This is a genomic window from Pseudomonas sp. Eth.TT006, assembly GCF_054456575.1.
Map to the genome: position 1 here is coordinate 1 of NZ_JBTJEN010000027.1, position 45133 is coordinate 45133.

At 60.9% G+C, this 45133-nt stretch carries 31 protein-coding genes and 1 pseudogene; 10 read left to right on the forward strand and 22 right to left on the reverse strand.

Going from position 1 to position 45133, the window contains the following annotated elements:
• Nucleotides 1-151: 151 nt before the first annotated feature.
• Nucleotides 152-1126 carry a porphobilinogen synthase gene (gene hemB / locus ACXR0M_RS26230; protein WP_458834522.1) on the forward strand — a complete coding sequence of 325 codons (975 nt, stop codon included), beginning with the start codon at nt 152-154 and terminating at the stop codon, nt 1124-1126.
• Nucleotides 1127-1256: 130 nt separating this feature from the next.
• Here hemB and ACXR0M_RS26235 read toward each other — a convergent pair whose 3' ends face one another.
• Together ACXR0M_RS26235 and ACXR0M_RS26240 are read right to left on the reverse strand one after the other, a co-directional pair.
• The gene (locus ACXR0M_RS26235; protein WP_458834523.1) at nt 1257-2792 is read right to left on the reverse strand and encodes an FAD-dependent oxidoreductase; all 1536 of its coding nucleotides are present in this window, start codon (nt 2790-2792) and stop codon (nt 1257-1259) included.
• Nucleotides 2793-3014: 222 nt separating this feature from the next.
• A complete protein-coding gene (locus ACXR0M_RS26240; RefSeq protein ID WP_458834524.1) occupies nt 3015-5219 on the reverse strand; it encodes a TonB-dependent receptor in 2205 nt (734 codons plus the stop codon).
• Nucleotides 5220-5496: 277 nt separating this feature from the next.
• Here ACXR0M_RS26240 and ACXR0M_RS26245 point away from each other — a divergent pair, with 277 nt between their 5' ends.
• On the forward strand, nt 5497-6579 hold the full coding sequence (locus ACXR0M_RS26245; RefSeq protein WP_458834525.1) for a DUF1615 domain-containing protein: 1083 nt from the start codon (nt 5497-5499) through the stop codon (nt 6577-6579).
• Between the two features lie 108 nt (nt 6580-6687).
• Here the strand turns inward: ACXR0M_RS26245 and ACXR0M_RS26250 are convergent, their stop codons facing one another.
• The 11 genes from ACXR0M_RS26250 to ACXR0M_RS26300 form a co-directional block, all read right to left on the reverse strand.
• The gene (locus ACXR0M_RS26250) at nt 6688-7389 is read right to left on the reverse strand and encodes an anti-sigma factor (protein ID WP_458834526.1); all 702 of its coding nucleotides are present in this window, start codon (nt 7387-7389) and stop codon (nt 6688-6690) included.
• A complete protein-coding gene (locus tag ACXR0M_RS26255) occupies nt 7386-7925 on the reverse strand; it encodes a sigma-70 family RNA polymerase sigma factor (protein WP_458834527.1) in 540 nt (179 codons plus the stop codon). The genes ACXR0M_RS26250 and ACXR0M_RS26255 overlap by 4 nt, the downstream gene beginning before the upstream one ends.
• Nucleotides 7926-8080: 155 nt before the next feature.
• The gene (locus ACXR0M_RS26260; RefSeq protein WP_458834528.1) at nt 8081-8602 is read right to left on the reverse strand and encodes a DUF3455 domain-containing protein; all 522 of its coding nucleotides are present in this window, start codon (nt 8600-8602) and stop codon (nt 8081-8083) included.
• Nucleotides 8603-8849: 247 nt separating this feature from the next.
• Nucleotides 8850-10454, reverse strand: a complete 1605-nt coding sequence (locus ACXR0M_RS26265; RefSeq protein WP_458834529.1) for an ABC transporter ATP-binding protein — start codon at nt 10452-10454, stop codon at nt 8850-8852.
• 1 nt (nt 10455) lies between these two features.
• Nucleotides 10456-11478, reverse strand: coding sequence for an ABC transporter permease (locus ACXR0M_RS26270; protein ID WP_458834530.1), 1023 nt, complete (start codon nt 11476-11478; stop codon nt 10456-10458).
• Nucleotides 11478-12542 carry a microcin C ABC transporter permease YejB gene (locus tag ACXR0M_RS26275; RefSeq protein ID WP_458834531.1) on the reverse strand — a complete coding sequence of 355 codons (1065 nt, stop codon included), beginning with the start codon at nt 12540-12542 and terminating at the stop codon, nt 11478-11480. The genes ACXR0M_RS26270 and ACXR0M_RS26275 overlap by 1 nt, the downstream gene beginning before the upstream one ends.
• Nucleotide 12543: 1 nt before the next feature.
• On the reverse strand, nt 12544-14409 hold the full coding sequence (locus ACXR0M_RS26280) for an extracellular solute-binding protein (protein ID WP_458834532.1): 1866 nt from the start codon (nt 14407-14409) through the stop codon (nt 12544-12546).
• 150 nt (nt 14410-14559) lie between these two features.
• Nucleotides 14560-17271 (reverse strand): TonB-dependent receptor, encoded by a 2712-nt coding sequence (locus tag ACXR0M_RS26285; protein ID WP_458834533.1) that lies wholly within the window; start codon nt 17269-17271, stop codon nt 14560-14562.
• A gap of 208 nt (nt 17272-17479) precedes the next feature.
• Complete coding sequence (locus ACXR0M_RS26290; protein ID WP_458834534.1) at nt 17480-17881, reverse strand: ExbD/TolR family protein; 402 nt, start codon at nt 17879-17881, stop codon at nt 17480-17482.
• Nucleotides 17881-18588, reverse strand: a complete 708-nt coding sequence (locus tag ACXR0M_RS26295; RefSeq protein ID WP_458834535.1) for a MotA/TolQ/ExbB proton channel family protein — start codon at nt 18586-18588, stop codon at nt 17881-17883. The genes ACXR0M_RS26290 and ACXR0M_RS26295 overlap by 1 nt, the downstream gene beginning before the upstream one ends.
• A 51-nt stretch (nt 18589-18639) precedes the next feature.
• Nucleotides 18640-19464 carry an energy transducer TonB gene (locus ACXR0M_RS26300; protein ID WP_458834536.1) on the reverse strand — a complete coding sequence of 275 codons (825 nt, stop codon included), beginning with the start codon at nt 19462-19464 and terminating at the stop codon, nt 18640-18642.
• A 1289-nt stretch (nt 19465-20753) separates the two neighbouring features.
• Between ACXR0M_RS26300 and ACXR0M_RS26305 the strand changes: the two genes are divergently transcribed.
• Nucleotides 20754-21377, forward strand: coding sequence for a glutathione S-transferase N-terminal domain-containing protein (locus ACXR0M_RS26305; RefSeq protein WP_458834537.1), 624 nt, complete (start codon nt 20754-20756; stop codon nt 21375-21377).
• 166 nt (nt 21378-21543) lie between these two features.
• On the opposite strand, the gene ACXR0M_RS26310 is transcribed toward ACXR0M_RS26305, so the two are convergent.
• Nucleotides 21544-21984, reverse strand: a complete 441-nt coding sequence (locus tag ACXR0M_RS26310) for a CBS domain-containing protein (RefSeq protein ID WP_458834538.1) — start codon at nt 21982-21984, stop codon at nt 21544-21546.
• Between the two features lie 214 nt (nt 21985-22198).
• Between ACXR0M_RS26310 and ACXR0M_RS26315 the strand changes: the two genes are divergently transcribed.
• Nucleotides 22199-27094 (forward strand): NEL-type E3 ubiquitin ligase domain-containing protein, encoded by a 4896-nt coding sequence (locus ACXR0M_RS26315; protein WP_458834539.1) that lies wholly within the window; start codon nt 22199-22201, stop codon nt 27092-27094.
• Between the two features lie 54 nt (nt 27095-27148).
• Here ACXR0M_RS26315 and ACXR0M_RS26320 read toward each other — a convergent pair whose 3' ends face one another.
• A complete protein-coding gene (locus tag ACXR0M_RS26320) occupies nt 27149-29929 on the reverse strand; it encodes an RHS repeat-associated core domain-containing protein (protein WP_458834540.1) in 2781 nt (926 codons plus the stop codon).
• A gap of 179 nt (nt 29930-30108) precedes the next feature.
• Between ACXR0M_RS26320 and ACXR0M_RS26325 the strand changes: the two genes are divergently transcribed.
• Entirely contained in the window at nt 30109-32469 is a 2361-nt protein-coding gene (locus ACXR0M_RS26325; RefSeq protein WP_458834541.1) for a DNA polymerase II, read from the forward strand.
• Here ACXR0M_RS26325 and ACXR0M_RS26330 read toward each other — a convergent pair.
• From ACXR0M_RS26330 to ACXR0M_RS26340, 3 genes and pseudogenes are all read right to left on the reverse strand, one after another.
• On the reverse strand, nt 32434-32904 hold the full coding sequence (locus ACXR0M_RS26330; protein WP_458834542.1) for a DUF1810 domain-containing protein: 471 nt from the start codon (nt 32902-32904) through the stop codon (nt 32434-32436). The two genes, ACXR0M_RS26325 and ACXR0M_RS26330, sit on opposite strands and share 36 nt — an antisense overlap.
• 28 nt (nt 32905-32932) lie before the next feature.
• Nucleotides 32933-33754 (reverse strand): annotated as a pseudogene (locus ACXR0M_RS26335) (aldo/keto reductase).
• A 166-nt stretch (nt 33755-33920) separates the two neighbouring features.
• Nucleotides 33921-35069 (reverse strand): aldose epimerase family protein, encoded by a 1149-nt coding sequence (locus ACXR0M_RS26340; RefSeq protein WP_458834543.1) that lies wholly within the window; start codon nt 35067-35069, stop codon nt 33921-33923.
• 357 nt (nt 35070-35426) lie between these two features.
• Between ACXR0M_RS26340 and ACXR0M_RS26345 the strand changes: the two genes are divergently transcribed.
• Nucleotides 35427-36176 (forward strand): hypothetical protein, encoded by a 750-nt coding sequence (locus ACXR0M_RS26345; protein WP_458834544.1) that lies wholly within the window; start codon nt 35427-35429, stop codon nt 36174-36176.
• A 190-nt stretch (nt 36177-36366) separates the two neighbouring features.
• Entirely contained in the window at nt 36367-37152 is a 786-nt protein-coding gene (locus ACXR0M_RS26350; RefSeq protein ID WP_458834545.1) for a sulfite exporter TauE/SafE family protein, read from the forward strand.
• 111 nt (nt 37153-37263) lie between these two features.
• On the opposite strand, the gene ACXR0M_RS26355 is transcribed toward ACXR0M_RS26350, so the two are convergent.
• Nucleotides 37264-37728 (reverse strand): GNAT family N-acetyltransferase, encoded by a 465-nt coding sequence (locus tag ACXR0M_RS26355; RefSeq protein ID WP_458834546.1) that lies wholly within the window; start codon nt 37726-37728, stop codon nt 37264-37266.
• A gap of 207 nt (nt 37729-37935) precedes the next feature.
• Here ACXR0M_RS26355 and ACXR0M_RS26360 point away from each other — a divergent pair, with 207 nt between their 5' ends.
• Nucleotides 37936-38499: a DUF4174 domain-containing protein gene (locus ACXR0M_RS26360; RefSeq protein WP_458834547.1), complete on the forward strand. Its 564-nt coding sequence runs from the start codon at nt 37936-37938 to the stop codon at nt 38497-38499.
• A 110-nt stretch (nt 38500-38609) separates the two neighbouring features.
• Here ACXR0M_RS26360 and ampC read toward each other — a convergent pair whose 3' ends face one another.
• Nucleotides 38610-39776 (reverse strand): class C beta-lactamase, encoded by a 1167-nt coding sequence (gene ampC / locus ACXR0M_RS26365; RefSeq protein ID WP_458834548.1) that lies wholly within the window; start codon nt 39774-39776, stop codon nt 38610-38612.
• A gap of 160 nt (nt 39777-39936) precedes the next feature.
• Here ampC and ACXR0M_RS26370 point away from each other — a divergent pair, with 160 nt between their 5' ends.
• The gene (locus ACXR0M_RS26370) at nt 39937-40809 is read left to right on the forward strand and encodes a LysR family transcriptional regulator (protein ID WP_458834549.1); all 873 of its coding nucleotides are present in this window, start codon (nt 39937-39939) and stop codon (nt 40807-40809) included.
• Nucleotides 40810-40962: 153 nt separating this feature from the next.
• Here the strand turns inward: ACXR0M_RS26370 and gudD are convergent, their stop codons facing one another.
• Nucleotides 40963-42306: a glucarate dehydratase gene (gene gudD / locus ACXR0M_RS26375; RefSeq protein WP_458834550.1), complete on the reverse strand. Its 1344-nt coding sequence runs from the start codon at nt 42304-42306 to the stop codon at nt 40963-40965.
• Between the two features lie 25 nt (nt 42307-42331).
• Nucleotides 42332-43678 (reverse strand): MFS transporter, encoded by a 1347-nt coding sequence (locus ACXR0M_RS26380; protein WP_458834551.1) that lies wholly within the window; start codon nt 43676-43678, stop codon nt 42332-42334.
• A gap of 368 nt (nt 43679-44046) precedes the next feature.
• On the opposite strand from ACXR0M_RS26380, the gene ACXR0M_RS26385 reads away from it, so the two are divergent.
• Nucleotides 44047-44760 carry a FadR/GntR family transcriptional regulator gene (locus ACXR0M_RS26385; RefSeq protein WP_458834552.1) on the forward strand — a complete coding sequence of 238 codons (714 nt, stop codon included), beginning with the start codon at nt 44047-44049 and terminating at the stop codon, nt 44758-44760.
• Nucleotides 44761-45133 lie beyond the last annotated feature (373 nt).

Consider the following 45133-nt stretch of genomic DNA (forward strand, 5'->3'; position numbering starts at 1 on the left):
GCAGCTCCTACAGGGGAACGGGTGTGGCTTGGCGGATTATTGCGCCCGCGGTAATGCACTCTTGATTGATCCAGGTTTGTACCTGCCCCCGGCGAAGGCATAAGCTTCGCCCCCTACGACTTTCGTCTCATCGCCGTTTTCAGGAAGTACCATGTCCAGCCAGTTCCCCGAAGCACGTCCCCGCCGTCTGCGCCGCAATGCGAGCCTGCGCAGTCTGTTCCAGGAAACCGAGTTCAGCCTGAATGATCTGGTGCTGCCGATTTTCGTCGAGGAAGAAATCGACGACTTCGTGCCGATCAAGAGCATGCCCGGGGTGATGCGCATTCCCGAGCGCAAGCTGGCCGGCGAAATCGAGCGCTATGCCCGCGCCGGCATCAAGTCGGTGATGACCTTCGGCGTGTCCCATCACCTGGACGCCAACGGCAGCGACACCTGGCGCGAAAACGGCCTGGTTTCGCGCATGTCGCGCATCGCCAAGGACGCAGTGCCGGAAATGATCGTGATGTCCGACACCTGCTTCTGCGAATACACCGATCACGGCCATTGCGGCGTGATGCACAACCACGAAGTCGACAACGACCAGACGTTGATCAACCTCGGTAAACAGGCGGTGGCGGCGGCCCGTGCCGGCGCCGACGTGATCGCGCCGTCGGCGGCGATGGACGGCCAGGTGCGGGCGATCCGCCGGGCGCTGGATGACGCTGGCTTTACGCAGATTCCGATCATGGCCTACTCGACCAAATTCGCCTCGGCGCTTTATGGCCCGTTCCGCGAAGCCGGTGGCAGTGCGCTGAAGGGCGATCGCAAAAGCTATCAGATGAACCCGATGAACCGCCGCGAAGCCCTGCGCGAATCGCTGCTCGACGAGCAGGAAGGGGCTGATGCGTTGATGGTCAAACCGGCCGGTGCCTACCTCGACATCATCCGCGACATCCGCCAGGCCTCGAACCTGCCGCTGGCGGCGTATCAGGTCAGCGGCGAGTACGCGATGATCAAGTTCGGCGCCCAGGCCGGTGCGATTGACGAAGACCGCGTGGTGCGCGAAAGCCTGGGTGCGATCAAGCGTGCGGGTGCGGACTTGATCTTCACTTACTTTGCGATGGATCTGGCCCGGGCCGGGATCTGATTCAATCACTGAGACCCTGTGGGAGCTGGCTTGCCAGCGATAGCGTTGGCACAGTCAACATGGATTTCGACTGTGCCGCCGTCATCGCTGGCAAGCCAGCTCCCACAGGTTTTTTGGTGTACCTGAAAAATCAGGGGCAGTTGAAGTAGGGTCTGATCCCACGCTCACGAAAATACCGCTCGATCACCTTCGGATCAGCGCTGTTGTCAGCAATCGCCACATAGGTGTCCGGGCGCAACAGATAAAAGCCGTTACGCCCCAGCCCCGCCGTTTCAAACGCCGGGCGCCAGTCGAACACGTGCAGCGGCAAGTGATGTTCATTGCACCAGGCGATCATCTCGTCGCTGGTGTCGCCGTACACATGCACCTGCCAGCACGGCTGGCGCAACGGCTGGTAATTATCGCCTTCGCCATCATGCGCCCACGGCAAGCGGTCGCCACCGTGCACGTGGCCGGCGGTGCCCTGGCTCAGCGGCATGCCGCGATAGTTGAGGGTGACTTGCGAGACAGTGCGAAACAGGAACTCGCGGCTGGCCTCGAACGTAGCCATTTTCGGGATCAGAAACGGTGCCAGACGCGTGCGCAGCAAGTCGGCGATGCGTCCCTCGGCGGTGACGAAGCTGAACACCTTGTCGGTGGTTGAAACCAGCCGCCGGGCGAAGGCGATGCGCTCGGTTTCGTAGCTGTCGAGCAGGCCCGGTTCGGCGCCGCCGCTGAGCACCGCCGCCAGTTTCCACGCCAGATTGATCGCATCGCCAATCCCGGTGTTCATGCCCTGACCGCCGGCGGGGCTGTGCACGTGCGCCGCGTCGCCGAGCAGAAACGCCCGGCCGCTGCGAAAGTGTTCGGCCACGCGGTGATGCACTCGATAAGTCGAGAACCAATGGACATCTTCGATGTGCACCTTCAGGTGCTCGATGGCCCGGCTGCTGACATCGGAAAACTCCAGGGTCTCGGCGCGATCCGCACGTTCGTCGCGCACCGTGCCGATCAGCCGTGCACGGCCTTCGCCGGCCAGCGGGAACACCGCGAGGAAATCCGCTTCGTCCAGATCCAGATGCAACTCGCCGTTCATCGCCGGGCCGCTGGCCTTGACGTCGGCCACGTAGAAAATCTGCTGATAAGTGCCGCCGGGGAAGCCGGTATCGAGGGTTTTGCGCACCACTGAACGGGCGCCGTCACAGCCGGCCAGATAACAGGCCTGGCAGATTTCCTGCGATCCGTCGGGCAGGCGCAGATGCGCGGTGAGGCCGTCGGCGGTTTCGGCGAAATGCTCCAGTTCAGTGTTGCGCTCGACGGTCACGCCATAGTCTTCGAGACGTTCGAGCAGCAGCCGTTCGTGTTGGTCCTGGGGGAAGATTTCGATGAACGAGTAGGGCGTCAGGCCTTCGCCGATGCGCTGCAGCGGCAACTGCGCGACCGCTTTGCCCTTGACCCAGAAATTTGCCGCCGCCACCTTGTGGCCGTTGCGCACCACGCTGTCGGCGAGGTCCAGCTGGCGGTACAACTCCAGCGTCCGCGCCTGCATCGCCAGCGCCCGCGAGGTGGTGCCGGGGGCCGAAGTCTTGTCGAGAATGCGCACGCGCACGCCGAGCTTGCTCAGCCACAGGGCCAGCACCAGACCGGTCGGGCCGGCGCCGATGATCAGTACGTCGCTGCGCTGCATGGGCCTGTCCTCCGTTGGCTGTGCAACAAGTATGGATCAGAAGGAGCGGGTAGCCAGTTCTGGCCGCTTCGCGAGCAAGCTCGCTCCCACAGGGGATTTGTATTTCACACAGATCCAATGTGGGAGCGAGTTTGCTCGCGAAGCGGCCTTATCAAACGCCGCAAAACCGGAAAAGGCCCCGTAGCCATCAAAAACTGCGGAGCCTTTCTCTTACCGGTGAGCTTAGAAGTCGATCGTCCCCGACAACTTCGCTACCCGTGGCTCACCCTGAGTCAGGTAGCCGCCTTGTGCCGATTCCCAGTATTTCTTGTTGGCCAGGTTCTCGACGCCAAGGCGCAACGTCACGTCTTTCTGCGAGACCTTGAAGGCATAGCGCGCGCCCGCGTCGAAGCGGTTCCAGGTCGGCAGGCTGAGGTTGTTGGCCGCATCGGCGTACTGGCCGCCGGTGCGCAGCATCCGCGCATTCAGCGCCACGCCTTGCAGACCCGGTACGTCCCAGTCGGCGCCGGCGTTGAACTGGAAGCTCGGCACGCCGATGGCACGGTTGCCGTCATTGGCGCCGTTCTGGGTGTTGCGCAGTTCGGTGTCCATCAGGGTCAGGCCGCTGATCAGGCGCAAACCGTTGAGCGGCTCGCCGAACACGTTCATTTCCACGCCTTTGTTGATCTGCTCGCCTTCACGCACGTAGGTGCAGGTGGTGGCGCTGTTGATTTGGCAGTAACCGTCGCTCGGCTGCTCGATGCGATAGACCCCCAGGCTCGCGCCGTAAGTGCCCATGTCGACTTTGACTCCGGCTTCGGTCTGTTTGGAGCGGGCCGGTGCGTAGACTTCGTTGCCGTTGGTCACTTTGAAGCCGCCGGTGCTGGTCGGCGAGGTCGGGCCTTGCGCCAGGCCTTCGATGTGATTGGCGTAGAACGACACATGCTCCCACGGTTTGAACACGATGCCGTAAACCGGCGTGGTGATCGATTCGTCGTAGCTCGACTTGCGGCTGCCGCTGCCGTAACTGGCGTAGTTGTAGCCTTGCACCACCAGTTGCTGACGACGCAGGCCGGCGGTGATCAGCAGGCGGTCATCGAAGAAACCGAGGGTGTCGGAGAGCGCGAGGCTGCGGTTGAAGGTCTTGCCGACAATGCCCGGATCGCTGACGTCGCCGCCGGAAAAGTTGCCGACCGGCGACGGGGTTTGCACCGGGTGATAGAGGTTGTTGGTGTATTTCGTCAGGTCGAAATCGTAGGCGCTGCGCTGTTCGGCCCATAGCCCGGTCAGACCGAAGTTGAGTTTGTGGCTGACGGTGCCGGTGTTGAATTTGCCGTTCAGGCCGGCCATCAGGCTGGTGTTGTCTTCATCGTGCGGGATGAACGAGCCAGTGGTGAACGAAGCACCACTGTTGCCCGCCAGAGTGGTGGAGTTGTAACGCCCGACTTCGCGGGTGTGCTTGGCGCCGCCGGCGACGTAGGCGGTCCAGTTGTCGTTCAGGTCATATTCGGCGCGGAGCATGCCGAAGGTGTCTTCGATGTCGGTGTAGCCCCACTTCGGCGCGTAGTTGGTGTCGGCTGACGGCGCATCCGGAATGTGCGTGGCGGTGCCGAGGTTGACCGAGTTGCGGCCACCGTTGACGCGTTCTTTCTGGTAGGCGAAGTCAGCGGACAGGCGCAGTGCATCGCCACGGTAGTCGAGGCCGGTGGCGAACAGTTTCGAGCGCTGGTTCTCGTGATCGATGCCGGTGTCGCCTTCGCGCTGGGACAGGTTGATCCGCGCGCCGAAGCGGTTGTCTTCGCCGAAGCGCTGGCCAATGTCGAAGTGCTGACCAACGCGGCCTTCGCTGTTGATGTCGGTGGTGTAGCGGCGCAGCGGCTCGTCGCCGGCGCGCTTGGGCTGCAGATTGACGCCACCGCCAATCCCGGAACCCGTCGGGGTCACTCCGTTGATGAAGGCGTTCGGGCCTTTGAACACTTCCACGCGCTCCAGGGCATCGCTGGAAATGATCTGCCGTGGCAGCACGCCGTACAGGCCGTTATAGGAAATGTCATCGCCGTTGAGCGGCAGGCCGCGGATCATGAACACCTGCGCCTGGTTGCCGTAGCCCGAAGCCTGACGCACCGAGGCGTCATTGAGCAGGACGTCGGCAACGTTTTCCGCTTGCTGATCCTGAATCAGCTGTTCGGTGTACGACGCCGCGCTGAACGGCACATCCATCATATCTTGGTTGCCCAACACGCCGAGCTGGCCGCCACGGGCCACCTGACCGCCGGAATAGACCGGGGGCAGGGCGCCTGGTGTCGGTGCCTGGGCGTTGATGTTGACGTCGTCCAGCACCAGCGCCTGGTTATCGCCTTCGGCGGCGTGAGCGGTGACAGTCAGGGAACACAGCAGGGCGAGAAACGTCGGGCGAAACGGGACGGCGAGTCGAGCTGAAGCGGGCATGTCGATACCTGAAGGCGCACGGCCGGTGAGAAAATTAGAACGGCGCGGGGAACTCCTTGCGCAAATACGACTCCAGGCGCAAATGATAGGAGTTCGCAGTAACGCTTTGCAATCAGTTTGTCATCAACCCGGAAAACCCGTTCACCTGTAGGAGCTGCCGCAGGCTGCGATCTTTTGACTTTGTTTTTAAAAGACAAGCTCTAAAGATCGCAGCCTGCGGCAGCTCCTACAGGGATTGTGTATGGTGGTTCTGGCTTATTGGATTGGATGAAGCAACATGCGATTAATCATGACCCTCGCCACACTGCTGGTGCTCGCCGGTTGCGCGGGGCAGCGCAGTCAGGAACCGGCACCGCGTGCGCCGGCCGAAGTGAAGGCGCAAATCGTGCGGTTGATGCCGGCCAAAGTGCCCGACCGCCAGGGCTGGGCCACCGACATCTACGCCGCGTTCGCCGCGCAGGGCATCAGCCCGAGCACGCAAAACCTGTGCTCGGTGCTGGCCGTGGCCGAACAGGAGTCGACGTTTCAGGTTGACCCGACAGTGCCGGGCCTGGGCAAAATCGCCCGCGACGAAATCGACCGCCGCGCCGGCAAGGCGCACATCCCCGGGATGCTGGTCAGCGCCGCGCTGGCCGTGCGTTCGCCCACCGGCAAGAGCTACAGCGAACGCCTGAACGCTGCGCGCAGCGAAAAGGAGTTGAGCGCGATCTTCGACGACTTCATCGGCATGGTACCGATGGGCCGCACCCTGTTCGGCGGCTTCAACCCGGTGCACACCGCCGGACCGATGCAGGTCAGCATCGAATTCGCCGAGCAGCACGCCAAGGCGTATCCGTACCCGGTCAGCGGCACCCTCCGCCACGAAGTGTTCACCCGTCGTGGCGGCATGTACTTCGGCATCGCCCATTTGCTCGGTTACCCGGTGACTTACCGCGAGCCGCTGTACCGCTTTGCCGACTTCAACGCCGGTTGGTACGCCAGCCGCAACGCGGCGTTTCAGAACGCGGTCAGCCGGGCCTCAGGGATTCCGCTGGCGCTGGATGGCGACCTGATTCGCTACGACTCGATCCTGCCCGGCAGCACCGAACTGGCGGTGCGCACCCTCGGCAAATCGCTGGGCATGCGCAACCCGACCATTCGCGATCAACTGGAGAAGGGCAAGACCCTGGAGTTCGAGGACACCAAGCTCTACCAGCGCGTGTTTGAACTGGCCGAGCAGGCCGAAGGCAAGACCTTGCCCCGCGCGGTGTTGCCGGGCATCGTCCTGCAGAGCCCGAAAATCACCCGCAAACTGACCACCGCGTGGTTCGCCAAACGCGTGGACGAACGCTACAAACGCTGCATGGCCAAGGCCGGCTGACCCCACCAATCGCTGTAGGAGCTGCCGCAGGCTGCGATCTTTTGACTTTGATTTTTAAAAAAAAAGATCAAAAGATCGCAGCCTTCGGCAGCTCCTACACGGGAAATGTCACAGCACTTTGACCGCACGGCCGATCGCCTGAATCGGTCCGGTCGGTTTGCCGATTGGTGAGCCGCTGGCGCCCTCGAGGGTGAGTTCGAACAGCTGATTGGCTTGCAGCGGCGGCAGTTTGTCCAGCGGCACTTTCAGCGCCTGCCCCGGTTTGACCAGCCCCAGCGACACCGGCCCTTGCCAGCCATCCGCCTTGGTCCAGAATTCCAGCGCCTTGTCCGCCGGCACTTCGACCACGCCCAGCGGGATCAACTGAATCTCGCGGGAATTACTCGCCTGAATCACCCAGCCTGGCGACTTGTCCTGCGGGGCGACCAGTACCACCAGATAGCTCGGTTTCGGCGCGGTCTGGGTCAACAGCACCGCGCCAAGAATCAGCGTCGCGGCCAGCCCGGCGGCGCTCAGGCCGCGCCACAATGGCAGCAGGTTCCACCACGAGGTGCGCACCGGAGCAGCAGCTTTACGCGAGAGTCGTTCGACACTGCGTTCGATGCGCGGCCACAAGTGTGGCGACGGCTGTTGTGTTCCGGCCAAATCCGTCAGGTCCAGCAGACGCCGCTCCCAGGCATCCACCGCCGCTTGCAGTTCGGGCTCGTTGCGCAAGCGCTGTTGCACCGCTGCACGTTCCGCCGCCGACAGGGTGCCGAGCACGTATTCACTGGCCAGTTCATCCCGTTGCTGCGCCGATTCAGTGGTCATCCCATGCACTCCCGCAACGCGTTGAGACTGCGTTTGATCCAGGCTTTGACGGTGCCCAATGGCGTGTCGAGGCGCGCGGCAATTTGCGCGTGGCTGTAGCCGTCGACGTAGGCGTGAAGGATGCAGTGGCGGCGCTCGGGTTCGAGTTGTTCCAGGCAACGGTGGATGCGCGCGGAATGCGCTGCCGCATCGAAGCCGTCATCGTCGGCCACTGACTCATGATCATCGTGGAGCGGCGTTTCTCGGCCATGGTTGCGCAGCAGATTCAACGCCAGGTGCCGGGTCACGCTGAACATCCAGCCGCGTGCCGAGCCGCGCGCCGGGTCGAATTGCGCCGCACCGGCCCAGATCTTGATGAACGCCTCATGGACGATATCCTCCGCCAGCGCCGTGTCGCGCACCAGCCGCTTGGCCACGCCGAGCAGACGCGGGCTTTCCTGCACGTACAAATCGCGCAGGGCCTGACGCTCGCCGCGGGCACAGGCGGCGAGGCGGGCTGCGTAATCGAATTCGGGTTCGGCTTCGGGCAAGGACATGTCGTGCAATCTAGCTCACATTCTCCAAAACAACACATAACCCTGTGGGAGCGGGCTTGCTCGCGAAGGCGGAGTGTCAGTCAACACAGTCTTCTCTGACCGGCCGCCTTCGCGAGCAAGCCCGCTCCCACAGGGTTTATCAGGGGTGCCAGAAGTCAGTTCACCGCCCAGAAAATGTAATCGGCCTGATACTTCACCACTTCCTGCTTGCCCTTGTTCGCCATGGTGCATTCACTGCCCGGTGCCACGCCGCCCTTGAGCGCGACGCGCTGGATATAACTCACCCCGCTCATGGCGCCCTTGCCCTCGGCGGGATTGGCTTTGACCAGTTGATAGGGCAGGTTGCCCGGGCTCGACGGGGCGACGGCCAACTGCGTGCCGGTGACTTTCGAGCCGTCCTTGGCCTGCCAGGTGGCGGGCGGGCCGAAGTAGGTGCCGACCTGCTTGCCGCTGCGATCATTGAGCACCGCTTTCGGGCCGACGAACGTCCACTCGGTCTGCCCGGCCGCGTTGGGCTTGTCGCGGCACTCGTAGGTGATCTCACCGACCCCGGTGGTTTCCAGCGCGATCTTGTGGCCGTCCGGCACTTTGATCGCGTCGGGATAGCTGCTTTGGGCGAAGGTCGTCGAGGACAGCGCGAGCAAACCGGTGAGGCCAATCAGTTGAGTGATGTTCATCAGTGTTATCTCCGAAAAGGGTAGACCGCTGACAGCCGAAGAGGGCTGTTACAGGGACTACCCGCGGCGGAGGCGTTTGGATGCAGTGCCCGAAAAATAAACTTCAAACCCCACAAATCTCCTGTAGGAGCTGCCGCAGGCTGCGATCTTTTGATTGATCGTTCCCACGCTCTGCGTGGGAACGCCTCAAGGGACGCTCCGCGTCCCATTTGGAAGAAGATCAAAAGATCGCAGCCTTCGGCAGCTCCTACACCAGTTCGGCGGTTTTGTGGGGGAGGGCCAGGCCGGAGGCTTTGAGCAATTCCTGAGTATAGGGGTGCTGCGGTGCGGCAAAAATTTCCCGCGCCGAACCCTGCTCAACCACTTGGCCGTCCTTGATCACCAGCAAGTCATGCGCCAGTGCATGCACCACCGCGAGGTCATGGCTGATGAACAAGTAGGTCAGGCCATGCCTGATCTGCAACTGCCGCAACAACTCCACCACTTGTTTCTGCACCGTGCGATCCAGTGCCGAGGTCGGTTCGTCGAGCAGGATCAGTGCCGGTTCCAGCACCAGTGCGCGGGCGATGGAGATGCGCTGGCGCTGGCCACCGGAGAATTCGTGGGGATAGCGATGGCGGCTGGCAGGGTCGAGGCCGACCTCCTCGAGCACGCGAATCACCGCCGCCTCACGTTCCTCGGTAGTGCCGATGCCGTGGGTCAGCAGGCCTTCGGCAATGATCTGCTGCACCGACATCCGTGGGCTGAGGCTGCCGAACGGATCCTGGAACACCACCTGAATCTGCCGCCGCAACGGCCGCATCAAGCGCTGATTGAGCAGGCTTAGTTGCTTGTTGCTGAAGCGAATTTCGCCCTCGGACTCCACTAGACGCAGGATCGCCTGACCCAGTGTCGACTTGCCCGAACCGGACTCGCCGACAATCCCCAGGGTCTTGCCGCGTTGCAGGCGGAAGCTGACCCCATCCACGGCCTTGATGTACTCCTGTGCACGACTGAACAGCGCCTTGGGCAGGGGAAACCAGACCTTCAGGTCATCCACTTCCAGCAGGTTGTGCGAGTACCGGCTCGGCACCGGCGCACCGCTCGGTTCCGCCTCGATCAGCAGGCGGCTGTAAGGATGCTGCGGGTCGCGGAACAGCGTCTCGCAATCCGCCTGCTCGACGATTTCACCGTGGCGCATCACGCACACCCGTTGCGCGATGCGCCGCACCAGATTGAGGTCGTGGCTGATCAGCAGCATCGACATGCCGAGGCGCTGTTGCAGCTCGATCAGCAGTTCGAGGATTTTCTGCTGCACGGTCACATCCAGCGCCGTGGTCGGTTCATCGGCGATTAACAGTTCCGGCTCATTGGCCAGCGCCATGGCAATCATCACCCGTTGCCGCTGCCCGCCGGACAACTGGTGCGGATAGGCCTTTAAACGCTGCTGCGGTTGGCGAATGCCCACCAGTTCGAGCAGTTCCAGGGTGCGTGCACGGGCGGCGCGGCCCTTGAGGCCCTTGTGGATTTCCAGCACTTCGCCGAGCTGTTTTTCCACCGTGTGCAGTGGGTTCAGCGAGGTCATCGGCTCCTGAAAAATCATCGCAATCCGGTTGCCGCGCAAACCGCGCAAATGCTGTTCGCTGGCCTGCAGCAGGTTCATCCCGCCGTACGTTATCGAACCGCTGCTGCTGACGGATTTCCCCGGCAGCAGACGCAAAATCGAATGTGCGGTGACCGACTTGCCCGAACCGGACTCACCAACCAGCGCCAGGCATTCGCCGCGACGGATATCCAGATTGATCCCGTGGACCACTTCCTGTCCGGCAAAGGCCACGCGCAGGTCGCGGATCTCGATCAGATTGTTGTGCATGTCAGCTCCTCGGGTCGAACGCATCACGGCAGGCTTCGCCGATAAACACCAACAACGACAGAATCAGCGCCAGGGCAAAAAACGCCGTCAGCCCCAGCCACGGCGCTTGCAGATTGCGCTTTGCCTGGCCGATCAACTCGCCCAGCGAAGCGGTGCCGGCCGGCATGCCGAAGCCGAGAAAGTCCAGCGCGGTGAGGGTGGCGATGGCGCCGGTCAGGATGAACGGCAGGTAGGTCAGGGTTGAGGTCATGGCGTTGGGCAGGATGTGCCGCAGCATCAGCGCGCTGTCGGTCAGGCCCAGGGCCCGCGCGGCTTTGACGTATTCCAGATTGCGCCCGCGCAGGAACTCGGCGCGCACCACGTCCACCAGCGCCAGCCAGGAAAACAGCGCCATGATCCCCAGTAACCACCAGAAACTCGGCGAGACAAACCCGGACAGAATGATCAGCAGATACAGCACCGGCAGCCCCGACCAGATTTCCAGCACGCGTTGCCCGAGCAGGTCGACCCAACCGCCGTAATAACCCTGCAACGCCCCGGCAACGATACCGATCAAGGCACTGATGGCGGTGAGGATCAGCGCAAACAGAATCGAAATCCGTGTGCCGAAAATCACCCGCGCCAACACGTCCCGCGCCTGATCGTCGGTGCCCAGCCAGTTGCTCGCCGAGGGCGGGCTGGGGGCTGGTTCGGCGAGGTCGTAATTGACCGTGTCGTAACTGAACGGGATCGGCGGAAACAGCATCCAGCCGCCCTGATCCTCGATCAACTTGTGCACGTAAGCGCTGGCGTAATCCGGCTGGAACGGCAGTTCGCCGCCGAAATCGGTTTCCAGGTATTCGCTGAGGATCGGGAAATAAAACGCCTGGTGGTAGCGGATCACCAACGGTTTGTCGTTGGCGATCAGTTCGCCGCCCAGGCAGATCAGGCACAGGCCGATAAACAGCCACAGCGACCGGCGCCCACGGCGGTTGGCCTTGAACTGGGCGATTCGGCGCTGACCCAGAGGAGACAGTGTAAACATCAGGCAGTCCTCGCCGAGAAGTCGATGCGCGGGTCGAGCAGGGTGTAGCAGAGGTCGCCGATCAGCTTGATCAACAGGCCGAACAGGGTGAACAGAAACAGCGCGCCGAACACCACCGGATAGTCCCGCGACACCGCCGCTTCGTAACTCATGCGTCCGAGGCCGTCGAGGTTGAAGATGGTTTCGATCAGCAGCGAGCCGGCAAAAAATACTTCGATCAGTGCCGACGGCACCCCGGCCACTACCAGCAGCATCGCGTTGCGAAACACGTGGCCGTAGAGTACGCGGCGTTCGGTCAGACCCTTGGCGCGGGCGGTGATCACGTACTGGCGGCTGATCTCGTTGAGGAAGCTGTTTTTGGTGAGGATGGTCAGCGTGGCAAACCCGCCGATCACCAGCGCCGTCACCGGCAGCACCAGGTGCCAGAGGTAGTCGCCGATCTTGCCGAGGGTGCCGAGGCTGTCGAAGTTGTCGGAGACCAGGCCTTGCACCGGAAACCAGCTGACGTAGCTGCCGCCGGCGAACACCACGATCAGCAGCATCGCAAACAGAAACGCCGGCATCGCATAGCCGATGACAATCGCCGTGCTGCTCCAGACGTCGAACGCGCTGCCGTTGCTGATCGCCTTGCGAATCCCCAGCGGGATCGAAATCAGGTAGGTGATCAGCGTTGCCCACAGCCCGAGCGACAGCGACACCGGCAGCTTCTGCACGATCAGGTCGGTGACCTTGGCGCCGCGAAAGAAACTGCTGCCCAGATCCAGTTGCGCGTAGTTTTTCAGCATCAGCCACAGGCGTTCGTGCATCGGCTTGTCGAAGCCGTAGTGGCGTTTGATTTCTTCGATCAGCGCCGGGTCCAGCCCGCGACTGCTGCGCCCGGCACCGCCGGTGGCGGCGACTTCACCGCCACCGCCCATGCTGTGCCCGCCAAAGCCTTGCAGACGGGCGATGGCTTGCTCCACCGGACCGCCCGGTGCGGCCTGCACGATGACGAAATTGACCACCAGAATGCACAGCAGCGTGGGGATGATCAGCAGCAGGCGTCTGCTCAGATAACGCAGCATGTCACTGACCCCCCGCGAGCCGGGCCTGCATCTGTTGCGTGGTCAGCGGCTTGGCCGAGACCTCCCACCAGGTGTTGAGGCCTTCGTCGTACGCCGGTTGCACCGGCGGCATGCCGAAGCGGTTCTGATACACCGTCGGCGTGCCCTTGGAGTAGTAGTTGGGAATCATGTAGTAACCCCATTGCAGCACCCGGTCGAGGGCGCGCGCGTAATGCACCATGGCGTCGCGGGTGTCGGCCTTGACCAGTCCGTCGATCAGTTGATCGACCGCCGGGTTGGCCAGCACCATCGAGTTGGAACTGCCGATTTGTGTGGCACTTTGCGAGGCGTACAGGCTGTACAACTCGCGGCCGGGGGAGACGATCGGGTCACCACTGCGCGGGAAACTGGTGACGATCATGTCGTAGTCGCGGGCGTTGAGGCGGTTGATGTATTGCGCCGAGTCGATCCGGCGCAGATTGAGGGTGATGCCGATCTGCGCGAGGGTGCGTTTGAACGGCAGCAGCATGCGATCGAAACCGCCCTGACCGTCGAGAAAGGTGAACTCCAGCGGCTCGCCGGCGGCGTTGACCAGGCGACTGTGTTGCGGCGTCCAGCCGGCCTCGGCGAGCAGCTTCAGGGCCTGCAATTGCTTGTCGCGGATGTAGCCGCTGCCATCGGTTTTCGGCGCCTGATAGACCTCGGTGAACACCTCGTCGGGGATCTGCCCGCGCAGCGGTTCGAGGATCTTCAGTTCCTCGGCGTCGGGCAGGGCGCTGGCGGCCATTTCACTCTTCGGCCAGAAGCTGTTCTGGCGCACGTAGAAGCCGCGCATCATCTGCTTGTTGGTCCACTCGAAATCCCACAGCAGGCTGATCGCCTGCCGCACCCGGCGATCCTGAAAGATCGGGTTTTGCAGGTTGAACACGAAGCCTTGCGCCGCCGTCGGTTTGTCCGGGGCGAGGATCGCCTGCTGCAGGCGCCCGTCGCGCAACGCCGGGCTGTCGTAGCCGACTACATAACCGGACGAGGAAAACTCGCGGTTGTAGTCGAACGCGCCGGCCTGCAGCAGTTGCCGGGCGACGTCGGTGTCGCCGTAGAAATTCACCGTGAGCGTGTCGAAGTTGTACATGCCGCGACTGACCGGCAGGTCCTTGCCCCACCAGTCCGGATCACGCTGGAAACTGATGCTGCGCCCGGCGTCGACCTTGCTCACCCGGTACGGGCCGCTGCCCAGCGGCGGTTCGAAGCCGCCGCCGTTGGCGAAATCGCGAGTCTGCCACCAGTGTTCGGGTAGCACGCGCATCGTCGCCAGATCCAGCGCGAGGGTGCGGTTGAGGTTGTTCTTGAAGGTGAAGCGCACCTGCCGTGGACCTTCGATCAGCACGTCCTGCACATCGGCGTACTGCTGGCGATAACTGAGGCTGCCCTTGGTCATCAGCAGGTTGAACGTGTAGCGCACGTCTTCGGCGGTGATCGGCGTGCCGTCGGCGAAGCGGGCCTTGGGATTGAGGGTGAAGCGCACCCAGAGGCCCTCGGGGTCGCGCTCGATCTGCTGCGCGACCAGTCCGTAAACGGTGTACGGCTCGTCCAGCGAACGGAACGCCAGCGGCGCATACACCCAGTCATTGACCTGCACCACGGAAATGCCCTGATCGGCATACGGGGTGATGTAGTTGTACTGGCCGATTTCCATCGACGCCCGGCTGAGCGAACCGCCCTTGGGCGCCATGGGATCGACAAAATCGAAATGCTCAAACCCCGGCGGATACTTCGGCGCCTCGCCGTACACCGTCAGCGCGTAGCTGCCGCTGGCCAGCGCCGGCACTGCGGCGCAAAGCAATGCACCACCGAGCAGCAGCGCGGCCATGTTGCGCGAAAAGCTCATGAGGATCACTCCTGAAATCCCTGAAAGAACCCGGATCCCATGTGGGAGCTGGCTTGCCAGCGATAGCGGTATGTCAGTCGATATCTGCTTCACTGACACACCGCCATCGCTGGCAAGCCAGCTCCCACAGGGTTTTGCGATGCTCGTTCCTTAGAAGTGATACGTCATGCGCGCAAACAAGGTCCGTCCCAACGGGTCGGTGTAGCGCGGGTCATAGCCGCTCTGGAAGTTGTAGGCCTGGTTGGTGAATGGCGGGTTGCGGTCGAACATGTTTTTCATGCCTGCATCGACATCCAGCACTTTGTCGAAGGTGTAGCCGGCCGACAGGTCCCACACCGAATACGACGCCACGCGCTCGTGGGTATCGCGGTCGTAGTCGTTGTAACCGGTGGTGAAACGGTTGGTCAGCGACGCCCGCGCCGCACCGAAGGTCCAGCTGCCGGTGAGGTTGTGTTTCCAGCGGGCGATCACGCCGTCGCCTTCGAAGTCGCCGACCTTGTCGGTGAACGGGCCTTTGATGGTGCTCTGGAAGTCATAACTGTCGACGTAGGTGCCTTGCAGGCCCAGGCCGAACTGGCCGTACGGGGTGTTCGGGAAGCGGTAGTCCAGCGACACATCGACACCGTTGGTTTCGACGATGCCGAGGTTGGCGTTGCCGGTGACGATGTAGTTGAGCGTGCCGTCGGCGTTGCGCACGAAGCGGTCCGGGTAGGTGCCGGACTGATCGAACACGGTGGACTCAGGGAACGGCTGGATCTGGTTGGAAATGTGAATCCACCAGAAATCCAGACCCACCGACAGGTTGCTCACCGGTTGATAGACAAAACCGAGGGTGACGTTGCGCGCTTTCTCCGGGGCCAGATCCTCGTTGCCGCCGATCTGGTTGAGGAACTGCTGACCACAATCGCGCCCGCCGTTGCCGCCCGGTTGCACCACGCCGCCGGTACACAGCACCGGGTCGTTGTAGTAGCCCTGGGTGTACGTGATGCTGCGCGGCGAATACAGCTCATACAGCGATGGCGCACGGAAGCCTTCGCTGTACGCGCCGCGCACCACCAGCTCCTTGAGCGGCTGATAACGGAACGAGTATTTCGGGTTGGTGGTGCTGCCGAAGTCGCTGTATTTGTCGTGGCGCACGGCGGCGGACAGTTCGAGGCTGTCGAGCACCGGTACGTTGATTTCGGCGTAGGCAGCTTTCACGCTGCGGTCGCCGTCGACGCTGCCGGCCGGGTCGATGCCGAGGCTCTGGATGTCACCGGCAAACTGCTCGAAGTCCTGATGGAATTTCTCTTTGCGGTATTCACCGCCCAACGCCAGACCGGCAGGGCCGGCACCGAACCAGTCGCCAATCTCGCGGCTGACTCGCCCGTCGAACCCGGCGACGCGGCCGACCGCCGTGGTGTAGGCGCCGTGGTACATGGCCTGGTCGATGTACTGCTGACCGGCAGCGGATTGCGGGCCGAACGGGTTGAGCAGACCACTGGCCAGACCATCGATCATCGCCTGATCGCTGACATAACCGCTGGTGACGCTGGAGACGATTTTGTTCTGGTTGTACGAGGCGCCGACGTTGTAATCCCAGCCGCCGACCAGCCCGTCGAAGCTCAGCAAAAAGCGCTGGCTGGTGTTCTGGTCTTTTGATTCACGCGGGCCGGCAGCGGTTTCGCGCCAGTTCACATCCACCGGTTGCGTCGGGTCGAGGGCGAAGCCGGTCGGACCTGGGGTGATGCCGTTGCCGGGGTAGTAGGGCGACGACGAATCCAGGCTCAATCCGGTGAGCGGGGCCGGGCCGACTGCGGTGGCGTTGTTGTTGCGCGACCAGAAATATTCGAGGTTGACGTTGTGGTCGTCGGACAGCTTGCCGGTGGTCTTACCGAAGAACGAGGTCTTCTCGGTTTGCGGAATCAGGTCGATGTATTCGCGGGTGCTGAAGCGGCACAAACCGTCGCGCGCGACCAGGTTGGGGCCGTTGCAATTGCTGTTGGCCAACGGGTTGGTGGCGTTGCCGTTCTGGCTATAGTTGCCGGGGAAGGCGGTGCCGGAGGTCTGGTCCAGACCACGGCCGGGCACATAGTCGCGGGCAAAGGAGCGGTCGTTGGCGTCGAGGTTCTGCTGCTTGTTGTAGTTGAACACGCCGAGCACGTTGAAGCGGTCCTGCTCCAGATCGCCGTAGCCCCAACTGGCGCTCATGTCCTTGGTGGCGCCGCCGCCACTGTGGGTCGGGGTCTCGCCGCCGAGGGTGAGCTGGCCGTCGGTCAGGGATTTCTTGGTGATGAAGTTGATCACGCCGCCGATGGCGTCGGTGCCGTACAGCGCCGAGGCGCCGTCACGCAGGACTTCCACGCGCTCGATGGCGGCAAACGGGATCATGTTCAGATCCACCGCGCCGCCGGCCGAGTTGGTGCCGGACAAGGCGTTGTTGGCCAGCCGTCGACCGTTGAGCAATACCAGCGTCTTGTTCGCGCCGATGCCACGCATGTCGGCGAACGAGGCGCCGCCGGTGGCGCTGCCGACCGAACCGGCGCTGTTATTGATCGACTGGCTGCCGGTGATGCGCTGCACCAGTTCGGCGGTGGTGGTCACGCCCTGTTTGCGCAGCTCGTCGGCCTTGAGAATGGTGATCGGCACCGCCGTCTCGGCATCGACCCGGCGAATCGCCGAACCGGTCACTTCCACCCGTTGCAGTTGCGTGGTCGGCGCGACCACTGCGGCGGCTGCCGGGACGCTGGCGTTGTCGTCCTCGGCGGCTTGCACGGTCCCGGCGCCCATCCCCATGGCCACCAGATACAACGGAACAAAACGGTGACGAGAAATCGTTGCCACCAATGGTTTGAGCGTGAAGCGTGGAGTGTTCATCAGCATGGTTGTTTCCGACTTTATCAGACGTTATCGAATTGGCCTTGTGAGCCCCTCATTGCTCCGCTTTCGGTGATACCGCGTGCGGAAAACCACTTTCTTCAAGCAAGCCGATCCCCTCCGAAGACGCGTGGCGTTTTTTCGGTCGGCTGATTGCGACGGGAGCCGGTCGGCGGTGTCGGGCGCGTTTCTCAGCACGCGCCCGACACCGCACTCAGTGGGTGGTCATCACCGAAATCTTGCTGATGCCCGAGCGTTCGATCGACGCCATGGCCTTGGCCACCTGGCCGTAATTGACGTTGGCATCGGCCTGCAATTGCACGCGCACTTCCGCATCCTTGGCCTTGACCTCCTTGAGGCTGGCCTCCAGGGACTCCGGCGCCAGTTCGGTCTTGGCCAGATAGAACTTGCCGTTCTGATCGACGCTGACCACTACCGGGTCTTTCTTCTCGGCGGGGGCGACGGCGTCGGTTTTCGGCAGGTTGACCTTGATCGCGTTGGTCATCAGCGGCGCGGTGACGATAAACACCACCAGTAGCACGAGCATCACGTCCACCAGCGGCGTGACGTTCATTTCGCTGAGCACTTCATCGCTGTCTTGGGTGGAGAACGACATCAGCTGGCCTCCCGCACGGCGGCTGTGGTTTTGCTGGCGATGGCCTGGCGGCTGATGGAAAACGCGCTGCGCGAGGCGAGGGCGTCGAAGTCGTGGGCGAAGTCGTCCATGTCCGCCGAAGCCAGTTTCAGGCGGCGCAGGAAGAAGTTGTAAATCAGCACCGCCGGGACCGCGACGGCGATGCCCACGCCGGTGGCGATCAGCGCATGACCGATCGGCCCGGCGACCGCTTCAAGGCTGGCCGAACCGCTTTCGCCGATGCTTTGCAGGGCTTCCATGATGCCCCACACGGTGCCGAACAGACCGATGAACGGCGCGGTGCTGCCGATACTGGCGAGAATCGCCTGGCCGTTTTCCAGCGAACGACGCTCCTTCTGGATCTGCTGGCGCAGGTTGCGTTCCAGCCGATCCGAGCGGTTGATGGTGTGCGCCAGTTGTTGCGTGGTGCGCGGCGATTCTTCCACCAGCAGCGCTTCAAACCCGCTGCTGGCGATGCGCGCCAGAGAGCCCGGGTACTGACTGGCGTGTTCGGCGGCGGTGAGCAGGTCCGGCGCGCCCCAGAAAGCTTTGCTGAACTGTTTGTTCTGGGCTTTCTGGCGCAGGTATTGCGCCGACTTGACCAGCAGAATCGCCCAGCTGATCACGGAAAACAGCACCAGGCCCCAGAGCACACCGGGGACAATCATCGAAGACAGTGAAGAGTTCATCGCTACACCTCGCTTGCAGTAAGTCGGTTGTGAGTTCGTCGGGTTGCGCCGTTATTGCGGCAATTTGAAATCGATGGTCTGGGTGGCGAAGCCGTCAATCGGCATGTCACCGCGCTTGGCCGGAATAAACTTCCAGTTCTTCACCGCTGCCACCGCCGCGTCGTCCAGTTGCGGCTTGCCGCTGGACTTGGTCACCGTGACCGAGCCGGCGCGACCGTTGGCCAGCACCTGAATCCGCAGCACCACGCTGCCTTCCCAATTGCGCCGCAGTGCCAGCGACGGGTATTCCGGCGGCGGGTTGCCGAGGCTGGCGAGACCGGAGATCGCCGCCGATTCCTTGACCGGCGCGGGCGCGGCGGCAGGAGCCGGAGGTGCGCTCGGAGTGGTCGGAGCGGCGGGCGCGGCCGGTTGTGCCGGGGCCGCTGGGGCTTTTGGTGGCTCAACCTTTTTCACCGGTTTCGGCTTCTCCACCGGTTTCGGTTTTTCGATCGGCTTGGGTTTCTCCACCGGTTTGGGCGGTGGCTTGACCGCGTCCTCGTCTTCCACCGGTTGCTCCGGTTCGGGCGGCGGTGGAGGTGGCGGCGGTGGTAGCGGTTCCGGGGTGGGCGGTGCCGGTGGCGTCGGGCTGGTCAGCTCGACGGTCATTTCCGGAATCTGCGGCGGGGTCGGCAGGGGCTCGGGCCGGGTCTGCTGGAGAAACCACCAGGCGCCGCCATGGATCAGCGCCGACACGGCCACCAGCAACAGCATCTGCTGCCGGTTCAACCCGCCGGGTTGCGAGGTATTGGCTGTGAAGGCCGGTCTGCCCGGTGGCGGCGGGATGGGCGCTTCCCGTAACGACCCCGGCAGGGTGGTGTGCTTTACCGCATCGTTCATTAAAGCTCCCTCGGGTTGATGAAGGGCAATAAGGTGCCGTCCGAACATTTGGCTAGGCTCTGTGTGAAAAGCCTTGATACTCGGTGATGCTGCGTTGAAAACAGCCTCGGAATGCTCATTTACAACCCGTAAACTCCGCTTCCTCGGCTGTTTTCGCCTTGCCTGACCTTCGTCTCAAGACTTTTCACACAGACCCTGATGTTCGAGTGGGTGGGTGCAACTTTCTTCAAGGTGTGCGCAGGCCGATAGTTGAACTATCTATCTAACAGGCTTGGGCAAACTTAGTGGCTTAGCGCCATCGACTTCGGATGTTCATTAGCCATTCCCTGGTGTTGTTTTATGTAGGAGCTGCCGAAGGCTGCGATCTTTTGATTTTTAAAAGCCAGATCAAAAGATCGCAGCCTCCGGCAGCTCCTACAGGTCATGTGTTCGATGTTCGTTTTGCAACCGCTGTGCCAGATATTGCTGAAATGTAGAGCGGTTATTTCATGACTGTTACCCATGTCGCATTTATATAAGTTTTATCGACCGGCCCGGTTTCCTTTAGTGCAAGGCTGCCCACGGCCCCGAATTCCGGAGCTTTTTTACAGGCGAGTCAGGCCGGGCGCTGTATCGGCCGCAATGGCCGGATAGAGCCGCTGAACTCAAGTCCTCCGGGGCGCCGGATGGTGCGCGGCGGACTGATTTGGTGCGGGTCAATGTTTTAGCGGGTCACGGGGTATGTTCCTTGTTTTTGTTTAAATGAAACCGGTGTTGTGCAAGTGCCTCGGTGTTGTTTGTTGGCGCAATTTTGGTGCAATTAAAAAATGGAAGTTATTGTTCGACAATTCGGCAATTGCTGATGAAGACAATGCCAGTGCAATAACTTCTCGAGTCTTATTTAAAAACTAAATAACACCCTGCGGCCGGCGCATTGTTCAGCGCCGGACACACTGTGCAGTTGCCAGGTTCAGGTAATAAAGTAAATGCGTGGGTGGCCGAAAGTGTTCAGCTGAACTCGGCGTTGCGCGGATGGGTATAAAAAGACGGTGAAGCGGCAGAGCGATTGAAGATTCACGCGCGGAACTCCTTGTTGCCAGCTCGGATACGCGAACTTTTGGTTCGGTATCGCACCTTACAAGAACGCGGATAGCGTTCGATGAATGCTCTTGGTGCGGGATGGGCACCGCCAGCGCTGTTTTGCGAGGTTTGATTCGCAAGTCGCGAACGCATGGGAAAAACGTGCCAAAACCGATACACCCGCTATAAATAGGGCTACACCAGACCTGACGAGATCGAGGAGGGGGGGCATGTATCACCTATACGGACATCGCAATTCCGGGGCGGCCGCCATCGAGGCGGCACTGGAGTTGTGCCAGATCGCCTATCGCTTCATCGATATCGAAGCGTCCAATGAAGCCGCCGAAGCGCTGGCGCATCTCAATCCACTGAAACAGGTGCCGACCCTGCAGTTGCCCGACGGCAGTGCGATTACCGAGAGCGTGGCGATCCTGATTCATCTGGGCCTGAGCTTTCCCACGTCCGGCCTGTTGCCGGCCAAAGCGGCTGATCGTGATCAGGCGATTCGCGGCATGGTCTACATCGCCAGCAATTGCTACGCGGCCGTCGGCATCATCGATTACCCCGAGCGCTGGCTGTTGACGCCGGACGAAGCCGCACGGCAGAACCTGATTGCCGGTGCCCGTGAGCGCTTGCACTGGAGCTGGGAAGTGTTTGCCGACCAGTTTTCCGCCGAGTTGTATCTGGACGACGAAACGCCGGGCGCGCTGGATGTGCTGGCGGCGGTGGTGACGCGCTGGGCGGGCAGCCGCGAGCATCTGCGCCAGACGCGGCCGGGGTTTTATGCATGGTTGCAGCGGATTGACCGGCACCTGGTGCTGGCGCCGGTGTTTGCGCGGCATTGGCCTGCCTGAATACACCGCAGATAAAAATGTAGGAGTGAGCCCTGTGGTGAGGGGATTTATCCCCGATGGCCTGCGCAGCAGGCCCTCAGTCTTTGGGGGTGCTTCGCGCCCCATCGGGGATAAATCCCCTCACCACAGGGCTCGCTCCCACAGGGTTAGGGGATGATCCGGAAAGTCATTCCCCGCGAATGTACTGCTCCAGCTGTTTGATCAGCTCCGCCTGTTCGGCAATCGCTTCCTTGACCAGGTCGCCGATCGACAGCAAACCGATCAGTTCATCGTTCTCCACCACTGGCAAGTGGCGCAAACGCTTGTCGGACATGATGCTCAGGCAGGTGTCGACGGTCTGGCGGCTGTCCACGGTGATGACATCCGCGACCATGATGTCTTTAACTGGTGTCCCTACAGACGAACGACCCTTGAGGATCAGTTTGCGGGCATAGTCGCGCTCGCTGATGATGCCTTTGACTTTGCCAGCCTCCACGACCAGCAATGCACCGACGTTCTTTTCGGCCATTTTGGTCAAGGCTTCGAACACCGATTGGTGCGGCAGGATCTGGTGCACTTCCCGATTTTTCTCATCTTTGAGCTTGAGCAGTTCGGCGACGGTCTTCATGGCGGTTTCTCAGGTGTTGTCGTTGTTCTCCAAGCATCGTAGACCCTGGCGCGCAGGGCAAGGTGGCAAAGCGGCAGATAGCACGCAAAAAACGTCATTTATCGATTTTCCATTCACGCTGACCGACAAATGTCCTGAAATAGATCCCTGATCGTCTTGCACGATGAATTGACTAGACTCGAACACCTTTTTTTCATGGATGAAAATGTTGTTTATGTCTGAACCAGCACCGTCAATAGCCCCCCGCTTGAGACCCAATACTGCGCTCAACTTTATTGCCAGCACTGTTCCCGATTGGTTGTTGAGTTCTTCCGCTGTTCATCGTGAGGCCATAAGGCAGTCAGCCGGGCAGGAACTTGCCTGGTTTCATCGCGCCTCGACCAAGCTGCGCTCGGAAACGAAACGGGCCATCAGCGCGAGCTGGGAGTCTCGTCAGGCCGTCGAGAAGATCTTCGGTCAACTCACGCAAGTCGATATATTTGCCGAAGGGCTGCTGCGCGCTGCACTACTGGAGCGGTATGGCGTTACCGTTGATGTGCGCCGAACCTGTCTGCAACTGCACCGTGAGAGCGGACTCATCAGCGGTTCCAGAACACGAACCTTGTCGTTGCTGGATGCGTGCCTGCAGAATTTCGAATTGAAAGAAACCCAAGCGGCTTACTTTGATGCGGCAAGCGACTTTATTACCCTCCCGGACAAGATCGGCCACTTCGAGATTGTGCCGATCAAGGCAAAGGTTTCAGTCAGCGATTTCACCGCGTTGTGTCGTGAACTGGACGTCGGCGCGCAGTACCAGAAATATCTCGATGATTTTTTCGATCTGACCAATCCCGTAGCCCGGACATGGCTGGAATACAAGATCGAGTCCGGTGCAAAAAACGATCTGACGGTTGGCTGCCACCTCGCGTTGATGAAGCGGGATATCGATCCGGACGCTCATCGCATGCTGCTGAGCCTGGTGAAGAGTAAGAACCGGCTGACCTGGCGCGGGCAGACAGTTCACTGTCACACCTTGACGATGATGGATGTCGAGTTGAGCGGCATTGTGATGGTGTCTGCCGATCTTGAGAGCAGCGAGTCGGTTGTTCCGGTGATCGCCTTGGTGCCTCACGATCCCGATCACCCGGTGAAACAATATGCGTCTTCTGCGCACTTCGTTGCTGTACTGACAGAGCAATTGCGGTCGCCTGAGTATCAACGGTTTTTCAGTCGGTTTGTCCCTCACCAACAGCGTGGTTCGTTCTTTTTCCAACTCAATGATCGCCTGTCCAGGCTGCAATGGCATCCCTCGGTTGCTGGTCAGACATTGCCTGCGTGGCGACCCGAACCCGTGCTTCGCCCTGATCTGAGGTTCGGCTACGCGCGGATACGGGAAAAATTCTGGCGACATGAGTTTCAGCGAAAACTGGATAGATTGTTCGCCGATGCCAGAGCTCGAGCGGTGCCCACTAACGATGAGGATGCCAAGTCGCGCTGGGCTCGTTGGGACAGCTTTGTAAACGTTGCCCTGGCCGTGCTCGAAGTGGCCGCATTCGTGGCGACACCGTTCGTGCCGTTTCTGGGCGAATTGTTGCTGGCCTATACCGCCTGGCAATTGCTCGATGAAACGTTCGAGGGAGTTATCGAATGGGCGGAGGGGCGGCGCACGGAAGCTGCCGGGCAGTTGTTCGAAGTCGTTGAAAGCCTGATTCAGTTGGGGCTGTTGGTGACAGGCGGCAAGGTGCTGGGCGCCGTGTTGCCGCTGAAGCCTTCGCCCTTCATCGATCAGATGAAAGTCGTCGAAATGAGCGACGGACGCTCGCGTTTATGGGACACCGATCTTCAGCGCTATGCGCAACCCATGTCCCTGGGCGAGTCTGCCCGGCCGGATGCCAGCGGCCTGTACCACCATGCCGGCGAGGAGGTCTTGCCGCTGGAGGGCAAGCATTTTGTCGTCCGAGCTGACTCTGGATCCGATGAGTATCGTATCCACCATCCTTCCCGGGACGATGCCTACGCGCCGCGACTGGCGCATAACGGGGCCGGGGCCTGGGTGCACGAGGCCGAGCGTCCCCAGACCTGGCAGGGCAGTCGACTGATGCGCCGGCTCGGGCATCAGGTCGACGGTTTCTCCGACGCGGTTCTGGAGCAGATTCGTATCGTCAGCGGTGTGGAGGAGGGCGCATTGCGCCGGCTCCACGTTGAGCAGGAGCCGCCGCCCGCCATGCTGGTCGCAACGCTGCAGCGGTTCGCTGCTGATCAGGCGATTGAAACATTTATCGCCCAACTGAGTAGCGATTCGTTGCAGATCCACGGTCAGGCCGATGTGCAGTTGCAACTGCAATTACTCGCTGAGCAGCCGAAATGGCCGAAAAAACTTGCGCTGCAATGGCTGGACGATCAAGGCAGCGTACTCTGGCGCTCGTCATCATCGGCGGAAAATACACCCATCAGTCTGCGGCGCGAGGGCAGCGGTTTCGACCTGGCGCGCACAGTGCTGTCGCAGTTGAGCGAGGGCGATATCAAGTCCTTGCTGGATGAAGAGTTTGGTCTTGGCGTCGTCGCGCTCAATGTGCGCGCCGCCAGACTGCGCGCACTGATGGTGACGGCAGCGAAAACGCAAAGAATGGCGTTGATCGAGGACTGGGCCAAATTACGCGAGCGACCGCCTGCGACGTCTGCTGAAAGCCTGTTGCTGCGCAAGGAGTTTGCGCAATTGCCCGGTGAACTTGCCAATGAAGTCCTGCTGAACATCTTGCCGGCGGAACAACAGTTGGCCAGCGAGCAGGGACAATTGTCGCTGCGGTTGAAACAGGCCGCCCGTGAAGCGCTGCACGAGTGGCGCATTACCCGTGCGGTGGAAGGACTTTACCTGCCGAACGATGCCAATCTCGACAGCTATCGATTGGCCTTTCACAGCCTGGAAAACCTGCCGGGCTGGTCCTCCGGAGTACGTCTGGAAATACACAATCAGGCGTTCAACGGCCCGCTGATCGACAGCGTCGGGACGCCATCGGCACCGCTGCGTAAAGTGCTGGTGCGCACGCTCCAGGAAAGATTCCTGGCTTATGACGCGCAAGGCCATGAATTGCACGGCGCGGCTGATTTCTACAACGCTGTATTGCAGGCATTGCCGGATACCGAACGCCAGAGTCTTGGCCTGGGCATCGGTGAAGGACCGCGACTGCGTTCCCGTCTGCAGTCACTTTCAATCAGTCGGGCCGAGCTGCGCGGTGTGCTGCAGGAGGCATCGGTTCGAACGGCGATCGACAGCCCGGTGCAGCCAGGTTACGTGCTGATCGAGGAACACCTGGCCGGCTCGGGTGGCGAGGAGAGTCTGGAGAGTCGCTACAAAACCCTGTACCCACAAGCCACAGCGGATAACTTCCAGGCATTTGTGCAGGCATCCGGTACACCTGAAGAAGCGCTACGGCTGATTCAGCAGCGGCAACTGACGTTCAGCAAACTCAAAGAGGCCCTTGACGACTGGGTTTATGTCGAGCGTGGCGAGTTACTGCCGATGGATCAGCGTTATCACAAACGACGCTTCGCCAAGGCCCTCAAGCAATGCTGGAGGGCGGGCGAAACGGTGGGTGCGGACGGTTACACACTGGATCTGGATTTCCACTGGACCAGTGATTTTCTCGAGTATCTGCCGCCGCTGGAGGTTGAATTTCCTCACGTCAGCACGCTGCAGTTTCGTCATGTGGAATTGCGTACCGATATCGGTGTATTTCTCGGCTATTTTCCGAAATTGAAGGTGCTGGATCTCAGCGAAAATTCGCTTGCTGTCTTTCCGTCGCCGCCACACGGTCTGCGTGCGCTGGAGACACTGACGCTGACCAATAATCAACTGACGCTGAGTGCCACAGACGTCCTGGAACTCAGTCGCCTGACCCGCTTGCAGACCTTGAGTCTGGGCGGCAACCCGGCGCTGGGGCTGGCGCCGGATGTCAGTGCGATGGTTGACCTTCAAGTGCTCGATCTGCATGACACCGGCCTCGGCGAATGGCCGACCGGCCTGTTCGCCGTGCCACGTCCACGGGCGTTTGAGCTGAATCTGCAAGGCAATCCGATCGAACAGGTGCCGTCGGTGACCCCAGGGTCCGAGCAGGCACGGCTGATCGCCCGAACCCGTTTAAGTCGTGAGCACCTGTCCGATCAAGGTCGTGAGCAATTGCATGCCAGCATGCGCTCGGTCGGCTACGACCCTGCACGCAGTTACCCGCCCAAAGGCGAGCAGACCAGCGTGCGTTGGCTCGAGGGGCTGACCGATGAATCCCGCCAGCACAAGCAGACGCGCTGGGATGAGCTGGAGCGAGAGCCGGATTCGCAAGGTTTTTTTGAAGTGCTGGAGAAACTCACCGAGTCAGCCGATTACGCCGATGAGAGCAGTCGCGCAGGGCTCACCGAACGGGTGTGGCGAATGCTCGATGCGGCGATGCAGGACACGCCATTGCGTGAGGAGTTGTTTCGCATGGCAAGCAATCCTGATTCCTGTGCCGACGCCGGGGCGCAGATCTTCAATGAGATGGGGATCAAGGTGCTGGTGCACGAAGCCTGGCAATCCTCCAGTCCTGAACAACTCGAAGCGAGTCTGTTGCAACTGGCCAAAGGCAAGTCACGCCTGGATCAGGTCAATGAAATTGCCCGTGCCACCATTCAGGAACGCTTGCAGGCAGGTGAGACCTTTATTGCGATCGATGAGGACGGAGAGTTGACGGGCAGCATCGATGAAGTGGAGGTCTATCTGGCGTTTCAGACCGGGCTTGCCGAGCGCCTGGAATTGCCGTGGCAGTCGCGGGGCATGTTGTTTCGCGATCTGGCCGAGGTCAGCGAGGCGCAGATCGAGGCGGCGGGTCAATCGGTGCTGGCCATCGAGGCGGGTGACGGGCTGGCCGAGCGCATGATCGGGCAGCGCTTCTGGCGCAAGTACCTGAAGGGCAGGCACGCGCAGGCGTTTGCGCGCAATTCCCAGGAGTACAACATCAAGGCTGAGGCGCTGCTTGATCGGTATTTGTCGGGCAGCATCACTTCCAGCGTTTACGAGCGCGAGCTTGTCGGGTTGGCCGAAGAGCGCAGGGCTCCCCTGAAAACATTGACCCTTGCCGCTTTGGCGAACGCCACGTAAGTCGATTGCATGAGATCGGCATGGTCTGAACCATCACGCCGATCTCATTGTGGTTCAGTACCGGCGATTTCGTCCGAAGCTCGGGGCCGGTCCAGCACGGTTGGGAGTCTCTTTGCTATCGGTTACTGTTGCCCATTTCGCCGCGTCCGTTTCTGTTTCTCCGGTTGGGACATAGAAGGCCGTCTGACTGCTCTCATAAGTCTCCACCAGCGTGCCGCGGCAGTTGTAGCAGGCCGGAAAAGCTTGTGCATAGTTTTTATGTTGTAACTTCTGAGTCACCACTTCAATGAGCGCCGGATTGTTTGCGCCCGTTCGGGTTTGCTGTTGATAAAGCATGAAACTGGCGGCCTGGACCTCGGCGTGGGCCCCCGGCAATCCGGCCGATTGGGGTAAATAACCACCCGATGCGGAGATATGCGACTTGATGTTTTCCTGAATGATCGAGTGGATGGGAGGTACCTCTCTCTCGAGACCTGACAGCGCCACTGGAGTGACACTTTCACCTTCATAAAGCTTGACCGGATAGACCGGATCGTTAAATCGCTGGATATACCTTTCACTCATGTACTCGAGAAATTTCGCCGGATCGGTAATCTTGATTACGCCTCCAGCGACCAGATTTTCTTTCGGCAGATTGGGATCGTAGTCTCTACTGACCACTGCCCCATGATTTTCTGGCGTCAGACGAACCTTGAACGGTTTGCCGAACCTTGACGTTCCGCCTTCACGGGGAATATTGAAAAAATCGGTCGCCTGCACGACTGTTGAATGTTCGCCATCGGACGGGTGAAGTGCTGCTCCGGCGTGAGCGACAAGTTGGGTGTCTCTTGCGTTTGCGCCAAAATCGAGATTCGCATGAGGCGTTCTCAAAATTTCCCCCGTTCTGTCACCGACTTTTCTGATGAAGCGTTCCCCATATTTGTACGTCTGCTGCCGATCTTTTCCGCGCACAAGTCCGTTGGTATCGACGAAACTGATCGGGTTATTCCCAACCATCGCATACAGATTCAACCCATCCACCGCCCCCGCCGGATCGGCGCTGATCCAGCGCTGCAACCACGGTGCGTAATAACGTCGACCGTAGTAATAAAGTCCGGTGTCGTCCTGCTCCTTGCCCGAATAACGTATCGTTTTATAGCTCGCTTCCAGCGCCGAACGCGCCACCAACCAGGCGGTGCCGCCGAACGGATAGTGGTCTTCCTGACTGATCAGCGCAGCGTCCTGGTCGAGTTCGATCAGGCTGGAGCTCTGGCTGTCTTCAAGGCAGTAACGCAGTTGATCATTGAGGATTTCACCGGGGCGTCCGCTGAGCCAGTGCAGACAGCGGACGTTGCCGATCAATGCCGGAAATGTGATCACGTGCAATGCTTCGCCGGTTTCGCGGGTACGTATTTCGAGGCCTGGCAGGTAACGGGCCTGATGAAAATGCGTCGTTGTCGAGCCCTGAGTCTCATGGTGTTTGTAAACCCGGACGCCACCGCTGTAGCGGTAGTTTTCCTGATCGGGCAGGGCGGATTTGCGTTCGATCAAGGGCACTGCGGCCAGTTCATCAAGGACGTTCCATTGCAGGTCCTGGCCCGGTTGCAAGGTTTGCAGATTGCCGTGAGCATCGAACAGTCTGGTGAAATCCGGCGGTGCATCTCCCTCGTTCCAGCGCACACCCCGGTTGCTATCGGGGTCAATCGACATCTGCCGGGTATAACCGCCGACTGCTCGGGAGTGCACCAGTTTGATCAGGTTGCCGCCTGAGTCGTATTCATAAGTCTGGGTGTAGTTGAGAATATGGCCGGGATCGCTCGGCAGCGGGCGTCCGGGAATCTCGGCCACGGGGGCGGCGTCGTGTCCGGTGGCGCGGATCAGACGGTACAGCGAGTCGTGACTGAAGAAACGTTTGCCATCGATCAGCTGATTGGCAAAGTACACCGGGTTGAAAGTCAGATCTTCAAGACTCACGACGTTACCGACCTTGTCATACCGGTATTGCAGATTTTGTCGCAGGGCCTGGCCGGGTACGCCGGCCTTGATACCGTTCAGGCGTCCGTCGGCGGGATCGTAGCTCCAGCTGCAGAGCACATCGTTGCCCAGTGTCTGCTCGATTTTCTGGCCTTCGGCGTTGTATCGGGCGTGTTTGAGAATGGCTTTTTCGGCGCTGTCGCCATTGATTTTCAGGGTCAGCTGCTGCAGTTGGCCGGCGACGTCATAGCGGGAAAGTTGTTGGTGCCCGGCCGCATCCGTCTGGCTCAACGCCATACCGTTGGCCGCGTAACGCCATTGCGTGGTGTAGGCAGCGCCATCGAACAGCGTGCGGGTCTCTTCAAAGGGCAAGGCATTCAGGCTGAACGAGCTGTATTCCAGAGCGCCCGATGCATCGGTTTTGCGCAGCAATTGACCGCGCAGGTTGTGGGCGGGATCAGCATCGGCCGGGCCAAAGATCATGGCTTCTGTTTCAGGGCCTTCGTTCAGGCTGATACCCCGCAAACGCAGTTGATTGTCGTAGCGGTTGCTCCAGCGATTTCCTCGCTCATCCCAGCGCCGCACGACCTCGGCAGCCAGCCCAGGCAAGCTCAAGCGCCAGCCGGCGTCTGCGCTGTCGAGAAACAGCGTTTGTCCGGTCAGCCCGTACGTCGTCGTCAAATTGGCTTTTCGCGCGGTGCCGAAGAGGCGTGGATCCCATTGCTCTACTGGCCGGCCGGCAACATCGTGAAATTGGCGCGTGATCAGTGGCTGCACAGGCGCCGAAGCCACATTGCGCAAGTAAGCCACCTGCCGAATGGACAGGCCGCGGCCATCAAACACATCGACCGAAGGGGTTCTGTGATGCAGGGATGGTTCCATGTCCCTTATCCTCGACGCGCAGCAGCGCTGGTGGCAAAGACGAAACTAACAGGGCGCGGCGTGCGTGTAACCTGTCAACTCTGACAGCGTCGCCCGATCATCCCCGACGTTTGCCATCCCCACCGAATCGCTCAATGCCGAGTAGAATGCCCGCTGATTAAACTCCTGAGGTTGCAGTGGTGGATTTACAGCAGGGCTTCGTCCTGACCCGGCATTGGCGCGATACCCCGGCCGGCACCGAAGTCGAGTTCTGGCTGGCGACCGACGCCGGGCCGCGCCGTGTGCGTCTGGCGCCGCAGACCTCGGTGGCGTTTATCCCCGCTGAACAGCGCGAAGCGGCCGAGCGCCTGCTGCACGATGAAAAGAACGTCGAGCTGCGCCCGCTGGCCCTGCAGGATTTCGCACATCGTCCGGTGCTTGGGCTGTATTGCCAGCAACACGGCCAGTTGCTGCGCCTGGAAACCGCGCTCAACCGCGTCGGGGTCGACGTTTACGAAGCTGATGTGCGTCCGCCGGAGCGCTACCTGATGGAGCGTTTCATCACCGCGCCGGTGCTGTTCGGCGGCAGTGCCGATGCTGATGGCGTGCTGCTCAACGCCCAGCTCAAACCGGATCCCAGGTACCGCCCCAGGTTGCGCCTGGTGTCGCTGGACATCGAAACCACCGAAACCGGCGAGCTGTATTCGATTGCCCTAGAAGGCTGCGGCCAGCGCCAGGTGTACATGCTCGGCGCGCCCAATGGTGACGCGAGCATCGTCGACTTCGATCTGGAGTACTGCGATTCGCGCACGCTGATCCTGAAGAAACTCAACGATTGGTTCGCTCGCCACGACCCCGATGCAATCATCGGCTGGAACGTCGTGCAGTTCGACTTGCGCATTCTTCACGAACACGCGCGGCGCCTCGGTGTACCGCTGAAAATCGGCCGTGGCGGCGAGGAAATGCAGTGGCGCGAACACGGCAGCCGCACGCATTTCTTCGCCTCGGCGGCGGGGCGGCTGATCATCGATGGCATCGAATCGCTGCGCTCGGCGACGTGGAGTTTTCCTTCGTTCAGTCTGGAAAACGTCGCCCAGACCCTGCTCGGCGAGGGCAAGGCGATCGACAACCCGTATCAGCGCATGGACGAAATCAACCGCATGTTCGCCGAGGACAAACCGGCGCTGGCCAAGTACAACCTCAAGGACTGCGAACTGGTCACGCGGATTTTCGAAAAGACCGAGCTGCTGACGTTTTTGCTCGAGCGTGCCAGCGTCACCGGCCTGCCGGCGGATCGCAGCGGCGGCTCGGTGGCGGCGTTCACTCATTTGTATATGCCGCTGATGCACCGTCAGGGGTTCGTCGCGCCGAATCTGGGGACCAATCCGCCCCAGGCCAGCCCCGGCGGTTTCGTCATGGATTCGCAGCCGGGACTGTACGAGTCGGTGCTGGTGCTGGATTACAAGAGTCTGTATCCGTCGATCATCCGCACCTTTCTGATCGACCCGGTGGGGCTGATCGAAGGCTTGCAGCACCCCGACAATGCCGATTCGGTGCCGGGCTTTCGCGGCGCACGATTCTCGCGCACCCGGCATTGCCTGCCGTCGATTGTCGCGCGGGTTGCCGAAGGTCGCGAGACCGCCAAGCGCGAGCACAATGCACCGCTGTCGCAGGCGCTGAAGATCATCATGAACGCCTTCTACGGCGTGCTCGGGTCCAGCGGTTGCCGGTTTTTCGATACGCGCCTGGCGTCGTCAATCACCCTGCGCGGCCACGAGATCATGCTGCGTACACGCCAGCTCATCGAAGCGCAGGGCCACGCGGTGATCTATGGCGACACCGACTCGACCTTTGTCTGGCTGCGTCGCCCGCACGGGCAGGAGGAAGCCGCGCAGATCGGCCAGGCACTGGTCAGGCACGTCAACGACTGGTGGCGCGAGCACGTGCGTGAGGAGTACGGTCTGCAAAGTGCTCTCGAATTGCAGTACGAAACCCACTACAAACGCTTTCTGATGCCGACCATTCGCGGTGCGGAAGAGGGCAGCAAGAAGCGCTATGCCGGTCTGGTGACCCGTGCCGACGGCAGCGAGGAAATGGTCTACAAGGGCCTGGAAACCGTGCGCACCGACTGGTCGCTGCTGGCGCGGCAGTTTCAGCAGGAGCTGTACGAACGGATCTTCCAGCGCAAGCCGTATCAGGATTACGTGCGCGACTACGTGCGCAAGACCCTCGCCGGCGAATTCGATGAGCGCCTGGTCTACCGCAAGCGCCTGCGCCGCACCCTCGACGACTACGAACGCAACGTGCCGCCGCATGTGCGAGCGGCGCGGCTGGCCGACGATTACAACGCGCAGCACGGTCGCCCACGGCAATACCAGAACGGCGGCTGGATCAGTTACGTGATCACCCTGGCCGGGCCGGAACCGCTGGAAGTGCGCCGCGCCGCGATCGACTACGACCATTACATCACCCGCCAGCTGCAACCGGTGGCGGACGCGATCCTGCCGTTTGTCGACGACGATTTCTCAACCCTGATCGGCGGGCAACTGGGCCTGTTTTGAGTCCAGCAGTTGCAGGGTCCATTCGTCGCGGATGCCGTGGAAGTAGCGTTCGAGTGCCTGATCGAACGGGCAGTCTTCGGCGCTGAACTGCGCGAACAGGGTCATCGACGAATGGAATTTCAGGTCATCGGGATGGCCGAAAATCTCCGCTATCGAGCGCTGGCGGATGTTCAGCACCAACTGGGTGCAGGTGCGCAATCGCGCGCCGAGCAGGTCGTGGGCCAGATACGCCTGCGCTTCCTCGGCGGACTGGATGGCGAAGCGCTGCGACATCTCGCTGCCACCCAGCCCGGCGAACTGCGGGAACACAAACCACATCCAGTGGCTGCGCTTGCGCCCCTCATTCAGCTCGCGCTGCACCCGCTCGAACACCGGGTCCTGAGCCTGGATGAAACGCTGCAGGTTGAACGGGTCGTGCTGATCAGTGCTTCTCATGACGAAGCCCTCGCCAGCGGCGGGCGACTCAAACCATCGCCAGCCGCTGCTTGCGTTGTGGCGCCTTGAATACCTGGTCCAGCGCCGCCAGATCCCCGGCTTCCAGTTGCAGCTGCGCCGCTTGTGCGTTGAGTTGCACGTGTTCCGGTCGCACAGCCTTGGGAATCGCAATGACACCATCCTGCCGCAGAATTCACGCCAGCGAAACCTGCGCCGGGGTCGCGTTGTGACGAGCGGCAATCTGCTTCAGCACCGGTTCAGCCAGCATCGCGCCGCCCTGGCCGATCGGGCAGTACGCCATTAACGGCATACGCTGCTGTTGGCTCCATGGCAGCAGATCGAACTCGATGCCGCGCTCTTCGAGGTTGTACAGCACCTGATCGGTGGCACAGGCCGAGGAGGACAGTTCTTCGAGGTCATCGACATCGAAATTCGACACGCCCCAACGACCGATCTTGCCGTCCTCGCGCAGGCGTTCGAAGGCCTCGACGGTTTCTTCCAGCGGATACTGGCCGCGCCAGTGCAGCAGATAGAGGTCGATGTAATCGGTGCCGAGCCGACGCAGGCTGCGTTCGCAGGCTTGCGGGATGCCTTTGCGGCTGGCGTTGTGTGGATAGACCTTGCTCACCAGAAATACCTGATCGCGCAGGCCGGCGATGGCTTCGCCGACCACCGTTTCGGCACCGCCCTCGGCGTACATTTCTGCAGTGTCGATCAGGGTCATGCCCAGTTCGATGCCTTGGCGCAGCGCCGCCACTTCACGTTGGTGCGCCGCGCGATCTTCGCCCATGTGCCACGTGCCCTGGCCAATCACCGGAACCTGCACGCCTGCCAGTTCAAGGGTACGCATTCAAACCTCCTGTGCTGATGGTCGATACCTTAGTGGGCAGCAGGATAGCGCAGGGGTTCCATGGGGGATCAAAAGCAAAAGATCGCAGCCTGCGGCAGCCCCTACAGGGGAAACACAATCCCAATGTCGGAGCTGCCGCAGGCTGCGATCTTTTGATCTTCAGCTTTTATTTGGCAGAAAATTTCAGCACCACACTGTGCGTATAAGTCTGCCCCGGATCCAGCCGCGTGCTCGGGAAGTCCGGCTGATTCGGTGCATCCGGATAGTGCTGCGTCTCCAGGGTAAACGCGCCCCAGTGCGGATAGACCTTGCCAGCCTTGCCCTTGACCGTGCCGTCGAGGAAGTTGCTGGTGTAGAACTGCACGCCCGGCTCGCTGGTGAACAGCTGCAGGTGCCGCCCGGATTGCGGGTCACTGACTTCGGCGGCGACTTTTTTCACATCACCTTGAGTATCCAGCACCCAATTGAAATCGAAGCCGCCCTGTTTCGCTTCGGCGAATTTCAGTTGTGGGTGATCGGCCTTGATGTGCGTACCGATGGCGGTGGGTTTGGTGAAGTCCATCGGTGTGCCGGCCACGGGGGCGAGTTCGCCAGTGGGAATCAGTTTTTCGGTGACCGGGGTGTAATGGCTGGCGTTGAGGGTGGCGACCTGCTTGAGGATGTCGCCATTGCCGGCGCCGGCGAGGTTGAAGTAGCTGTGGTTGGTCAGGTTCAGGACCGTCGGTTTATCGGTGTTGGCCTTGTAGTCGATGCGCAGCTCGTTGCTGTCGGTCAGGCGATAGGTCACCTGCGTGGTGAGATTGCCGGGGAAGCCCATCTCACCGTCCGCCGACAGGTAGGTCAGGGTCACGCCGACCGAGTCCTTGTCCTTGAGCGGTTCGGCTTTCCAGACTTTTTTGTCGAAACCCTGCGGGCCGCCATGCAGGGCGTTGGACTTGTCGTTCTGCGGCACCTGATAACGCTTGCCGTCGAGTTCGAAGGCGCCGTCGGCCAGGCGATTGCCGAAGCGGCCGATGGTCGCGCCGAAATACGCCGTGCCTTTCTGGTAGCCCTGGACATCGTCGAAGCCCAGCACCACATCGGCAGCCTTGCCGTGTTTGTCCGGGACCAGCAGCGATTGCAGGGTCGCGCCGTAGGTGATGACCGTCGCCTGCATGCCGTGGCTGTTGCGCAGGATGTATTGCTCGACGGGGGTGCCGTCGTTGGTTTTGCCGAAGGCTTTATGTTCGGCAGTCAGGCCCGCCGCGTTGGCGGAAAGGGTGGCGATCATCAGGGACAGTCCGAGGCCGGAGAGCAGGTGACGTGATTGAAGCATGGTTGACCTTCCTTTTTGTTGTTGTTTTGAAAACACCACGATTACGTGTAGGAGCTGCCGCAGGCTCGGGCCGCGTTCGGACGATCTTTTGATCTTGATCTTTAAAAGCAAGATCAAAAGATCGCAGCCTTCGGCAGCTCCTACGCATAACTAGTCAATCTATTTGTGTTGTAAGAGAAGATTTATAGCCGATTAATGGTTTATTTCAAAAATAAAGACTGACTATTTTGTCGGGCGTTGCTCGACCACGTATCAACCGGTGACATCCGCCACCGCACTTTTTCGCAATTGCCGGCTCTATCCATGGCCAGGACGCGGCGATGCCCGCCGCGCAGGAATGTGCCCGTTCGAGAATTCATGCCGAGAGTTTGTGCCCTGATCGCCGCTGTTATTCGTCGCCCATGCCTGATGCTGGCGTGCCTGTCCTCGTTGCTGCTCGGCGGTTGCAGCCACCAGAGCGGCAACGGTTTCATCGCTCAGATGCGTGACGGGCAGCCGCAGGAATTTCTGCAGACCAGTGTCGATCGCATGGCCACGCTGGCGATGCGTGACAACCTCAACAGCCTTTACCGGTTAATGGGCAAGCTGTATTTGCGCAACCCGCAAGAGCTGCGCAAGTCGGGTTTTCTCGATATCAACACTGCCGTGAAACAGGTGCGCCTTGCGGTTGAGCAGCAGCAACCATTGCCGGTGCTCGGTGGGCGCAAGGACTTGGCGGCGCTCAGTTATGCGATGAGTCCGGAGTTTCTCGGGGACCGGGTCGGCGCGTTCATCTACGCCATTGGCAGCATGCTGGTCACCGCCCACGGCAATCGCGTCGAGTTTTACATGACCGATTCGATCAACCCGACCTTCGTTCACAACGCCGCGCGCAACATCGAGAAAGCCACGTGGATTCTCGCCCAGCGGCAGAACAAGGAAGGCCAGCCGCTGCTGTTTTCCAACGAGATTTCCGAGGAGGGCAGCAACCTCAGTTTCGCCACCGAGTTCGGCAAGATCGTCGCGCGGCTCGACCTGCTGTCGCAGATGCTCGACGAGCGCTACCGGCGCATCGGCCTGAATTACGCGCAGAGCTTGCTGTTCCTCAATTTCCTCCCGGTCCAATAAACCGACCCCTGTAGGAGCTGCCGCAGGCTGCGATCTTTTGATCTTGCTTTTAAAAACAAAATCAAAAGATCGCAGCCTGCGGCAGCTCCTACAGGGTAGGAATAACGATAGACCGCATCGATATATGTGGTTATATGAAAAATCGCTATGCTGCGGGCCAGATTTTTCCTGTCGTTTTCTGGACGTGTTAATGGAATTGGCAAATTTCGGCCTGGTCATCGCCGGGCTGGTGGTAGGTTTTATCGTCGGCATGACCGGCGTCGGCGGCGGTTCGCTGATGACACCGATCCTGTTGTGGTTCGGCATCAACCCGGCCACCGCCGTGGGCACCGACCTGTTGTACGCGGCCATCACCAAATCCAGTGGCGTGCTCGTCCATAAAAAGAACAACAACATCGACTGGGCCATCACCGGCTGGCTGACCCTCGGCAGTGTGCCGGCCGTGGCCATGACCTTGTGGTTCCTCAGCACCCTGCACACCGCGCCCGAGGCGATGAACGCGATCATCAAGCAGGCCCTGGGCTTCGTGCTGTTCGCCACGGCGCTGGCGATTCTGTTCAAGAAACGCTTGCTGGCATTCGCCCACAAACGCGCCGGTGGCAACTACAACCCGAGCGGCACCCGCCTGAACGTGATGACGGTGACCACCGGCCTGATACTCGGCACGATGGTCGCCCTGACCTCGATCGGCGCCGGCGCCCTCGGCACTGTCGCGTTGTTCATCCTCTATCCGCTGCTGCCGACCCGCCGTCTGGTCGGCACCGAAATCGCCCACGCCGTACCGCTGACCCTGGTCGCCGGCCTCGGCCACGCGAGCATGGGCAACATGGATTGGGACGTGCTGGGCTTCCTGCTGCTGGGCTCGTTGCCGGGCATCTGGCTCGGCAGCCACCTGACCGGGCGCATCTCCGACGAACTGCTGCGCCCGTGCCTGGCGACGATGTTGCTGTTGATCGGCTACAAGCTGGCGTTCTGATCGAAGCCATGATCGAAACCGCCCTGCATGGCAACGAGCGTCTGGCCATCACCGTCGAGCCGCGGGAGATGCGCATGAGCGTTGCTCCCTCGCCATAAGAGGGCACCTCAATCAACGCTGGATGACGAACTTCATCACTGTCACCGGCAGATCGTCGTACAGCAAATCCTCGACCACCTGCCAACCCTGGCGCGCGTAAAGCGCTTGCGAAGCGTCGGTGTACAGATACAACTCACGCACACCCAGCGCCGCCGCTTCTTCGGCCACACGATTGACCAATTGCGAGGCAATCCCTCGGCCGCGCTCCTGCGTTTTCACATACACCCCGGCCAGCCAGGGTGTGAGGTCGGGACGCAGTTTCAGATCGTTTTCGAGCAGCATGGCGCCGCCGAGCAAGCGCGAACCCTCGAGCGCTACCACCACGCTGGGAATCGCACCTTTGCTGCAGGACTTGCGCATGTGCTTAATGCGGTCCTCGACCGTTTGCCCGGGTCGAAACCGGCCCCATTCCTCGAAGTGAAGGGCGGCCAGTTCCTCAATCAGATGCGGGTGATCACACAAGTAGTCAATGTGCATGGGGTGAACTCCATTTCGTGGGCAGAACGACCACCCTAATGCGCTCATAAAAGGTAATCAAATCCGCGTCACGATCACGCCGATGCGGTTGCGCAATGTCGCGGCTGTCCTAAGCTTCTGACAGGGCGAAACATATTTGCCGGGCCGGCCCGGAACAATCGCCACGATGCGCAATCATTAGAGCGTGGATATCAAAAGGAGATGCGCATGCTCATCAGGTCACTGACCCTGACACTCTTGCTGGCGATTGCCGGCCCTTCATTCGCCGACAGCGATTCGCCCATCGCAGGGGACATGGGCCGGGCCCGACCGTTGATCGTGATCGCACAAAGCACCGTCGACCCGGTGTGGGTGAGTCTGAAAAAGTCGCTGGAAGATCCGGCGAACAAGAAGGGCGTCACCGATCGCAACATCAAGGTCTACACCATTCTCAATATGGCCGGGCAGCTTGATGGCAAGGACCTCGGCCAGCAGGACACCATGGCCTTGCTGCGTTCGCTGAAGCTGGGCGCCGGGGCGTATCCGAAAGTGTTCCTGCTGGGCAAGGACGGCGAAACCAAACTCTCGGCCTCCGGCGAGGAAGCAAAATCCGTGGACCTGAAGAAGATCTTCGACACCGTCGATGCCTTGCCGGCAAGCGAAAAAGACATCGCGCCGCCAACGGTTGCAGCACCCGTAGCCGCTGAACCGACGACCAAGAAAGGCGAGAAGGGCACCAAGGCGAGCAAACCGGCGAAACCGAGCAAGCCACCGGAAATGCCGGATGATTGACCCTGCAACCTGAAACGAAAAATGGGCGACCTCTGCAGGTCGCCCATTTTTTATTCACAGCTGGCATAGGACTCGTGTAGGAGCTGCCGCAGGCTGCGATCTTTTGCTCTTCACTGGCTCAACGCACCGAAGATCCCATGCACAATCTTCACCCGCTCGGCATTCGGATAATTCTTGTTCGCCAGAATCACGATGCCCATATCTTTCGACGGCACAAACGCCACATACGCACCGAAGCCGCTGGTGGAGCCGGTCTTGTTGTAAAGCACATCGGCCGCTTCCGGTTGTGGTGTGGCCAGCCATTTGACCTTGTGCGGCTCCGTCGCCATTTCCGTGCTGTTGCCGGCCAGCAGACGTTTGAGGCTGATCGGATAGCGGTACATTTCCCAGCCCAGACCCTGAGTCATGTCGCCGACGCTGTAATAGCCGGTGTGAGTGTTGGCGATGGCCTGTTGCAGCGAGGCTTCAAGGTTCTGCGGTTTCAGGTTGGCCTGCACGTAATGCAGCAGGTCGGCGGCGCTGGTCTTCACGCCGTAGGCTTGTGCATCGAGGGCGCCGGGGCTGACGCGCACGGGTTTATCGTTCTTGTCATAGCCTTGGGCGTAGAGCTTTTGTTCAGACGCGGGCACCGACAGATAGGTGTGGTGCAGGCCGAGTTTCGGCAGCAGGGTTTCGCTCATCGCCTGGTCGTAGGGCTGGCCGATGCTTTTCGCCGCCAGGTAGCCGAACAGGCCCAGGCTCGGGTTGGAATACAGACGCTGGCTGCCGGCCGGGAAGCGCGGTTTCCATTGTTGGTAATAGCCGAGCATCTTGTCCGCCGAGTCCCACTGGTCAGGGAATTGCAGCGGCAGGCCGCCGGCAGTGTAGGTGCCCAGTTGCAGCACGCTGATGCCGTCGAAGGCGCTACCGCGCAGCTCGGGCCAGAGCGTGCTGGCCTTGTCGGCGAGGTTCAGTTTGCCGGTCGCCTGGGCATAGCCGGCCAAGGTGGCGGCGAAGGTTTTGCTCACTGAACCGACTTCGAACAGGGTGTTTTCGCTGACTGCTTGCCCGGTGTTCTTTGCGGCGACGCCGTAGTTAAAGTAATGCGCTTTGCCATTAATCGTGATCGCCACCGCCAGGCCGGGGATCTGCTGTTGCTGCATCACCGGGGTTACGGCGTTGTTCACCACGGTTTGTAATTGCGCGTCGCCGGGCGTGGCGGCGATGCAGGCGCTGGCGCCGAAAAGCAGGCCGAAGGCGCTGCTGGAAATGACTTTGCTCGATTTGACGAAGGGCATGAGTGAACCACTCTCCATGAGTGTTGATGGCGTTATCCCGCTACACTGCGGGCGTTTTCTTGGTTGGGCGGCTGATCAGCGCCGCCAATTTAATCAGCGCGTGGCCAATCGACAAACGATGAAATTTCGCACGAGCCATTAGAAAAATTTGGGACTTGGCATGATTCGACCACAATTGCCGCTCAACGCACTGCGCGCTTTCGAAGCCTCGGCGCGGCACCTGAGCTTCACCCGCGCCGCCGTGGAGCTGTGCGTGACCCAGGCGGCGGTCAGTCATCAGGTGAAAAGCCTCGAGGCGCAACTCAACGTCACCCTGTTCAAGCGCCTGCCGCGAGGACTGATGCTGACGGGCGAGGGTGAAACCCTGCTGCCGGTGCTGACCACTTCGTTTGATCACATGGCGCAGATTCTCGAACGCCTGGCCGGTGGACAGTACCGCGAAACCTTGACCGTCGGGGCGGTGGGGACCTTCGCGGTCGGCTGGTTGTTGCCGCGGATGGCGGCGTTTCAGGCGAAGTATCCGCTGATCGATTTGCGCCTGTCGACCCACAACAACCGAGTCGATGTGGCTGCCGAAGGGCTGGATTATGCGATTCGATTTGGCGCCGGGGCATGGCACGGGATCGAGGCGACGCGGCTGCTCGAAGCACCGCTGTCGGTGTTGTGCGTGCCGGAAATTGCCCGGCAACTGCACACGCCGGGGGATCTGCTGCAACAGCGTTTGCTGCGTTCCTATCGCGCCGATGAATGGCCGGAATGGTTTCACGCTGCAGGCCTGGCGACCCACGCCGCGCCGCCGCAGAGCATCGTCTTCGACTCATCGCTGGCGATGATGGAGGCCGCGCTGCAGGGCAGCGGGGTGGCGCTGGCACCACCGTTGATGTTCGCCCGGCAACTGGCGGCGGAGGTGATCTGCCAGCCGTTTGCGATTGACATCACCACGGGCAGTTATTGGCTGACGCGGCTGCAGTCACGCCCGGAAACCGCGGCGATGACGGCGTTCAAACACTGGCTGCTGCAAATCTGCGCCTGACCCAAAACCCTGTAGGAGCTGCCGCAGGCTGCGATCTTTTGATTTTGTTTTTAAAAGCAAGATCAAAAGATCGCAGCCTGCGGCAGCTCCTACAGGTCCATCATCAGCAGAACATCAGCAGCGCGCCAGTAGGACATCGGCATCAGCAGAACATCAACGCACCAGACACGGCCGCTTGTTATCGAACGCCCAGCCCGGAATCAAAGACTGCATCGCCACGCTGTCATCCCGCGCGCCGAGGCCCATGCCTTTGTACAGTTCGTGGGCCCTGGCCACCTGGTCCATGTCCAGTTCCACGCCCAGCCCCGGTTTGTTCGGCACTTGCACACAGCCGTCGACAATTTGCAGTGGCGCCCTGGTCAGGCGCTGGCCGTCCTGCCAGATCCAGTGGGTGTCGATGGCGGTGATGTCGCCGGGTGCCGCCGCTGCGACATGGGTAAACATCGCCAGGGAAATATCGAAGTGGTTGTTGGAGTGCGAGCCCCAGGTCAGGCCCCATTCGTTGCACAACTGCGCGACCCGCACCGAACCCTGCATGGTCCAGAAATGCGGGTCGGCCAAGGGGATGTCGACCGACTGCAACTGAATCGCATGACCCATCTCGCGCCAGTCGGTGGCGATCATGTTGGTGGCGGTTTTCAGTCCGGTGGCACGGCGGAATTCAGCCATGACCTCGCGCCCGGAATAACCGTTTTCCGCGCCGCACGGGTCTTCGGCGTAAGCCAGTACGTGATGCTGGTCGCGGCACAGGCGAATCGCTTCTTTCAGTGACCAGGCGCCGTTCGGATCGAGGGTGATACGCGCCTCGGGGAAGCGTTCGGCTAGCGCGGTGACAGCCTCGATTTCCGCATCGCCGCTGAGCACGCCGCCCTTGAGTTTGAAATCCTGAAAACCGTATTTCGCCTGCGCCGCTTCGGCCAGGCGTACCACCGCTTCGGCGCTCAGGGCTTTCTCGTGACGCACGCGGAACCAGTCATTGTCGGCGTCCGGTTCGCTGCGATAGGCAAGGCTGGTTTCACGCTGGTCACCGACGTAAAACAGATACCCGAGCATCTTTACCTGATCGCGTTGCTGGCCTTCGCCGAGCAGCGCCGCGACCGGGACGTCGAGGTGTTGCCCGAGCAGATCAAGCAGGGCGGCTTCCAGCCCGGTGACCGCGTGAATGGTGATGCGCAGGTCGAACGTCTGCAGGCCGCGACCGCCGGCGTCGCGCTCGGCGAAGGTCTGGCGCACCTGATTGAGGATCTTCTGATAGTTGCCGATCGGGCTGCCGAGCACCAGGCTGCGCGCGTCTTCCAGCGTCTGGCGGATGCGCTCGCCGCCGGGCACTTCACCGACGCCGGTGTGGCCGGCGTTGTCCTTGAGGATGACGATGTTGCGGGTGAAAAACGGCCCGTGGGCGCCGCTCAGATTGAGCAGCATGCCGTCGTGACCGGCCACCGGAATCACCTGCATGTCAGTGATGATCGGCGCTTTGGCGGTGTCGTGTGCAGTCATGATTTTTATCCTTGCAAGACAGATTTCAGGCGTGTTTCGGCGCGGCGTCGGCCACGGCGATGTCGGTAGCGGGTTTCGGCGTGGTGCGTGCGAAGAAGACGATGATCGCGGCGATGATCGAGGTCGCGGCCAGACCGTAGAGGCCGCCCTGAATCGAGCCGGTGTGTTCTTCGAGCAGGCCGAAGGTGGTCGGCGCGACGAAGCCGCCGAGGTTGCCTACCGAGTTGATCAGCGCGATCACCGCGGCGGCGATTCGGGCGTCCAGATATGCCTGCGGAATCGGCCAGAACAGCGACGAGGCGGATTTGAAGCCCAGCGCGGCAAAACAGATTGCGACGAAGGCAAAGATCGGTCCGCCGGTGGTGGACATGAACATCCCCGCCGCTGCGATCAGCAACGCAGTGGCGACCCATGCCTGCTGATGTTTCCACTTGGCCGAGAAGGCGGCGAAGGTGTACATGCCGATGATCGACAGCAACCATGGAATCGAATTGAACAGCCCGACCTGGAAGTCGCTCATCTCGCCCATTTTCTTGATGATGCTCGGCAGCCAGAACGTCGCGGCGTAGATCGTCAGCTGGATGAAGAAGTAGATCAGGCAGAACAGGATGATTTGCCGGTCCTTGAGCAGTTTGCCCATTGATGGCCGGATCGGCGTCGCGGCTTCGCGGGCCTTCTGTTCATCGTCGATGGCCGTGACCAGCGCGTCCTGTTCGGCGCGGGTCAGCCATTTTGCGTCATGTGGTTTGGCGTCGAGCCAGAACCAGACGAACACGCAGAGCCCGACCGAGAACATCCCCTCGATGAAGTACATCCATTGCCAGCCGTGCATGCCCAGGCCGTTTATCTGCAAGAGCAGGCCGGACAGGGGGCCGGAGATCAGCGAGGCGACGGCCGAACCGCTGAGGAAGATCGCGATAGCCTTGCCACGTTCGGCGCCGGGTAGCCAACGGGTGAAGTAATAGATCACCCCCGGAAAGAACCCGGCCTCGGCCACGCCGAGCAGGAAGCGCAGGATGTAAAAGTGCGTTTCGTTCTGGATGAACGCCATGCCGGCGGCGACCAGACCCCAGGTGAGCATGATGCGGGTCAGCCAGATACGCGCGCCGACTTTCTGCAAAAGCATGTTGGACGGGACTTCGAACAGCGCGTAGCCGATGAAGAACAGACCGGCGCCGAAGCCGTAGGCGGCTGCGCCGATGCCCAGGTCGTGTTCCATGTGGGTGCGGACGAAACCGATATTCACCCGGTCAATGTAATTGACGATGAACATGATCACGAAGAGCGGCAGGACGTGGCGTTTCACTTTCGAAATGGCTGAGGCGAGTGTCGAGTCGACGCCCTCGTGCATCCCGGAGACGGAGGTTTTCACTTGGTTTTCTCCCACTGATTATTTTTATGCGGGGTAGGGCTGGGCGCTGCGTTGTTGATAGACATCATACAACTGAGATTTTTTGTCCTACAAGTGTGAGAAGCGATTAAATTTGTATGGAGGCTGGGTTTTTTATTTCTTTTTATCCGAATTCTCCCTGTTTGTTGGGTTTTTTATGCAGGTGCTGTCTAGTGCCTTGCGACGGAATACGATGAGGTTCGGCTCAGAATTGAGCCTGCACTGTACGAGGGCTTTCTGTTGTATTGAGTGTTGTCATACAAGTCGGAAGCGATTTCAGCGCTAAAATCAGTCTCGCCAGCCACGGCGCAATGCTACGATCCACAAGCCCCCGATCACCGGAATCGACCATGCAAGAAGACCTCGACGCCCCCGCCCGCAAACGTGCGCATAACCTGGCGCATGATCTGGTGGAGAAACTCAGCCAGAGCATCCTGCTCGGCCAGTTGTCGCCCGGCGACAAGCTGCCGTCGGAGAACGCCATCGTTCAGGAACACGGTGTCAGTCGCACGGTGGTGCGCGAAGCGCTTTCCAAATTGCAGGCGTCGGGGCTGGTAGAGACGCGGCACGGCATCGGTACTTTTGTCATCGAGCGTGCAGCCGAGCAGGGTTTGCGCCTGAATGTCGACACCGCGCTCGGTGTGCGCAGCATTCTCGAATTGCGCATGGGCCTGGAGACGCAGGCCGCCGCGTTGGCCGCGCTACGGCGCAGCGAGCAGCAATTGCAGCAGATGCGCCAGGCGCTGGATGATTATCAGCGTCTGCTCGACAGCAACGACAGCTGCGTCGAGGCTGACCGCCGTTTTCACCTGCTGATCGCCGAGGCCACCGGCAACGTCTGCTTCAGCGAAATCATGCAGCATTTGGGTAGTGCAATGATTCCGCGTCAGCGACTCAACGCGGTCGAGCGCGGTGCGGCAGATCTGAGCAAGCTGGGGCAACTGGCGCATCTGGAGCATGAAGCGATCCTTAATGCGATCAAACGTCAGGACCCGGACGCGGCGCGCGCCGCCATGTGGCTGCACCTGACCAACAGTCGCGACCGCTTCGTCGCTCAAGGCTGATGGCCGCTGGTCTGTCCGGTGAGCTGGAAAGGGCAGCGGACAAGGATGTGCCACCGGCGGATGAGCCGACACCGTTGTCGGATGATCGCAGGTAGTGAAAACCCGGCTTTGGGCCTGATGCCAATCAATTAAGAGTGAACGCTGTATCTGTGGCGAGGGGATTTATCCCCGATGGGCCGCGAAGCGGCCCCGCTCTTTGCCTGAAGAGCAGGGACTGCTTTGCAGCCCATCGGGGATAAATCCCCTCGCCACAGGCACAGCGTTCGCCTTAACTGACTGGATTTAGCCTTGGTGCCGGATTTTTTTGTCACCGGTCGGTGGGGATTGATGTTGGGCATGCCGGCCTCTTCGCGGGCAAGCCCGCTCCCACAGG

Coding starts and splice junctions, on each gene's coding strand:
- hemB (WP_458834522.1), top strand. CDS start 152: ATGTCCAGCCAGTTCCCCGAAGCACGTCCCCGCCGTCTGCGCCGCAAT.
- ACXR0M_RS26235 (WP_458834523.1), bottom strand. CDS start 2,792: ATGCAGCGCAGCGACGTACTGATCATCGGCGCCGGCCCGACCGGTCTG.
- ACXR0M_RS26240 (WP_458834524.1), bottom strand. CDS start 5,219: ATGCCCGCTTCAGCTCGACTCGCCGTCCCGTTTCGCCCGACGTTTCTC.
- ACXR0M_RS26245 (WP_458834525.1), top strand. CDS start 5,497: ATGCGATTAATCATGACCCTCGCCACACTGCTGGTGCTCGCCGGTTGC.
- ACXR0M_RS26250 (WP_458834526.1), bottom strand. CDS start 7,389: ATGACCACTGAATCGGCGCAGCAACGGGATGAACTGGCCAGTGAATAC.
- ACXR0M_RS26255 (WP_458834527.1), bottom strand. CDS start 7,925: ATGTCCTTGCCCGAAGCCGAACCCGAATTCGATTACGCAGCCCGCCTC.
- ACXR0M_RS26260 (WP_458834528.1), bottom strand. CDS start 8,602: ATGAACATCACTCAACTGATTGGCCTCACCGGTTTGCTCGCGCTGTCC.
- ACXR0M_RS26265 (WP_458834529.1), bottom strand. CDS start 10,454: ATGCACAACAATCTGATCGAGATCCGCGACCTGCGCGTGGCCTTTGCC.
- ACXR0M_RS26270 (WP_458834530.1), bottom strand. CDS start 11,478: ATGTTTACACTGTCTCCTCTGGGTCAGCGCCGAATCGCCCAGTTCAAG.
- ACXR0M_RS26275 (WP_458834531.1), bottom strand. CDS start 12,542: ATGCTGCGTTATCTGAGCAGACGCCTGCTGCTGATCATCCCCACGCTG.
- ACXR0M_RS26280 (WP_458834532.1), bottom strand. CDS start 14,409: ATGAGCTTTTCGCGCAACATGGCCGCGCTGCTGCTCGGTGGTGCATTG.
- ACXR0M_RS26285 (WP_458834533.1), bottom strand. CDS start 17,271: ATGCTGATGAACACTCCACGCTTCACGCTCAAACCATTGGTGGCAACG.
- ACXR0M_RS26290 (WP_458834534.1), bottom strand. CDS start 17,881: ATGTCGTTCTCCACCCAAGACAGCGATGAAGTGCTCAGCGAAATGAAC.
- ACXR0M_RS26295 (WP_458834535.1), bottom strand. CDS start 18,588: ATGAACTCTTCACTGTCTTCGATGATTGTCCCCGGTGTGCTCTGGGGC.
- ACXR0M_RS26300 (WP_458834536.1), bottom strand. CDS start 19,464: ATGAACGATGCGGTAAAGCACACCACCCTGCCGGGGTCGTTACGGGAA.
- ACXR0M_RS26305 (WP_458834537.1), top strand. CDS start 20,754: ATGTATCACCTATACGGACATCGCAATTCCGGGGCGGCCGCCATCGAG.
- ACXR0M_RS26310 (WP_458834538.1), bottom strand. CDS start 21,984: ATGAAGACCGTCGCCGAACTGCTCAAGCTCAAAGATGAGAAAAATCGG.
- ACXR0M_RS26315 (WP_458834539.1), top strand. CDS start 22,199: ATGTCTGAACCAGCACCGTCAATAGCCCCCCGCTTGAGACCCAATACT.
- ACXR0M_RS26320 (WP_458834540.1), bottom strand. CDS start 29,929: ATGGAACCATCCCTGCATCACAGAACCCCTTCGGTCGATGTGTTTGAT.
- ACXR0M_RS26330 (WP_458834542.1), bottom strand. CDS start 32,904: ATGAGAAGCACTGATCAGCACGACCCGTTCAACCTGCAGCGTTTCATC.
- ACXR0M_RS26340 (WP_458834543.1), bottom strand. CDS start 35,069: ATGCTTCAATCACGTCACCTGCTCTCCGGCCTCGGACTGTCCCTGATG.
- ACXR0M_RS26345 (WP_458834544.1), top strand. CDS start 35,427: ATGCCGAGAGTTTGTGCCCTGATCGCCGCTGTTATTCGTCGCCCATGC.
- ACXR0M_RS26350 (WP_458834545.1), top strand. CDS start 36,367: ATGGAATTGGCAAATTTCGGCCTGGTCATCGCCGGGCTGGTGGTAGGT.
- ACXR0M_RS26355 (WP_458834546.1), bottom strand. CDS start 37,728: ATGCACATTGACTACTTGTGTGATCACCCGCATCTGATTGAGGAACTG.
- ACXR0M_RS26360 (WP_458834547.1), top strand. CDS start 37,936: ATGCTCATCAGGTCACTGACCCTGACACTCTTGCTGGCGATTGCCGGC.
- ampC (WP_458834548.1), bottom strand. CDS start 39,776: ATGCCCTTCGTCAAATCGAGCAAAGTCATTTCCAGCAGCGCCTTCGGC.
- ACXR0M_RS26370 (WP_458834549.1), top strand. CDS start 39,937: ATGATTCGACCACAATTGCCGCTCAACGCACTGCGCGCTTTCGAAGCC.
- gudD (WP_458834550.1), bottom strand. CDS start 42,306: ATGACTGCACACGACACCGCCAAAGCGCCGATCATCACTGACATGCAG.
- ACXR0M_RS26385 (WP_458834552.1), top strand. CDS start 44,047: ATGCAAGAAGACCTCGACGCCCCCGCCCGCAAACGTGCGCATAACCTG.